A 46,507-nucleotide genomic window follows, 5' to 3' on the forward strand; every position below is an offset into this window, starting at 1 on the left:
GCTGAGTTCTCCCCAATCCATTCAAATTTAAGACACAACTTGGGTGCGAGGTCTACCTAATTCCGTAAATCTATTCAGAACTGCCACACGCGCATGAATTTCATTGACCTGACTTTGAAAATGTCTTGCCGTCAGCCTATCACCTAATAATTTGATGCAATGCATCTTGGTTTCCACCAAACTACGACGGTGATAACCCGACCATTTTTTCCATAGGGTTCTGCCTAAATGTTTAACCGTTTGAAGTAACTCATTTCGTTCTATTGAACTTATTTTAGAATCTTTCCAGGGCTTGGCATTCTTTCTGGGTGGAATTACTGCATGTGCTTGACGATCTGAAATCACTTTTCTGCAGCACTTCGTGTCGTACGCGCCATCGGTATAGACAGAATCTATTCGCTCATCTAGTGGAATTTGATCCAGTAAATCACCTAGTACTTGTGAATCACTGACATTATTTGTAGTAAGCTGAACGGCACGTATTTGCAGTGTTTCAGCATCTATACCAATATGCAGTTTACGCCATTGCCGACGGTATTCAGGCTGATGTTTTTTACGCTTCCATTCGCCTTCACCTAAAAACTTTAAACCCGTAGAGTCGACAAGTAGGTGTAACCCATCATGACTTTTCTGATAGCTTATCGCAATATCAATATGCTTTTGTCGTCTACAAAGGGTGGAGTAATCTGGTGCTGTCCAATTCAAGCCACAGAGTTTAATCAGGCTTTGAACAAAGCCAGTAACCATACGTAAAGAAAGACGGAATAGAGATTTGATCATTAAACAGCATTGAATCGCTGTATCGGAATAAGTTTGATTTCGTCCTTGCTTGCCTTGTGGTTGTGCATACCATTGCGTCTTAGGATCAAACCAGATTGAAATATTTCCTCGCTTGATTAAAGCTTGGTTATACGAGGACCAATTGGTTGTACGATAGATTTTAGGTGTAGGCTTCTTCATCTGGAAATTATATTACTGAAGAAGCCTTCAAGAATAGCTTTGTGCAACAAAGCCCATTTTCTTTATAATATATACCCCAAACAAAATATGATTTTATTCTAATAGATTTTTATAATTTAATTTTAATAATCAAAATAATATTAAGCCGCTAAAAGTAGCAGCTTAATATCTATATTATCAATTATTATTTAGTGACATTGCCTATTCGCCATTGATACGGTGGTAATGTACCGTTCACACTAAAATCACCAATAATTCGATTTTTAAATACTCTCGGGTTATGTGAAGATAAAGTTCGTACGTTACGCCAATACCGATCTAGACCTAAATCTTTGTCTGTTGCAGAAGCACCCAAAGCATCAAATAAAATTGTAGAGGCATTTAAAATTAGATCGGTAATGACCGTTTGGGACTGCGCACTTTCAAGCTCGGCAAGTGCATTTTGCTCTTCTTCAAATTGCTCATTATTTTGAAATGCAGCTAAGTAAGCACGCTGTAAGCTTTGTGCAACTTTTTCAACAATCGCTCCTGCACTATAAGCTGCGCCACGAATTTGTCCTACGACTTGTAAAATTTGGGGATCTTGTTTTACAAATTGAGCATTTGCATGCGTGTAGTTTCGGGTACGTTTTGCTACAGCTTGAGAAACATCATAGGTTGCAGCACGCCCTAGACCTGTAATGATTGCCAGTTGGACCAGTTGATAATAAGCCGCCGAATATTTAAAACGGTCATCGTCAGGTAAAATTTCAGCTTCATCGACCAATACATCATGGAAATATGCCGTACCACTTGCAGTGAGCTGCTGTCCAAAGCCATTCCAGTCATCGACAATTTCGACGCCTTCATCTTCACGGCGAACAACAACTGAGCCAGACTCTCCTTTTAAATCTGTTACCCCAACATCCACCCAGTCTGCATATAGGCTCCCTGTGGTGTAGTATTTTTTGCCTTTAACGCGAATTTTTCCGTCACTGTCTCGATATAAATGTGTTTCAAACTGATCGATTGACTCTTTGCCGCCTTCAGACCATGCACTACCGACAGTTTCCCCATTGGCAATTCGGCTCAGCCAACGCTGTTGAAACGCTTTATCTTTACTTACCAAGACATCCTCAGTAAAACCAAAATGCACACGTAAAGCTTGCGGTAAGTTTGAGTCGGCCTCTGCAAGTTCAATAAGCAATGCAAATAGTTCAGGAATAGTTGCATCAAAACCACCATGAGCTTTTGGAAGTCGTAACCGTGTAAAGCCAATATCTTTGAGCCACTGAAGTTGCTCATACGGCAAAATATGCTGCTGTTCACGGATTAAAGCCCCTTCTTTAATACGGGCAAACGTCGGTCTGAAGTTACTTGCCAATTCATCATAACGTGGTGACGGCCCCTCACCCCATACCCGCGAAATGATTGAAGCCTGGCTCAGTGCAGCGTGAGTTAATGAACCGAGATGATGCTCAAAATTTAAATTTGTCATGTAAGTAAAACCAATATTGCTTTGCTTTTACCATAAAATATTTATTTCACATGAAAACGATTATTTTTTTATAACAGTATTCAATCTTGATATAACACCAATTAAAAGCATGACAGCCCTAAGCGATCTCTTTCTTGGTAAGACTATGCTGACTTTGCAATAAGGTTTGCATATATTCTGAATAGACAGAAAGTTTTTCGAAAATATGCTCTGAATAAAACATATCATCGATTAAGTGCGTCATTTGACTAGTAGTAAAGGTATCGCATAGCCCGACCAGTGCTGCATTCATTTGCGCAAAATGAGCACATAACTGTACATATGCTTCATCTTTATTTTTAAATAATAATTTTCGCATATCCAACTGATCTACACCTTTTAGACCCTCATCTTTTACGACTTTTACCCAATGAATTTTTATTTTTAAGAACTGTTCAAGTTGCTTTAAAGCCTCTAAATCAAGCTCTAAATGGGTGATTAAAAAAACTGTAGAGATATCACTTCGGCACAATGCTTTGATTAATTTTAAATAAATAAAGTCAGCTTCTCCCATCTCTATTAATTCTAAATCAAGATATATTTTTAGGCTTTCTAAAACTTCATCTATCTTAAATACGACCTTCTTGTCTGCTTGATAGTATTTATTCAGAATAGTAAGCACAGGTGGTGTTGCAGGTGTTGTATAAATAGCAGCCTTGTTTAAGTTCGCAAAAATAAATGGCGAGAATAGATAAGCCAGACTACTTTGCTGTGGCTCAATATGCGACTGAATTAAATACACGATTTGAGTTTTAGAAAAATCCCTGAGTACTTTCGCTCTAAGTAGGGTTGCTTCAAGATTCACATAAGACTGTTCCAACTGATCTACTACCGAAGTGGAAATAGACTGATTTTTAATAATTTTATGAATGATATTCAGTTGAGACGTGATAAACATTTTTTAACATCCAAGCTATTTTAGAAGCGCTACACTTACACTTAGGTCTTTAAGAAACACGCAGCAACCGGACCCTACACAAAACAACAATGGAAATAGAAAAGAAGAACATAATCATGTGCTTAAATAAAATCTAAAGCAGCGTTCACATTGAGTCTTGAAAGTTGGTTTAGGTCGACGGTAAATCCTGTTCATTTTTATTCTGAACTTTAGAGGACTGAATATATAGCTACAGATGATTGAAAAAAAACTATAGCACACCTTCGAAACCATACTGAACTGTTATAGTTTTATAAAAAATTTCTGTATCTACATATACAAATAGAGCGAGTGCATGATTAAGAAAACTTCTTAAGGTAGGTAGTTTTCATGAGACGATCTATTGCATATCGCCAGATATTTCATCAATGTTTCAATGCAACATGCATTTTTACAAATGCAACATCAAGCATAAACTTTGCTAACAGATTGAAAACAATCAATCGCCCTATTCTATTGAAATATCAAGCAATTATATTGCTTTACCCTGTTGGCATTTTACTTGCTAAGAACATTTATCACAGAAGTAAGTTTAATCGCCAGAGTACTTTTTTGCCTGAAAATAAGTATTTAACTCATTCAATCATCATCAGCTAGTTCACAGGGGGAAAGTTTATGAGCCTCGGTCTAACCGCTCTAGAATTAGCGCGAATACAATTTGCTTTCACAGTATCCTTCCATATTATTTTTCCGGCCACATCCATCGGACTTGCCTGCTTTTTGGCAGTTTTAGAGTGGAAATGGTTAAGAACGCAAAACCCAATTTATAAAGATCTATTTAAATACTGGATTAAGATCTTTGCTGTTGCGTTTGGTATGGGAGTGGTTTCCGGTGTCGTAATGAGCTATCAGTTTGGTACCAACTGGAGTGAATTTTCACGAGTAGCCGGAAGTATTACTGGTCCTTTACTTACCTATGAAGTGTTAAGTGCCTTCTTCTTAGAAGCAGGTTTCTTAGGCATTATGCTGTTTGGCTGGGGCCGTGTTGGTCCTAGAGCCCATTTCTTTGCAACGCTTATGGTTGCCATCGGAACATGTATTTCAATGTTCTGGATTTTATCGTCCAATAGCTGGATGCAAACACCGCAAGGTTTTGCCATCGAAAATGGCATTATTGTGCCAAAAGACTGGCTAGCTATTGTCTTCAACCCGTCCTTCCCTTACCGCTTTGCACATATGGGTGCTGCTGCCTTCTTGGTTTCATCTTTATTGGTGGTGGGAACATCTGCTTGGCACTTGGTAAAAGGTCGTCGTGATGAATTGGTTAAAAAATCATTCTCGATGGGTCTTTGGATGGTGCTTGTGACTTCTTGTTTACAAGTGGTGATTGGCGATAACCACGGTTTAAATACTCGTGAGCATCAGCCTGCCAAACTTGCTGCAATGGAAGGTCACTGGGAAACCAATCATAACGAGCCTATGCCGTTACTGTTATTTGCCATTCCAGATATGAAAGAAGAACGAAATCACTTTGAAGTGGGTGTTCCATATTTGGGTAGTTTAATTTTGACTCACAGTTTAGATGGGCAAGTGACTGGCTTAAAAGAATTCGCACCTGAAGATCGTCCAAACTCGACCATTATTTTCTGGAGTTTCCGAGTCATGGTGGGACTTGGCGTTCTTATGGTCACCTTGTCACTTATTGCTCTTTGGCTGCGTAAAAGTGGAAAACTCTATGAAACATCATGGTTTCATAAATTTGCTGTAGTGATGGGGCCTGCAGGTTATGTCGCAATGCTGGCTGGGTGGATTACTACCGAAGTAGGCCGTCAACCTTGGGTGGTATACGGCATTATGCGCACCAAAGATGGTTTATCGCATACTGTTTCGGCAGATCAGGTGGGTCTAAGTCTTTTTATTTTTGTTGTGGTTTACACCATCGTTTTCGGTAGTGGTATCTACTACACCTTAAAACTCATTAATAAAGGCCCTGTATTTATCGACACACCAAATATGGAAACAGGTGGCGTAGGTCACTTCAAAACACCGATGCGTCCACTTAGTGCAGTCGATGAAAATATTGACAGCAAACAAAACTCTGGGGAGAACCGTCATGATTGATCTTTCTTTAATATGGGTCGGTATTATCGGTTTAGGTGTTTTAATTTACGTGGTCATGGATGGCTTTGACTTAGGAATCGGGATTATGTTTCCCTTCATTAAGAATAGCCAAGAACGTGACGTGATGATGAATACCGTTGCTCCTGTCTGGGATGGCAATGAAACCTGGATGGTACTTGGGGGTGCTGGCTTGTATGCAGCCTTCCCACTGGTCTATTCAACGGTTTTATCTGCGCTCTACCTGCCTATTATTTTCATGGTGATTGCCTTGATTTTCCGTGGAGTTGCTTTTGAATTCCGTTTTAAAGCTCATCGAACCAAACATCTTTGGGACCTAGCTTTTATTTGGGGTTCGGTTTTAACAAGCTTCCTCCAAGGGATTATTTTAGGTGCCTATATTCAAGGCATTAAAACCGAAAACGGTATTTTTGCCGGTGGTCCTTTTGACTGGCTTACTGCATTCTCCATTTTCACAGGTATTGGTGTAGTTGCGATGTATGCCACTTTAGGCTGCGGTTGGCTCATTTTGAAAACTGAAAAAGGCTTGCAGCAACGTATGTATGAGCTTATGCCAAAGTTAATTATTGCGCTGCTCATTATCTTTGGTGCCGTTAGCTTATATACACCTTTAACACACCCTGAAATTGCAGATCGCTGGTTCTCTTTACCAAATCTGTTCTATTTTAGTCCTGTGCCTATTTTGGTCTTATTGTTTGTTGGCCTGATTTTATCAGCATGTAAAAAGCAGCAGGACCATAAACCATTTATATATACCTTGGCATTGGTCTTCCTTGCCTTTACTGGTTTTGTAATTAGCTTATGGCCAAATATCATTCCACCATCAGTTACGATTTGGCAGGCGGCAGCGCCTCATTCCAGCCAGATGTTTGCTTTAGTGGGTGCACTTATTCTGATTCCAATCATTATTACTTATACGGTTGTGTCTTACTGGGTATTCCGTGACAAAGTTCGTGTAGGTGATGAAGGTTATCATTAAGGTCCGGGGGTGTTATGAAAAAGTCGTCAGTTAAACTCAGTCAAACCCAATGGTTTATTCTGTTATGGCTTGGTGGGTTTTTTGCCTTAGCTGTGATTGCAGGGTTGTTTAAAGTGATATTGATTTATGCTGCCCCTTACTTAAAGTAAACCCATCCTTATAAAAAAATGCCGTTTGTAGATTCTACAAGCGGCATTTATTATGGGTTCAGTGCATCTTTTATTTTATTCTTTCGTGCAGCTCATACATGTATAAATCAGAACAACTCGCGCATAGCATTCGCCAACTTATTGAAAGTGGTACTTTAAGTGCACATGAGAAATTACCTTCATTAAGAGATCAGGTCCAACGTTCTGGGTTTAGCTTAATGACTGTGATGAATGCTTACCAAGAACTTGAATCACAAGGGCTGATCTATTCAAAGGAAAAGTCTGGCTACTTCGTTGCCGAGCAAATTGCACTAAAGCCACTCGAGCAATATTCAGTTGTTTCACTAAACTCTAAAATCGAAATTAACTCATTAGTTTTTAAATACCTTAAGTCAATTCAACATGAATCTGTCGTAGCTTTTGGTTCAGCTTTTCCAGATAGTCAGCTTTTAGCTGCTCCCAAACTTATTCAAATTATGGGACAACTTGCTCGGCAAAGACAAAGCTATGACCAGACAGCAAGCCTACCTCCCGGTAATTTAGCGTTAAGAAAACTGATTGCTCAACGCTACTGTATGCAAGGCATACAGACCGATCCAGATGACATTGTCATTACATCTGGAGGATTAGATGCACTCAATCTTTCTTTACAAGCAGTTGCTAAACCGGGTGACTATATTTTATTGCAACAAACCGTGTTTTACGGTGCTTGGCAGGCTGCTGAACGTTTAGGACTTAAGGTCATTACCATTCCCGAACATCCTCAATATGGTTTTGACTTAGAAGCTTTTGAGCAAGTTATTCAAACATATCCTATCAAGGTGTGTTGGCTCATGCTGAATACCCATAACCCGATTGGATTTACGGTCAGTGATGAGATTAAATATAAAATTGCCAAACTACTTCATGAACACCAGATTTACTTAATTGAAGATGATGTGTATGAAGAGCTTTATTATGGCGGGCAAAAACCACTTTCGATGAAGTATTTTGACCAACAAAATCTGGTACTGCACTGCTCTTCATTTTCTAAAACTTTAGGGGCAGGTTTTCGGGTAGGTTGGGTCTATGCGGGTAAATTTTCGGACCATATCCAACACTTGCAGCTCATGAGTACTATTTCAGTGAATGCACTCATCCAAAATGCCTTGGTTGAGTTCTTGTCTCATCATCATTATGAAAAGCATTTGCGCACACTTAGACTTTCACTTGAACGTTATAAAAAGCAGTTTTACCACTATTTGAAGCAACATCTGCCACCGAGTTGCGAGATTTATTATTATCCAAGCGGTTATTTTCTATGGGTTAAATTGCCTTATAAGCTTGATAGCATGCAAATTTATGAAGAACTCATCCAACGAGACATTGGCGTTGCCCCAAGCCCACTCTTTAGTGTTTTACCCGCACAGCAACATTATTTAAGAATCAATTGTTCATTTGAGTGGAACGAAAAAATTCAAGTTGCTTTAGATCAAGTCATCAAAACTATTCAACAAAGAGTTGAAGCAGGTTTATAAGAAGGTACGACGCCTTAATGAAATCGAGAGAATACAAACAACATCCCCTATGTAAATGGACTTATTTAGGGAAATTGGGGCTTCGACTGTTTTGTATCAAACTATCAGATGATAGAATATTAAGTCTGATAATTCAGCTGCAATTACTTGATAAAAAATAGTTTAGGCCAAAGAAATATTGTTATCTCTACCGCCAAGAACGCCTCAACATTTTCAAGCTGAGCTGTTGATACTTTCTTCCTATGTAAAAACGCAGCATCCAGACTCATCGATTAACACATATAATTAAAGGCTCTCATGCTTCAAAATACGATGCACCGCCAAGTTCTTATTTTGGCGAGTTCTCAGTCACTTTATCAAACCGTATCGATCATGGTCATGACGATTGGTGGTTTGGCTGGGGCAAATATTTCTAATACACCGATACTTGCAACTTTACCCATCGCATCTATGTTTTTGGGTACAGCCTTAATGATGTTCCCTGCATCAATGTTGATGGCACATGTAGGACGGCGTAAGGGTTTTCTTTTCGGCGCTTTTTTAGGTGTAATTGGCGGTATTATTGCCGCCATTGGTATCTTTTATAGTTCACTTACTCTCTTAGCCTTAGGCACGTTATGTGTCGGAGCCTACCAATCCTTTGCCCAGTTTTATCGTTTCGCTGCCAGTGAAGTAGCAGATGATGCATTCCGTTCACGTGCTATTTCTTGGGTTATGGCAGGGGGAATTGTTGCCGCACTGATTGGTCCGACTTTGGCGCGCTTTGGTGGCCCATTATTTCAACATTTAGAATATATCGGTTCATTTTTAATTATTAGTATCATTTCACTTGTGGCAATGGGCATTTTATCTAGCCTACATATTGCCAATACAGTTGAGCAAAAATCTAATTTTACTGCTGGTCGCCCATGGCAAAAGATTGTTTTTCAGCCTACCTATTTAGTTGCTTTGTTTGGTGCCGTAACAGGCTACGGCATCATGATTTTAGGTATGACCGCAACACCCATTGCTATGCGACATTCACACCATGAACTAGGCACGATTACAACTGTCATTCAGCTTCATGTGCTTGGTATGTTCCTACCTTCATTCTTTACTGGACATTTAATCGCCCGATTTGGTGTGCTTAAAATCATGTTTGCAGGTCTTTTATTATTTGCCTGCTATATCGGATTTGCTCTCTCCGGTATTCAGTTCGCATCGTTTGCAATCTCACTCATTTTATTAGGTGTGGGATGGAACTTTTTATTTATTGGTAGTACTTCTTTGCTTACCGGAACGTATACAGCGGCTGAAAAAGCCAAGGCCCAAGCCATTAACGACATGACTGTTTTTGTTGTCGGTTTAATCTGCTCTTTTAGCGCTGGTGCTTTACTTGATTTATTTGGCTGGGAAGCAATGAATATGGCTTTAATACCGTGGCTGGCAATTGCAGCATGCTCATTACTATGGTTAAGCAAAAGACGACCAAAAGCTTTAATTTAACTTTGTGTATCTGCTCTTATGTCCAGAAAATGATATTTTAAAAATTTGGCGTACTTTGATTAAACATTGTCGCCATTCGATTTGGGTAAATATCGTTCAAATTTCTATGATGTCTCTATCGAAAAGCAAGTTCCTTAAAACTTTAGTTGAGAGACAGAATATGAACACAGTTAAAGAAAAAATCGTTCTCATCACAGGCGCATCATCTGGTATGGGAAAAGCATTTACCAAAGCATTACTCAAAGAAGGTGCAACTGTTTATGCCGTTGCTCGTCGCGTTGATGCTATGCAAGAACTAAAAGCACTTGGTGCTCATACATTAAAAATGGATATTACCAATCAGGATGATATCGACCAAGTTGTGAAGACTATTGAAAAAGAAACCCATGGTGTTGATATTTTAGTTAACTGCGCAGGCTTTGGTATGTATGGTGCTATGGAAGATACCACCCTTGCCGATGCACGCTATCAATTTGAAGTGAATCTGTTTGGTATGGCCTATTTAACTCAAAAGGTTCTACCTAGTATGCGTAAAAAAATGCAGGGTAGAATTATCAATATTTCATCAATGGGCGGGAAAATTTATACACCACTTGGTAGTTGGTATCATGCGAGTAAACATGCTGTTGAAGGTTGGTCTGACTGTCTACGTTTAGAGTTAAAATCATTTAATATTGATGTTGTCGTCATTGAACCCGGTGCTATCGCAACTGAATTTGCAGATGTAATGGTCCAACCTATGCTGGAACGTTCAGGACAAAGTGCGTATAGCCATATGGCAGCCGCGGTTGCTAATGCAACACATACCTCTGTTGAAAAAGGTGAGCTTTCAAACGTGCAAGTTGTCGTTGATATGCTGATGAAAGCCGTCCATGCATCCTCACCTAAAACACGTTATGTGGGTGGCAAATATGCCAAACTGATGATATTTGTACGTAAATGGTTTGGTGACCGTGTGTTTGATCGTATGGTGATGTCAGTTATTAAATAAATTAAGTGCCCCTTATAAGTTTAATGTTGAGATGCTCAAATGAAATATGCTTCAAATTTTGCCCTAAATACCAACTGGAAATTATTACTGAATGACCTAGGCATAAATGTTGAAGATGCATTACGTTTGGCATCTCTACCGTTTGATTTATTCAACCGTAAAGATGCAAGCCTTACGCCTGTTCAATATTTCAATTTTTGGCACGCAATTGAACAACTTGCTGGAATAAATGACTTACCTTTAAAAATTGGTCAAATGATTACAGTTGAACTGTTTGACCCAGCGATTTTTGCTTGTATTTGTAGCCCTAACTTTAATATTGCGATACAGCGTCTATCTGAATTTAAAAGACTCGTTGGGCCAATGCAGTTACAAGTAGCAATTGATAACGACACCACAACGCTAGAACTCAAATTTTATAATGTATCTACGCCAACGCCACAAAGTCTTGCCATGTCAGAACTGGTCTTTTTTGCTCAATTAGCAAGAATATGTACAAGGCATCAGGTTATACCTTTGAAAGTTACACTGCCCGATTTACCTAATAATCTGGCAGAATACAAAACATTTTTTGGCGTACTTCCACAAAAAAGTGAACACATTTCGATTGTCTTTTCACGCCAAGATGCTGAACGTCCTTTTTTAACAGTCAACCCAACCATGTGGTCTTTTTTCGAGCCAAACTTGCAACGTAGTCTTATACAACTTGATGAAGATGCAACAGTTAGTGAAAAAGTTAAAGCAATACTTTTAGAAAACCTACCTGCTGGACTATGTACGATAGAAGATGTTGCTCAACGACTCGCGATGAGCAAACGTACACTACAACGGCTACTTTTAGAAGAGCGAACTAATTTTAAAACGCTTTTGGATGCGACACGTCAATCTCTTGCCCAACATTATTTAGAAAAATCATCAATGAGCACGGGTGAAATTTCATTTCTATTGGGCTTTCAAGAGCACAACTCATTCAGCCGAGCATTTAAAAACTGGACGGGTAATACTCCGCAAGAATATAGACTTATGCATTAATTCCTAACGCGGCTTGTTCAACATCCATTCCAGATTTTGGCGAACCGCAGGCCACTCATGTTTTAAAATGCTATAAACGTGAGTGTCCCGTAAAATATCATCTTTCACAATTTGATGGCTTCTTAGCACACCATCGAGCTTTGCACCTAAGCGTACAATCGCGGCTTGACTTTGAACATTTAAAGAAGATGTGCGTAACTCAACCGCAATACAGTTTAAAGTCTCAAATGCATGAGCTAACAGTAGTTTTTTACATTCAGTATTGACAGGTGTACGCTGTGCAGATTTGCGGTACCACGTCGAACCAATTTCGACACGGCGATGCGCTTCTTCAATATGCATTAAAGTTGTCATGCCCAGCGCTCGTCCCGTTTTTCGGTCTTCAATATAAAAAGGCAACATAGAACCAGATTTTTGTAAACCAAGACGTCTTTCAATTTCAGCAGTCATCTGTTCAGGTCTTGACACACGGGTATACCAAAGATTATAGAGTTCCCCATCGCAAACGGCCTCTGCCAGTGATTCAGCTTGAGTGACATCTAGCGGCTTTAAAATAACGTGTTCGCCTACCAACTCAACAGGTGTAATCCAAGCCATCTTTATCTCCTCCATTAATATTAAGCTTTTATATTTCCAAAGTTATTTATTTAAATCAGCCACACTATACATAGCGTCTGCTATGGTTTGATGACCAGATTTTGATAGGCCATCTGCCGCACCTAAAATGTCTCGACGTTCTTTGTTTTGCCCCAATTTTAATTGGCCTTGCAGCTTAGTAATTTCAATTTCTATTCCCACAATCGCCTTTAACATCGGTTCAAGATAGTCCTTTGGTGCATCTGACATTTTCCAGGGTTCAGGTTGAGAAGCTTCATGGCTACGGGTTAAACGAGCCACCACACCGCGAACATAACGTTCATCATCGTGAACTGTTACTTTGCCATGAGCATGCACAACCCTATAATTCCACGTCGGCACTTGTCTGTGCTGTTCATGTTTGGATGGGTACCAGTTTGGTGAAATATAAGCATCACCGGCTTGGAACACGACCAACACCTCATCTCCATTTTTAATGTTATGCCAGACAGGATTCACTCGAGACACATGCGCATGTAGAGCGCCAAACTTCCCTTCATTTTTCTGAAGTTCAAAAGGAAGATGATTTGCATCTAATCCATTACTTCCATGCGTAAAAAGCACACCAAACGGATATTCTGTAATAAGAGAATGCAATACATCCAAACGGTTTTCTGCATAATCATCGGGGATATACATGGCTCAAAACCTCACTGTAAATCTCAGGGTTATTTATATTTTGTGTTGTAAATTTTCTGGTTTATGTGGTTTATTAAAAAGAACCACTTTGTATTTTTTTAAGTAGACCAGAATTATGGCAAGAATGGCAAAAGTTGTTGAACTTCCGTCGATTGCAAAGATTGATAAAAGCAAAGGAAAGATAAGTGCTCAACTGACCCAAGCCTTGCGTGAAGCTGTACAAAGTGGTGATTTACAACCCGGCGACCCTTTACCATCCTCGCGTGAGCTGGCTCAAACACTTGAAGTCGCTCGCGGAACCGTTATTGAAGCTTATGATCAACTTCTCGCTGAAGGTGTTTTTTCTTCACAAGCCCGAACTGGCACTTATGTATCTCATGCTTTAACTAAAAAAACTGTATTGGAATCTTCCCAGAAAGAAACAATTTCTAGCTCAATCCCTTTAACCAAATCAGCTCTTTGTTATGCCGAGGTACTCAAAGAGTTTAAACCCCTTCCTCATGCCCCTTTTGCAGTGTCTGTTCCGATTGCTCGTACTCAACCGAGTGATATTTGGCGTAAGTTTGGTAATAAATTTAGATCTCGGGGTGCTGGTGCTCCATCAGGTTATGGTGAACCTCAAGGGGTATTATCATTAAGAATCGCTATAGCAGATTATGTACGTCGATCCCGCTCTGTACACTGTGAACCTGAACAAATCGTGATTACACCTGGTATTCAACAGGCACTTTATATTTGCAGCCAGATTTTATTTGAAGCGAAAGATGAAGTCTGGATAGAAGATCCAGCTTATCGTGGTACTACAGCCATTTTTGAACATGCCGTAAAAAATATCCGTACGGTGCGTGTTCCTGTCGATGAAGAAGGTATTCAAGTTGAAATTGGGATTAAACTTTCAAAACATGCGCGTGCTGCTTTTGTGACACCATCTCACCAATATCCACTTGGCATGCCAATGAGTCTAGCAAGACGCACGGCTTTATTGGCTTGGGCAAAACAGCAAAATGCATGGATCATTGAAGATGACTATGACAGTGAACTTCGTTATAACGGTCAGCCCTTTCCATCTTTACAAGGTATGGCACCCAACCAAGTCATTTATCTTGGAACTTTCAGCAAAGTCTTATTTCCATCGCTTAGGCTTGGCTATGCCGTATTGCCTAAAGAACTGGTGGCACCTTTTTGTGGGCTAAGAGTATTAATTGATAGACACCCACCTGCTGCTGACCAACATGTTTTAGCTGCTTTTATTCAAGAGGGTTATTTGGAACGACATATTCGACGTACTCGACATGTTTATGCGGAAGTTCGGCAATACATTATTGGCTTGATTGAAAAACATATACCTCAAGAACTGGCTTGGTTACAGCCGGGGGATCAAGGCATGCATATGGTGTTATGGCTTTCTCATCATATTAATGATATTGACGTTGCAAGCTCGGCAGTCGATGCAGGTATTGCCGTTAAAGCAATTTCACCAACATTTTCAAAAGAGCAACAACGTCCGGGTTTAATTGTTGGCTTAGGTGATTTTGAACCCGAACAGATGCAACAAGCCATTAAAAAACTATCAAAAATTATTCAACAACATGGCAAACCGTCTTAATCCAAGCTTACAACATCAACCATAGATGAATCGCAAATGGCCCAATCAGCACCATTAAAATACCAGCGATGACCATAGTTAAACTGGCAATTACACCTTCTTCACTATTTCTTTGCTGTGCTCTGACTGTACCAAAACCATGCGCTGCATTACCAAAGGCAGCTCCATTTGCTACATTAGAACGGATTTTAGTAATCGCTAAAATCGCATCGCCGCAAATCATACCAACCAAACCGGTAATAACGGTAAATAGTGAAACCAATGCTGCCGAACCATGAATATCTTCCGCTAGAATCATGGCAAATGGTGTTGAAATAGAACGTGCCATCAAACTGTTGGTCACTTCAGGGCTAAAATGGAACCACTGTGCCATCTCATAGGCAGACATCACACCTACACTCATACCCACAATAATCGCAATCGAAAGAACCCCAAGGTTTTTACGAATTGTTTCCCGATAGCGATAAATTGGTACAGCAAAAGCAACCGTTGCTGGTCCTAACAAATTAACAATCCACTGCGTATCTTCTGCATAAGTTTGATATGAAATTCCAAAAATCGTCATCAAAATAATGGTGAGTACAGGCACACTAATTGCGGGTGATAACCAAAGTTTTGGATTTTTCTGATAGATTCGCTTTGCCACCACATAGGCAACCAAAGTCCAGATGAGACAAAGAATTGACCAAATATTCATGTCGTTTTGCTCTCTAGATATGCTTATGTTGAAGACGTTTTCGAGCTTGTAAATAAGCTTTTAAACGATTGTAATAGTGAATAGTCAGCGAAGTACTTAGCATGACTAAAATAGTCCCAATGGCAATACTCAAGACAATTTGCCATCCTTCGGTCATAAACAGGGTTTTATACTGGACAACGGCGACTACTACAGGGACAAAGAACAGTAATAGCTCACCTAAAACCACAGTTGCTCCCATTGCCACCTGATCCATTTTGATAATTTTAAAGAACAGACATAAAAGCAATAAAAACATACCTAAAATCCCCGCCGAGACAGGGACGCCGAGTTTTTGATGTAAGAGATATCCGACCCACCAAAATCCAGCCAAAATCAAAATTTGTTTAACTAAAACTAAAAGTGATGGTTGTGAGGGTGTTCCAGAAGCAGATTCAGTACTCATTTTTTGAAATTAAATGGTTAACTACATCATTATGCTATCTTGGTTAAACCAGCCAAATATGAATTATTCATGTTAATATTATTCTAAAATGGAATAATCTATTCTTTATTATGCTTTCTCTAAAATCATTACAGTGCTTCGTTACACTGGTAAAAACTAAAAGTTTTACCCGTACTGCTGAAGAGTTGTATCTGACTCAGCCCACTATTAGTAAAATATTACAACAACTCGAAGAACAGCTTCAGGTACAACTTTTTGTCAAACCCGATCATGGACGAAAAAGACAAATTGAATTAACTGAAATTGGAGAGCGTATTTATCAACATGCAATTGAGCTTCTTCAGGCAGAACAAAACATCTTTTTGGAGATAGAAAACTATCAACAATTAAAAACAGGTACTTTAAAACTTGGCGTTCCACCTTTAGGTTCCCAGCTCCTAACAACAGCCCTGTTTGACTTTCATCGCCAATGGCCAGCTATTGAATTAGCTTTTATGGAAGTAGGTTCACGCGGTATTGAACAAGCTTTACTCAATAACGAGTTAGACGTTGGCGTTTTATTGCAGCCTTTTGATGAGCAAATCTTTAATAGCATTGAGCTATGTAACTACCCTTTAATGGTACTTTTACGTCGTGATGCAACTTGGGCAACCCGCAAAAAAATAAATCTAGAAGAATTACAACACCAATCATTTTTAATGTTTCCTGAAAATTTTTCTTTGAACAGTATTATTCTCGATGCTTGTAAGCAGCATGGTTTTTATCCAACTATTGCTTGCCGTACCAGCCAATGGCATCTTTTGGCAGACATGGTGTTACAACGTATGGGGATTGCGCTTCTCCCTCAATATTATACCGACATGCTTGACCCTACTTTATTTGCAGCAGTACCACTTGAAAAACCAAATATTCAGTGGCACTTAGTCATGGCTTGGAAAAAAAATCTTCCTGTCTCACCAGCGGTACAAGCGTGGCTGAACATTGTTCGTGAGCATTTCCAGCACGTTAAGCCTTAACGTTGAATATTAAAATGGCTTAATTCAAAAACCAATAAAGCTTTTCCACAAAAAAGCTACCCAATCTTGGCTTAGCTCACTTAGACTAGATCCGATTGTTTTATGACATGGACAATAACAATGAATAATGAACATTTTAAGCTGTACACAGATTCACAATTTCTAAGCCCTTATGCGTTTACAGTTTTTGTAGGGCTACATGAAAAACAAATTCCATTTGAAATTGCGACCATCAACTTAGGCCAGCAAGGCCAATTTGAAAAATCTTATGTAGCAAAGTCATTAACTGCCAAAGTGCCTGTACTTGAGCACAATGATTTTGCCTTATCAGAATCTTCTGCCATTTTGGAATATCTTGAAGAACTTTATCCAAACACATCTATTTATCCAAAAGATATTCAAGCACGCGCAAGAGCAAGACAAATTCAGGCATGGCTCCGATCAGACTTAGTAGCACTAAGAACTGAACGACCAACCGATGTTATTTTTATTCAGCCCAAGTCCACTCCACTTTCAGAAGAAGGTCTAAAAGCTGCGGAGAAACTTTTCTTTGTTGCAGAAAAACTTCTCGCATCTGATGCCGAATTTCTTTTTGGTTCATGGAGCATTGTAGATGCTGAACTTGCCCTGATGTTGCAACGCCTTATCCAAAATGGTGATGCTGTACCAGAACGCTTAAAAACCTATGCACTACAGCAATGGCAAAGACCGACCGTACAAAAATGGCTTGCCTTGCGACATAACTAAACCCTTATATTTACACCAAACATGAGATAAAAAATGAGTGATTCAAACTATATTCCTCCACAAGTTTGGCAATGGACTGGAGAAAAAACCGATTTAAACCAACCTACCTCAGGTGCTCGTTACGAACATACACTTCCAGTAGGAAAACATCCGCTCCAGCTCTACTCTTTAGCAACGCCTAATGGTCAAAAAGTCACTATTTTGCTTGAAGAGCTTTTAGCGTTGGGACATAAAGATGCTGAATATGATGCTTGGCTGATTAAAATCGGAGAAGGACAGCAATTTGGCAGTGGCTTTGTAGACATTAATCCAAACTCTAAAATCCCGGCATTGGTTGCCCATAGCCAAACCCCGCCATTAAGAGTGTTTGAGTCTGGCTCAATTTTGCTTTACTTGGCTGAAAAGTTTAAAGCGTTTATTCCGACTGATATTGCTGCACGTACTGAATGCCTCAATTGGTTATTCTGGCAAATGGGCAGTGCACCTTACTTAGGTGGCGGTTTTGGGCATTTTTATGCTTATGCACCCGTTAAAATTGAATATGCGATTAACCGCTTTGCCATGGAAACAAAGCGTTTACTTGATGTTTTAGATCAGCATCTGGCAAAAAACGAATATTTGGCTGGTTCTGAATATTCGATTGCTGATATTGCGGCATTCCCTTGGTATGGTGGTCTTGTTAAAAACTGGGTGTATAACGGCGCGGAGTTTTTAGGTGTCGATCAATATAAAAATGTTCAGCGTTGGGCAGATGCGATTTTAGCGCGCCCTGCGGTTCAACGCGGGCGTATGGTTAACCGTACTTTTGGTGATTTAGCTACGCAGTTGCATGAACGCCATGATGCGAGTGATTTTGAGACCAAGACTCAAGATAAATTGCAGAACCAGTCTTAAAAATATCATTCAGTTTTTGACTTACCCGCAAGATATTTCATTTTTGCGGGTATTCAAAGGTGGCAAAATAGCCCGTATATAACTCACTCAGCCAAGCGACAAAAACTCGTACGCGTGGCGAGAGCTGCCTGTGCTGCGGATATAAAGCAGAAACAGACATCTTCGGGATTTCCCACGCAGATAAAACCTCAACCAACTGCCCGTCTTTTAACTCATTCGCCACATGGTAGCGCGGGACCTGAATTAAACCTGCCCCACGTAAAGCAGATAATACATAGTTTTCAGCATCATTTACCGCGATCCAGCTTTTTAAAAAATAATCTTGTTTTTTACCGTTCACCATCAATTCAAATGGATAATTTCGCCCGCCTGTTGTCGAGAAGAAATTAACACAATAATGTGATAACAAATCTTCTGGTTGCTGTGGCGTTCCATTTTTATTTAAATAGTCAGGACTTGCACAAATGACTTGTGGCATATCAACCAAATGTCTAGCAATTAAAGTGGAATCATCCAAACGCCCCGCTCTCACCACACAATCTATCCCTTCTCTAATCAGATCAACCAAGCGATCACCTGTACTAATTACCAGTTCAATGTCGGGGTACAACTCGTGAAATTGATCAATATTAGGTAAAACAATTTTGGTCGCATGCGCACCGGATAAATCGACACGTAGCAAACCACGGGGCTGTGCAATTACATTGCGTAAAGACGATTCGGCATCATCAAGTTCCGATAATATTTGTGTGCAGCGTTCATAAAATGCCTGTCCATCTAGTGATGGTCTTACATGCCGAGTCGTCCGTTCTAGCAAACGGCACTGTAAATTACTCTCTAACTCCTTAATGGCATTACTTGCAGTAGCACGTGGGATATTCAGCTGATCGGCTGCCTGACTAAAACTACCTAGCTCTACGATGCGGGTAAAAAGTTGCAAGGTATCAAATTTATCCATGGTGCTATCTTTTAACCCTATCCATTATTAATGTATACGGAATTATCTTATCCAATTCTGATGATTTATCCCATATTTCTATATTATTAAAATAAGCCATACTTACTCAAACAGGCAATCTAAAAATGAATATTTCAAGAAAAACAGCTCTGGTTACTGGCGCATCACGTGGTATTGGTCGTGCTATTGCTGAACGCTTAGCACAAGATGGCTTTTATGTCATTGTTAACTATGCTGGCAATAAGGTTCATGCCCAAGCAACTGTAGATCATATTATTGAGCAAGGTGGTCAAGCCTCAGCTATTAAAGCGGACGTTGCAAATGAACATGAGGTGAACCGTTTATTTCAAGAGGCAAAGGCCATTAATGGTCAATTAGACGTTGTGGTTCATAGTGCCGGTATTATGCCTATGGCAAAAATTACACCTGAAAGCCTGCCAGATTTCGATAAAGTGATTCATACTAATTTACGTGGCTCGTTTTTAATATTGGCGCATGCGGCCGAAACAGTGCCAGATGGTAGTCGGATTATTGCGCTTTCAACCAGTGTAATTGCCAAATCTTTTCGAGCATATGGTCCTTATATTGCTTCAAAAGCAGGTGTCGAAGGTTTGGTACATGTGTTAGCAAATGAGTTACGCGGACGGAATATTACTGTAAATGCCGTTGCGCCCGGCCCGACAGGTACTGACCTTTTTTATAATAGAAAAACTGACGAGCAAGTGGAAGCTATTGCAAAACTTGCTCCATTGGAAAGAATCGGGACACCTGACGAAATTGCTGGCGTAGTTGCCATGCTGGCTAGTCCAGATGGACGTTGGGTAAATTCACAAGTCATTCGAGTAAATGGTGGATTTGCTTAATGTTTAAAACCGTGTGGATTATTTTAATTCACACGGTTTTTTACTAACTATTAAAATTTCTTAAATCTATTTTATTTTAATAAGTTTATAAGATTAACTAATACTATTTTTATAAAAATATCCCTCATTCTTATTTATCAAAATAATATATATAAATAGATATTCCTTATTTTTGCTTATATTTAAAAACGCGTAAATTGAACCTTAACAATCTGAATCAAAGATAAGGATATATTCAATGAACGCTAAATTAAATACAGAAGCTCCGCAAAGCTTTATCTCAAATGATTCAAATACATCCTTTTCAGCCGAAGAAATTCTTTATAAAGCACAGCAATACACACAGGACCATGAACTTAATTTTAGTGGCAGTTTATCACCTACTGATGCATGGCAACTCGTACAACAGGGCGAAGCTGTTTTAGTTGATGTGCGTACCAATGAAGAACGCAAATTTGTGGGTTATGTCCCTGAAAGTGTTCATGTCGCTTGGGCAACAGGCACGTCATTTAACCGTAATCCACGCTTTTTAAAAGAACTTGAATCAAAAGTTGGCAAAGATAAAACCATTCTTTTGTTATGTCGTAGTGGCAACCGTTCAGCACAAGCTGCCGAGGCCGCATTTAATGCAGGTTTTGAGCACATTTATAACGTTCTTGAAGGCTTCGAAGGCGATCTAAATGATCAGCAACAGCGTAATCAGAAAAATGGCTGGCGCATCCATCAACTTCCTTGGCAACAAGACTAATATTTTAATCAATTTTCAGTGAATCAAGGAAAGCTTGTGACTCAATGGAACATTAATGCGGTTGTACAAGGTTTACAACAAGCAAGGCATGACTGGCGTCAACAACAGCACCGGACCAAAGAATTTTGGGGTCGTGAACTTCCATCTAAAGAGGCTTTAAAAGCCATTTTAGATGATCTGTGCGGAATTTTATTTCCAATGCGTTTAGGCCCTGCCGACTTACGTCAGGAAACTGAGGATTCTTATATTGCCTATACTTTAAATCGGGTACTCACAGCCTTACATGCTCAAGTACAACTGGCTTTAAACTATGAAGCAAAACGTCATTTGAGTCATTCGAACACAGTCCAACAGCCAGACGAACTTGCTCAAAATATTGTGCAGGATTTTGCCAACACCTTGCCCTCTATACGACGTCTTTTAGACGGCGATGTGCGTGCTGCTTATGAAGGCGATCCGGCGGCGCATAGTGTGGATGAGGTATTACTTTGCTATCCGGGTATATTTGCGATTATTCATCATCGAATAGCGCATCAACTCTATGCCCAAGTGCCTTTATTGTCTCGCATTATTTCCGAGTTGGCGCATTCTGCAACTGGTATTGATATTCATCCGGGTGCAAAAATCGGTAAAGGATTCTTCATCGATCATGGTACGGGTGTGGTGATTGGTGAAACTAGCGTTATTGGAGAGCGTGTTCGTATTTATCAGGCAGTGACCCTTGGAGCGAAACGATTTGAAACGAATGATGATGGTGGTTTGAAAAAAGACTATACACGCCATCCAATTGTTGAAGATGACGTGGTGATCTATGCAGGTGCCACTATTTTAGGTCGTATTACGATTGGTCGAGGGTCCATTATTGGGGGAAATGTCTGGCTTACACATAGTATTCCCGCAGGAAGCCAGATTTTACAGTCACCACTGGAGGCTTATCAAAAAAATCCAGAATTTAAATAAATCGTACTCACAATTTTATATATAAGAGTTTTAACCAATATATTAAAAATATGAATTTGGTATATATAAATCAGTTTATTACTTATTTATATTAAATTTTCATAAATATATGCTTATTAATAATAAGTGACCTGTATTCATTTATTTATACCTTATTCATATTTTGAAAATCGAATATTTAATTCTAATCTGTTAACACGATAATTTAAAAATTTAACATTTTATAACCAAGCCACTGTAATAAGGAAAAATGATTCATGGCGAAAAATACTGACAAAGCCCAACTTGCGCTGGGGGACCACGCAGCCCGTCAACTGGCCAATGCAACCAAAACTGCTCCCCAACTTTCTACAATTACTCCCAGATGGCTGACTCACTTACTTCAATGGCTTCCTGTTGAAGCAGGTATCTACCGCTTAAACCGTGTAAGTAATACCGATGATATTCAAGTCGCTTGCACACAACGCGATGAAGCAACTTTACCTCAAACTTTTGTTGATTATGACCCAGAGCCACGCGAATACTTTTTAAATGGTGTATCTACTGTTTTAGATGTACATACACGTGTTGCTGACCTTTACAGCAGCCCACACGACCAAATTAAAGAACAGCTCCGTTTAACCATTGAAACCATTAAAGAACGTCAAGAAAGTGAGCTTATCAATAACCCTGAATATGGTTTACTGGCAAGTGTGACAGATGACCAACGTATTTCGACTTTAAATGGCCCACCTACTCCAGATGATCTTGATGATTTGCTACGTAAAGTCTGGAAAGAACCGGGATTTTTCCTAGCACACCCTGATGCGATTGCAGCATTTGGACGTGAATGTACACGCCGTGGTGTGCCACCTCCAACGGTTAGCTTATTTGGTTCGCAATTCATTACATGGCGCGGTATTCCAATCATTCCATCAAATAAAATTCCTGTAGAAGATGGCAAAACTAAAATCTTGCTGCTTCGTGTTGGTGAAAAGCGTCAAGGGATTGTTGGTTTGTTCCAACCTGGTCTTGCTGGTGAACAGTCACCAGGGCTTTCAGTACGCTTTATGGGAATCAACCGTAACGCGATTGCGTCGTATCTAATCTCGTTATATTGCTCACTTGCAGTACTCACTGATGATGCGTTGGCAGTATTAGATGATGTGGAGGTGGACAAATATCATGACTACCCAGTTAACTACAAGTAATCTGCAAGGTAGTCCAACGGGGCCTGAAGTGACTGGTGTTAATCCACCAGCCAACTTCCCTGATGAGTCCACCATTGCTCGACTTGCTAATGAGTTTTTTTCAGCATTACCAAGCTCAAGCAGTTCAACTTCTCCATCGGGCCTAAACTTGGACTTACCTGTCGGAGCGCCACCACACCCACCACAACCGGGTGAACCATTTTCTGCACTCAGTGGTCGTGCGCCCAATATCGCCTTTCAGAAAAGTCTTAATCCGGAATATCCTGAACATATTCCAAATTTGCCAGACTACCCTGAACGTCGAATTGTAGCGTCTGCGCCTGTGGTTGGTGGAGCTAATTTGCCGCGCCCACCATTTGAGCCACATTTGCCACAAGCTGCTCATAGTGAACCCAATGTGCCACGCATTGAACCAAACTTACCCACTGGTGCAGGTGAATCACCTTATTATTTTTTAAATGATTTTTCTGCTCCCAATACAGCAGAACCGTCTGTTAAAGGTGTTGAAGATAATTATTCAGTTGCACAGTCTTTTCAGTTGCCACATGGTGACCAGCTGAAGTCATTACTGACGGAAGATCGTTTTGCAACGAACACGCCCACCCAAAGTTCGGCAAGCTCTGCATTTTATTTTTTAGACTTGCCTCAAAGTGGACAAAGTTATAGTCACTATCAACCATCGCAACCCACTTTTGTAGCAAGCAGTGCTCAACCACTCGATGTGCATGCCATACGTCGCGATTTCCCAATTTTACAGGAACGCGTCAATGGTCGACCTTTGGTCTGGTTTGATAATGCAGCCACTACACAAAAACCGCAGCGCGTGATTGATCGGATTGCTTATTTTTATCAGCATGAAAACTCAAATATTCACCGTGCTGCCCATGAGTTAGCAGCTCGTGCAACCGATGCCTATGAGCATGCAAGAAATGTAGTGGCCCGATTTATTGGTGCACCCTCTTCTAAAGAAATTATCTTTGTTCGAGGAACAACCGAAGGCATTAATCTGATTGCAAAAACATGGGGTGAGCAAAATATTGGTGAAGGTGATGAAATTATCGTTTCTCACTTAGAACACCATGCCAATATTGTGCCTTGGTATCAACTCACTAAAAAAACTGGAGCGAAATTACGAGTCATTCCTGTGGATGACACTGGGCAAATTATTTTAGAAGAATTGCCAAAACTGATTAATGAGCGCACCAAACTGCTGTCGATTACTCAAGTTTCAAATGCTTTGGGTACAGTCACACCTGTTGCTGAAGTCATTAAAATTGCGCATGCCAAAGGTGTTCGTGTTTTAGTTGATGGTGCTCAATCTGTTTCGCACATCCCTACCGATGTACAAGCTCTTGATGCAGACTTTTTTGTGTTTTCTGGACATAAAGTGTTTGGTCCAACAGGTATTGGTGCGGTCTATGCAAAACCAGAATTGCTAGAAAGTATGCCTGTTTGGGAAGGCGGCGGTAACATGATTCAGGATGTTACCTTCGAACAAGTAGTTTACCAACCTGCACCAAACAAGTTTGAAGCTGGAACTGGAAACATTGCCGATGCTGTTGGTTTAGGCGCTGCACTTGAATATGTCGAAAGTCTAGGCATTCATAACATTGCTCGCTATGAACATGATCTACTCGAATATGGTCAAAATGCGCTGAGTAGTGTGTCAGGTTTACGCCTGATCGGAACCGCACATCACAAAGCCAGTGTTATGTCCTTTACCTTACAAGGCTATTCAACCGAACAAGTGGGTAAAGCTTTAAATCAACATGGTATTGCTGTACGTTCTGGGCACCATTGTGCACAGCCAATTTTACGTCGTTTTGGTGTAGAACAGACCGTGCGTCCGTCTTTGGCTTTTTATAACACGACGGAAGAAATTGATTTATTGGTGTCAGTGTTACATCAACTGACACGTAATAGGCGTAGCAATTAAATCTATTTTTAGACTAGAAAAGACTGCTTTTGAGCGGTCTTTTTTATGGATTATTTATTAAAACTACTTGAACTCAACTTCATATATAGGAATAAGACAAAATAGCTATCACAGTTGAGTCTTATTATTTGAAATTCGATTTCTAAGTTAGCCTTCGGCTCGAGCTAAAAATTATTAGTACTATAGATAATTTAAAGTGCTTATCACGGCGGAGTCTTACCGTTTTCAAATCCAAAGAAAGTAGCTAATTCCGTTACTTTTTTAAAAAAGTAACCAAAAACTTTCTCATCCACAGAACCTGTTCTCTGTTTTCATTTTTCAAATAATATTGCAAATACATTATCTTTATAAATTATGGGCAGGCTGTGGATGAAATTTAGCACTAGCAAATGCAAGTATGGGCTCCGTTGTGCTAGTCTAAAAACTTGCAGATGACTTTAACCTGAGGAAATATCAATAGATATCCAACTTAATTAAACAATCCCCAAATCAATCTCAACGCAATCCCAATCAACAACACTCCCATCACCCGCTCAAAATAAACTCCAAATTCTAAAAACCGTTTACGTACAATAGGCTGTGCAAACAGTACACTCACCACCATAAACCAAATAGCATTGACCATACACATCCATATTCCATAAAAGACCTGAACTTTCATTGGTGTAGTTGTACTTACAATCGTCGTAAAAATTGCCAGAAAAAAGATAGTGGCTTTTGGGTTTAACGCATTGGTAAGAAAACCCATTGTAAAAGCTTTAAATAAACTCGGCTTATCACTGCCTGCTTGGCCATTAATTTCAATATTGGTATTCGGCTGGCTACGTAAACACTGCCACCCCAAATAAATTAAATAGACTGCTCCCGCTGTTCTAATAAGCGACATGAGCCATTCACTTTGTTGAATCAAAAAACCAATCCCAACCAAGGTATAAAAGACATGAACCGAAATCCCAACACCAATACCAATTGCGGTTAGACATCCAATCAAATAACCATAACGTACACTTTGTCTGACCGTAATCACAAAATCTGGTCCCGGTAAAATCACCGCCATAAAATGAATAAGAGCTAGCGTTAAAAACTCATGTCCATACAACTGCCGCATAACAATTTAGTTTCCTGAAAATCACCTAAAAGATTGTATTGCGATTTTTTAGACGCGATAATCTAATCAAAATCCAAATAATTTTTGCCTCATGAGCACAAATCAAAATCTGGTTCTGTTAAATGAAATGGCGACTTTCGTTAAGGTTGTCGAGTCGGAAAGCTTTTCTGAAACTGCCCGCCAGCTTGGTACAACACCTTCTGCTGTGAGCCGCGCGATTGCTCGTTTAGAACGTGCTTTAGGCACCCGCTTACTCTATCGGACTACACGGAAACTTCGTTTAAGTGAAAGTGGACAACAGGTCTATCAACGCTGTTTAGATATGGTGAATGCGGCACAAGCAGTCATGGAAAGTTCGGGTCAATTTCATGTTGAACCAGAAGGTATTATTCGTATGAGTGTTCCAAAAGCTGTGGGACATTTTATGATTCATCCGCATTTACCCGAATTTTTAGAACGCTACCCTAAAATTGATATACAGATGCTTTTAGAAGATCGCTATGTAGATCTCATTGATGATGGCGTCGATTTAGCACTTCGAATTACAGAGCAACCACCAGGTGGTCTTATGGGCCGAAAACTCATTGATATTGATCACTTGGTTTGTGCTACGCCTGAGTATTTGGCCAAGCATGGCATACCGAACCACCCTCATGATTTAAAGCAGCATGAATGTATTTACTTGGGTGAACAAGCCAGTGACTCAAAGTGGAAATTTCAGCAAGGAAATAAATCGATCAGTGTTGCCGTGCGTGGTCGTTATGCAGCAAACCATACAGGTGTGCGTTTGAGTGCCGCATTACAGCATTTAGGTATTGCGAGCTTGCCATACTTCGTTGCACGCCATGCACTACAACAAGGTACCTTAGTGCAGGTTTTACCAGATTGGTATTTTAAGACCTATTATAGTGGTGGGCTGTGGTTACTTTATCCACCGACACGGCATGTCCCGCCTAAATTGAGTGTGTTGATTCAATATTTGGCAGATAAATTAGCAGCAGAGCCGACTTTAAAAATCTAGTCGGCTCTTAACTCGAGCAAATCCTATCTAGAGTCCTCTTTATTAGAATTACTCAACCAATAAATCTTTTGGATTAATCGTATCGCCATAGACAGGTTTTAAAGTCTTTTCATAAGCCTGATGAATCACACCTTCTTTAGCCAGTTTCTCTAAATCTTGATTCAACCAGTCCAATAACTCTTTATCACCCTTTTTCACTGCTGGTGCAATTAAGTCCTGCTCACCTAAATTGGTAATGCCAACAGTGTAATTTGGATTTTCTTTAGCCCAAGCTAAAACCAGCAAGTTATCATGTGCAAGCGCAGCACCACGACCATCTTTTAAAGCATCAAAAGTTTCAGTGTTTTGCTCATACTTTTGTAGTTTAATTTCAGGATGAGTCTTGGTGAAGAATGAATCAGCTGTCGTCCCTTTGTTCACCAACAAAGTTTTATCTTTAAGTTGAGCCACATCAGTAATCGGATGACTTTTAGGAGAAACCACACCGAGCGCCACTTTTAAATAAGGTTTAGCAAAATCGACAACTTCTTTACGTTCTGGTGTAACAGTAAAGTTGGCAAAAATAATATCCACTTTATTGGCTTTTAAGTATTCGACACGGTTAGCCGCTTCAGTTAAAACAAACTCAACTTTGTTTTCATCACCCAGCAAATCTTTAGCGACATGCTTAGCAATTTCTACATCAAAACCTTGATTTTTACCTTGAGCATCTAAATATCCAAATGGCGGTTTATCACTAAATACACCAATTCGTACCACACCATTCTTTTTGATCTGTTCAATACTCGACACAGTTTGTGTAGTATCTGCCGTTTTTTCAGTAGACTGAGTTCCTTTGTCACATGCAACTAAACCTAAACTCAGTAAAGACGCAGCTAAAATATGCTTCACGTTTTGAAATGTTAATGTTGTCATTATTTCACCCTATCGTTCTTGTAAAAGTCTTATTTAAAAATAGCAGCGCCTACTTTCAGACACTGCTCTAGCGATATCGAAAATTATTGGCCTACATCTAAAAACACATTCGGATTGACCGAGTCACCGTAAATTGGTTTCAAGGTTTCATCATAAATTTTCTTAATTTCACCACTAGTTCTTAGCTGCTTAATTTCAGTATTGAGCCAATTCAATAGTTGGGTATTGCCCTTTTTCACTGCTGGTGCAATAAACTCTTGATCACCAATAGATTGAATACCCGCCACATAACTTGGGTTCTTCGCGGCCCATGCCAAAGCATACGTACTATCTTGTGAAATTGCGTCACCACGACCGTCGGTTAAAGCTTTGAAGGCATCCGAATTTCTTTCAAACTTGAGTAAATTCACTTTCGGATAATGCTTGGTAAAGTAAGTATCCGAACTTGTGCCTTTATTGACAATTAAGGTTTTACCTTCTAATTGGGCAATGTCGGTAATCGGCTTGGCTTTAGGCGAGACAATACCAAACGCACCTTTTAAATAAGGCTCAGCAAAATCGACAACCTCTTTACGTTCAGGCGTTACCGTAAATGTCGCGAATACAACATCAGCTCGATTTGATTTTAAAAACTCCACCCGATTTGAAGCTTCAGTCACAATAAACTCAACTTTCTTTTCATCACCGAGCAAATCTTTAGTAACCCGTTTTGCTAAAGCCACATCAAAGCCCTGATTATTTCCAGCACTGTCTACATAACCAAACGGCGGATCATCAGCAAAAACCGCAACTCGTAGAACTCCATTTTTTTTGACTTGCTCTAAAGAATGGTCTTCTTGAGAATTACTTGCCTGTTCAGTTGATGGCGTTTTACTACATGCAGTTAACAACACCCCAGCAACAGCAAGACTGCTTAATATTTTTATTGAATTACGTTTAAACATTCACTTCCTCATGATTCAAATAATAAAAATTTAGTACGACAAAATATTTAGAAAGGCTTTCGCTCGTTCTGTTTTCGGCTGTTCAAAAAATTCTTCTGGTGAAGCCTGTTCAATAATCTTGCCCTTATCCATAAAAATAATGCGGTCGGCAACCTTACGGGCAAAGGACATCTCATGTGTCACAATCAACATGGTCATTCCTTCGTTCGCTAACTTAAGTACTACATCGAGCACTTCCCTAACCATTTCCGGATCAAGCGCAGCGGTAATTTCATCAAGTAAAATCACTTGAGGTTGCATGACCAGTGAACGAACAATGGCAATACGCTGTTTTTGTCCGCCAGAAAGTTGTCGTGGATAATCAAGTTTTCGCTCATATAGCCCGACTCGCTTTAGCAATTCATCTGCGACTTGTTCAGCTTCATCGCGGTGGCGTTTTTGTACTTTGAGTGGTCCAAGCAAAATATTGTCAATAACATTCATATGCCCAAATAGCTCATAGTTTTGAAAAACCATGCCAATTTTTTGACGAGCATTAGTCCAGTCCACATCTTTACCGAGCACGCCTGAACCAGTTAAACGAATCTCACCACCCTGAATCGGTTCTAAGCCATTAATACAGCGCAATAAAGTACTTTTACCGCAGCCCGATGGACCTAAAATAACAACCACCTCTCCTTGTTCTACATCCAGATCAATGCCCTGTAAAATATGACTTTGTGCAAATGATTTCTGTAATTGTTGTATCGATAACAAAGGCATAATTACTCCCAGACCTTTTCTAAATGTGCCGCCAAACGAGATAAGGGATAGCAAATTAGAAAATACAAAATAAAAATAAAGCCATAAATCCAAAGAGAAGCACTCGGCACGGTTAACAGCGAATTTTCAATAATTTGCTGGCCAACTTTAATGACCTCAACTACACCAATCAGGACTGCCAAGGAACTAGTTTTCACCATTCGGGTAAATAAATTAATCGCGCCAGGAGTTACTCGTTTTAAACTTTGCGGAAAAATGACATAGACCAAAGCTTGAACATGGGTAAGTCCGAGCGCATAGGCCGAATCACGTTGATGCTGATCAATCGAAGTAATGGCAGCACGAACCAAATCGCCCATTTCAGCCGTACCCCATAAAACAAACACAACAACGCAAACCCACATTGCAGAAAACTGCCAGTTAAACCATGTCGCAAAGCCGAAATAAAACACAAACAGCAAAACTAAAATTGGAATGATTCGAATCGCTTCTAAATACAGACGGCACAATGCTTTAACGACTATGTTTTTAGAAGTCATAATGACGCCGAAAACTGTGCCGAAAATTGCAGAGAAAAAGACCGAAATAAAAGCAATTTTTGCAGTTGCCCAAAGTCCCCACATTAAACGTTCGAGGTGACTCGCTTGAAATAGATAATCAAGTTCCATGGCTCACCTTCCGACTTCTGTGCTCCAGATAACTGGTTAAAATAGACACGGGCAATAAAATAATCAGATAAGCCATGATGAGTAAAAACAGAGCTTCCGTAGTTTTATAGTCCATGCCAATTAAGTCTTTGGTCACAAAAAGCAGTTCAACGACAGCAATGGCACTCACCACAGAACTTTCTTTAATTAGAAATAGGCAATTTGCCCCTATTGCCGGAATTGAAATAGCCAGTGCTTGAGGAAAAATGACATATCTAAAAATTTGAATCGGTTGCAGACCAATACTTTTTGCTGAGTCAATTTGCCCTTTTGCCACAGACTGCAAACCTGCTCGAAAAGCTTCAGCCATATAGCTTCCGCCTAAAAAGGTCAGTCCGATTACACCGCAAGTAAAACCATCGATTTTGATGCCCAGTTTTGGCAAACCGTAATACAAAAAGAACAGTTGAATTAATAAAGGGGTATTTCGAGATAACTCAATATAGAACTGGGCAATTCTATTTAGTACCCGCACGCGATATGTGATTAAAATGCTGCAAATCAGTCCTACAATAATCGCCAAAATAATGCTGATAATTGAAATTTTCAGCGTGGTCAAAGTTGCAGAGAAAAATTGCGGCAACACACTATGGATATACTGCCAGTTCAAGGAAAATTCCAAAAATAATATTAAAACGTTATAAATATTTAGCTTTCATCAGCCATTAAATATTTGTGCAACGAGTTTATTTTTTTCCCAATTGGTCTAAAACTATTTTTATTAGATAAGCTTTTCTATAAGTTTGATAAATTCGATCTGGCAATCGAAAATCTTCGAATCAGTTGAATACAATCGCTCAAAACATATTCACTAAAATAAAGATGAATAATAAAACCAATAAAAAATCGGACACCAAGGCCCGATTTCTATTAAATGATTTTTAATCTATTGCTTACTTTCTAAGTACATCGCCAATGCTTGGGTCTTTATCAAAAACCGATTTAGCATATGGGCAAAGCGGAATTACTTTTACGTCTTTTTCACGAACAAAAGCCACTAAAGCATCAAGTAATTGGCGACCTACGCCTTGTCCACGATAATTTTCATTCACATCTGTGGCATCAATAATTAGCATGCTTTCGCCTGCCCATGTATAAGTCATTTCGCCTGCAACGGTTTCACCATCAAGTAAGCTAAAGCTGCCGTGTTTTGTATCATCTTTTTGTTGAATATTCACAATGAATTCCTCGTATTACGACTCATATTTATTTAGAAATGACTTTGTATAATCTTTATCTATAAGAACAAATCTAAGTGTAAAAAAATAGCCTGTTTTTAGCAGCGAGTCTGTATGCTTTTTAAATACAATTCATGCATAAAATTCATAATTCTATTCGTAATTCAGCGTCTAATCCTCTCAAATCATTGTTGTTAAGCTCTGCGACCAGATTTTATTCATTTCATTTATGAAAATTCAATGGTTTTGAGATTGGAACTTTTATGCCTTCTTTTCATCAAATTGAGCAAAGCACATATGAACATTCAACACCTGCTTGGGGTGCCGTCTTTGTAATGTCGCTCTGCTGCGCAGTATTAATTGCATCTGAGTTCATGCCCGTAAGTTTACTTACCCCCATCTCTTTAGATTTAAATATGAGTGAAGGCCAAGTGGGTCAAGCAATCGCAATTTCTGGTATTTTTGCTGTGATGACCAGCTTATCGATTAGCCGTGTATTTAAGGCATGGGACCGACGACATATCATTTTATTACTCACCCTACTGATGATTTTCTCTGGCATAGTCATTACATTTGCCCATTCTGCGGCTTTGTTTATGTTGGGTCGTGCAATCTTAGGCGTAGTTATTGGTGGTTTTTGGGCCATGTCGACATCAATTGTTATGCGACTCGTTCCTCCGCTTTCAGTACCTAAAGCACTCGGTTTATTAAATGGTGGAAATGCGCTAGCCACCACAATTGCAGCACCATTAGGAAGTTTTTTGGGTTCAATTATTGGCTGGCGTGGTGCTTTTTTCTGTATTGTCCCCATCGCGATTGTTGCACTTATTTGGCAATTTAAAAGTATGCCCTCTCTTCCTGCAATATTGTCAGTTGAGAAATCTAAAAATCCATTTGGTTTACTAAAACGCCCAATTGTACTTTATGGGATGACCGGAATTTTATTACTCTTTATGGGCCAATTTGCGCTATTTACCTATTTACGCCCATTTCTAGAAAACGTTACTCATGTCGATGCGACAATGCTATCCATTTTATTATTAATATTGGGTTTAGCAGGTTTAGTGGGTACATTTATAATTAGTTTAATCCTCCACCAACATGTTTATCGTTATCTGATTCTTATTCCATTCATTATGGCAGTGATTGCTGGAGCTTTTGTGTTTGGTGGTGAACATTTATAGTTTGTTGCCATATTGATGGGGTTATGGGGCTTTATTGGAACGTCGGCACCTGTTGCATGGAACACGTGGCTTGCCCAAACACTACATCAAGATGCCGAAATTGGTGGTGGTTTGATGGTTGCGATTATTCAATTTGCAATTACTCTAGGCGCAACTATAGGCGGATTGTTATATGACTCACATGGCTATAGCGTCACGTTCTATATGAGCGCAACTATTTTGCTATTAGGCGCGCTGACTGCCTATATTACATGGCGGAATGCTACTCACGTAACACATCAATAACCAACCGTAATGCAGGTGAAAGTTGTCTGCGATGTGGATAGTACAAATGGTATCCAGGAAACTGGATACTGTACTCTTCCAAAACTTGAATCAGCTTCCCTTCTTTTAGATCTTCTCGAATCAAATCTTCTGGAATATAAGCCAGTCCAAATCCAGCTCTAACCGCCTCGACGATATCGTAGCTTTCATTAAATATCCATTGCCCCTGAATTTTGATTTTTGTCTCTTGACCATCTTTCACAAATTCCCACGCATACACACTGCCTTGGGTCGTTAGACGAAATCCAATACATTGATGACTCACTAAATCTTTAGGTGTTTGTGGAATTCCATATTTTTCAAAATATGCTGGTGTTGCTATTACCGCCATTTTGACATCTGGACTAATACGTACCGCAATCATGCCATCAGCTACGCGGCTTCCGAAACGAACGCCTGCATCAAAGCGCTCTGCCACAATATCGACCATCCCACTATTGGCAGTTAGTTCAACTTGCACATCTGGGTAATCACCCGCAATCTTTTTAAGTTTTGGAATCAGCACTTCCCGTATCGCATGGCTACTAGCATTAATCCGAACCGTACCAGCGGGTTGGTCTCGAAATGAAGTCAAAAGTGATAATTCATTATCGATTTGGTCAAAACTAGCACTAATCGTTTGTTTCAACCTTTCGCCTGCTGCTGTAGGTGAAACACTACGTGTAGTTCTGGTCAGGAGTAACATTCCCAAACGTTCTTCTAAACCCCGAATGGTATGGCTTAGCGCAGATTGTGAAATTCCCATTTTCCCTGCGGCTTTAGTAAAACTACCCTCTCTTGCCACCATTAAAAAAGCATAAAGATCATTATAGTTTTCTTTATTTATCATCTGCTTTTATCTCTGTTCAAGGTTCAATATCATTATAGAGTATAAAACTATTCATGAATATTACTCATAAGTCCATGTTTGTTTTTTAGACTAATTATTAAAAAGAAGATTCGTTAAAATCCATATCAAGCAGTAAACATGAAGATTTAAATAAACTGAGGCGATTATTATGAGGCATTTTATTATTGTAAAAAATTAATGAATTCCACTCATATCTTTACGTTAAAGAATAAATAGCTTCATTGTATTTATATGCTTTTTTCTTAAAGAAGTGAGGTGATTTGATATGGCTAATCATAGGTTTTTTAAAGGCTTAGTCAGCCTATGTGCTTTGTTCTCAGTTACTTTCGCTTCTTATGCAATAAAGCCTCAAGATAAAAATCAACAAAGGGTATCGATGATGAAAATCCGTATTGATATTGATGGAACACAGCAACCGCTATTTGCCACATTAGCCATGTCACCTACTGTTGAAGATTTTGCCAAGCAGCTTCCACTGACATTAACACTTAAAGATTATGACTCCACTGAAAAAATAGCTGATCTACCCACCAAGCTAACTACACAAAACGCGCCTCATGGATATGCCGGAAAAGCGGGTGATCTTACCTATTATGCTCCTTGGGGTAATCTGGCTTTTTTCTATAAAGATTCTCATGTTGGTTATGCCAATGGCCTTATTTTTCTTGGAAAACTAGATGCTATTCCCCAAGCATTCAAGCAAAACCAACCGATCAAAATTTCAATTTCACAAATCAAATAAGCATGCACCTACTCACCCATTCACATTGTTTAAATTGAGGTATTTATGACTACATCTCCCTTTTTTAAAAAGCTTAAAACACATACAGCGGCGGCAGTTTGTGCAGCAACAATTGGATTATTTTCTTCAACTTCAGCTATGGCAGCAGACATGAGTAACGGCGCGAATAATTTTTATCAAAGTCAGCAAGTGACTATTCAAAAAGTGACTTTTAAAAATCAATACAATATGGATATTGTCGGCAATCTGATTATTCCCAAAAATTTGAATAAAAAGACTAAAGCCTCTGCAATTGTAATCGGTCACCCGATGGGGGCTGTAAAAGAGCAAAGCTCTATGCTTTATGCACAAAAACTGGCTGAACAAGGTTTTGTGACGTTAGCAATTGATCAATCATTTTGGGGCGAAAGCGCGGGCCAACCAAGAAATGTGGTTGCACCAGACATTTATGCAGAAGCGTTTAGTGCCGCTGTAGATTATTTGGGAACACAATCTTTCATTGACCCTAATAATATTGGTGTACTGGGTATTTGTGGAAGCGGGAGCTTTGTCATTAGTGCAGCAAAAATTGATCCGCGTATGAAAGCGATAGCAACTGTCAGCATGTATGATATGGGTGCAGCAAACCGCAATGGTTTACGTCACTCACAAACCTTAGAGCAAAGAAAGCAAATTATTGCAGAAGCCGCTGCACAGCGTTATGTTGAATTTAAAGGTGGTGAAACCAAATATACCAGCGGAACCACGCATGAGCTAACAGTAGATACACACCCTATTCAACGTGAATTTTACGACTTTTATCGTACTCCACGCGGAGAATATACGCCTAAAGGCTCATCGAGAGAGCTTACGACTCACCCAACGCTCACAAGTAATGTCAAATTTTTAAACTTCTATCCTTTTAATGACATTGAAACGATTTCACCACGTCCAATGCTATTTATTACTGGTGATCAGGCCCACTCAAAAGAGTTTAGTGAAGAGGCTTACAAACGCGCAGGCCAACCAAAAGAACTTTACTACGTTAAAGGCGCTGGACATGTTGATTTATATGATCGAGTCGATCTCATTCCATTTAATAAATTAACCAGTTTCTTTAAACAGAGCTTGAAGTAAGAAAAATGATAGAGGCTCTCTAAGGGCCTCTAGCTTTTTAATTAAGTTAATGAAACTCTTGTACCAAGCTATTAATATGCGCCACCGCAGCAGTTCGGTTTTCAACACAAAGTTTTTCAAAAACATGCTCTAAATGTTTGTTCACCGTCCGTGGACTAAGCTCTAAAATTTCTGCAATATCTTTATTGGTTTTCCCTAACAACAACCAGTGCATGACTTCTGCCTCACGTTGAGTCAACTGTGGGCAATATTTCAAAATATCAGCCATTTCCAAAGCTGGTGTAGAAGTTTTTATCTGGATAAGATAATTTTTAGCCACACTTGGCTCACTCTCCCACGGCGTGAGCAATAAAAGCTGTAATTGCTGAGATGGTGTTGAATAAGAACAGCTGGTTAATTTTTTGGGGTCTTTTTCTTGCTCTAAATCTGAAAACCAAGCTTTTAAACCTGCTTCAAAACCCTCTAATTCAGGTAAATATTGATTCAGTAAATCGCTGGCTTTTTGAGTTTTCCACACAATTTTACCGTGAACATCTAGCGCGAGAATGGCTGTTTCCGTTGCATCAATCACCTGTTTTTGCTGTTGCAATAGTTTGGCATGTGCCAAATGTGTTTTTACCCTTGCTAATACTTCTTCAATATTTAGAGGCTTGGTTACATAGTCCACTCCACCGACCTGAAAACCACGCACGATATGTTCTGTCTCAGACAAACCTGTCATAAAAATGACGGGAATAAACTGCGTAATTGGGCTCGCTTTAAGCTGTATACAACTTTCAAAACCATCCATATGTGGCATATTGCCATCAAGTAAAATCATATCCGGTAAGCATCGGTGTGCAATTTCAATAGCACTTAATCCATCCGTTGTAACAAGCACGCGATAGCCTGCATGATCCAGACTTTCATGTAACAAGCCCAGATTTTCCGGCACATCATCCACAATCAGAATAACAGCCTGCTCGTTTGGCGAAGCTTGCTGAAAAGAAACATGTTGCGTACTCATTGCTTATCCTGAATCAATCGTTGCGCGTGTTTTAAATCAAACTTTCGAATAGCCTGTTCAAGCTGTTCCCATAATTCGTTATGCTCCGGAAAATTTTGCCGGCATTGCATTAAAGTCTGTTGAATTCCTCGAATATAGCCCTGCCCAATTAAATCATTTAATTGTTGCAAGCTTTGCGGTAAATCAAGCAGGTCTTTATTTTCAGGTTGTGTAATTGATGTATGAACAGCAGCTTGCTCCTGCTTAAACACCTTTACATCAAGTGCTTGAACTTCATCATTTTCAAGGAATGTCTCTGATTTGGAATCAATCCAAACTAAGCCTAACTTGTCTCCAATTTTACTCAACAACAAATTCAGGTCGATTGGTTTTAGCATAAAGTCTTCACTTAAGACTGCATCTTGTGGATTGACTTCGCGCTCGCCTGCATTGGCGGAAATAATTAAGATCGGCACATTGGTAATATTATTCTGACGTAATAATCGTGCTGTTTCCCACCCGCCCATCAAAGGCATATTTAAATCCATCAAAATCAGATTAGGTTGGAAAATAGGTACTCGTCTTAAACAGTCAATGCCTGACTCGGCTTCTTCAATTATAAACCCTAATGGTTTTAGAAAATTAGCAACCAAACCTCGGTCCACCGCTTCATTATCGACAACTAAAATTCGTTTTCGCTCGCCTTGATAGCCTGTAATCTGGTTGGAGTAAACATTAGAAATTGGATGAACCACTTCTTTTGAAGGTAAATAAAACTTAATCTTAAACTGAGAACCCTGATTGAGCTGACTAGCCACCGATAACTGCCCGCCGAGTAAATCGACTAATAATTTTACAATTGGTAGTCCGAGTCCTGTTCCGGTAAATCCGCCTTGTACTACATTACTGCCCCGTTCAAACGGGTTAAAGATTCGCTCTAAATCTGCTTCTGCAATACCACAGCCCGTATCTCTAATTTCAAAATACGCCGTTTGAAAACGGTACTCGACTTTCAAAGTAATTGTACCGCTCGTTGTAAACTTTAAAGCATTGCCCAGCAAATTGATGAGCACTTGCTCTAAGCGTTTTTTGTCGGTACGGACGTAATGCGGTAGGTTATCTCCAATTTCATAAACAAACTGTAAATTCTTCTGTTCAAACTGCGGCTGAAACATTTGAATAATCTGTCCAATAAAATTGGGGAAATGGACATCCACTACATTTAAAGAAATTTTACCTGTTTCGATTCGTGCTAAATCTAGTAAACCGTCAATCAGTGAAGTCAGATGTTGACCACTGCGGCTAATCACACCGAGCGCCATTTTTCCTTGTTCAGAGAGTTGCTCTTGTTTTTGAAGTAATTGGCTATAACCCAAAATACTATTTAGAGGTGTCCGTAGTTCGTGGCTAATGCCAATGACATAACGGCTTTTTGCATCATTGGCCCGTTCTGCTGCTATTCTGGCATCTTGTAAGTCTTTTGAAGTGACTTCATGGGCAGCAATTTCATCAATCAATAATGCTGTTTGTTGATGTGTCTCAATTTCAGCATTACGACGACTTTCATCGTTTAACACTAACCACCATGCAGCAACGCTCATCAATAAAAATAAAATCGTGTAAATTTTGACAAACAGCGTAAATAACTGCGGAACGGCTGCGGCATTAATGGCTTCTAAGTAGGTTTTTTCTTGGATATAAACCAGACTTAAACTCACTGCCAGAACAATAGACAACCCCAGAGTCAGTAATAAATACAAACTGACCCTGCTATTTAAACGGCTGGCCCAACGTTCTGGTAAACAGTGCCAAATGGCTTTTTTGAGTTGTACTGACCAACGTGCATCGGGTTTACATAAATCGTGACAGCGTGCTTCAAGTGAACAGCATAGAGAGCAAATCGTACCGTTATAGGCTGGGCAACCCGCCATATCGGCAAGTTCATAGTCCCGTTCACACACAACACAATTTGCAACCGAAGTCGCTTGAATTTTTTCAGGCTGGCGTGCAATGTAATATTTACCTTTGGTTAAGTAAGCAATAACAGGCACGCATAACACCGCACTCCCCAAAGCAATAAAACTCGCCAAGCCTTTCGCCATCAATCCGAAAAAGCCCAAGTAACTCAGCATCGATAACACTGAAGCAATCAGTAAGGCGCCCACGCCTACGGGATTAATGTCATATAAGTAAGCACGGCGAAATTCAATTCCTTTCGGGCTTAGACCTAAAGGCTTACAGATAATTAAATCGGCAACAACGGCGCCAATCCATGCCAAAGCAATATTGCTATATAGTCCCAAAATACGTTCAACCGCATGGCTAATCCCCATTTCCATCAAAACAATGGCAATAAACACATTAAAAAGAAGCCAAACAATTCGCCCTGGATGGCTATGAGTCAAGCGGGCAAAAAAATTGGACCATGCTAATGAACCAGCGTAGGCGTTGGTCATATTAATTTTAATTTGCGCCAAGCAAACCAGTGCTAAAGTTAATATTAAAGCTAGCTGAGGATTTGGAATAAACTGTTGATAAGCAACCCAATATAAATAAGTCGGATTGTCTAGTTCAGAGACAGGAATAAACAGCTGAAAAGCCAACACCATCAGCAGCATGCCCATTAGAACTTTTAGAAAACCAAAAATAATCCAGGATGGGCCACCTAAAAAAACGGCAAAACGCCATGCGGTTCTGTTTTTTTCTTGTTGGGGTAAAAAGCGTAAATAGTCGGCTTGCTCACCAATTTGGATCACAAATGAAAAAATAAGAGTGCACGCCGCACCAAAGTAATACAGATTAAAATCAGTCGAGTTTGAAACCGCACCAACAAAATGTAGGCTACTACTTAAAATTTGTGGCTGTTTCCAAAGTACAAAAAACCACGGTAATAACAGCAATAAGAGCCAGATTGGCTGAGTGACTGCCTGAACTTTATTAATAAAACCAATGCCTTTAACCACTAAAGGCAAAATCACTAAGGCAGAAATTAAGTAACCAATAACTTGTGGGATACCTAAAGCAAGCTCAAGTGCCATCGCCATAATGGCGGCTTCAAACGCAAGTAAAATAAAGGTAAAGCTGGCATAAATGAGAGATGTAATGGTCGAGCCAATGTAGCCAAAACCTGCACCACGAGTAAGCAAATCGACGTCTACATTATATTTTGCAGCGTAGTAACTAATCGGCCAACTGGTTAAGAATATGATGGTACATACGACAATTGCTGCCCAGACTGCATTGCTAAAGCCATACTGCCAAAGCATGGTTGCCCCAATGGCTTCCATAGCCAAAAAGCTAACGGTCGAAATTGCGGTATTGGTAACAGTCCAAGGTGACCATTTTCGTACTGAGGTGGGTGCGTAGCGGAGCGCATAATCTTCGATACTTTCATCTGCCACCCAAATATTATATTCACGGCGTGTTTTGATCACACGTTGTGGCGCTTGTTGGGGGTGTGAAGTATCTGGCATAACACTCATGTTTGGCATGTGGCTGCATTAAACCCAGCAATCCTTATGCCAAAAGTCATTTATCATGGCGATTTTTTCTAATACGCACATATACGCAAAATAACGTATTTTCAATTTTTCCCAAAAATCACACACTCAAATCCATCAAAAAACAATGATCAATATTTGTGTTGATTGACCGAAAATGATTGGGAGATTGATGTTATGAGTGTATCTGAACATCCAAATCTGGACACTGTGCAAGGTACAGATTCACAAAAAGCAGTGAATGAAACCTTAGAAGATTATACTTTACGTTATGCTCCACACAGCTTTCGGCGCTGGAGTCCCAAAGTTGTCGCTATTACTGCACTTGGTGGTATTGCCTATCTTGCTGACTTTTCTATTGGTGCCAGTATTGGTATGTCTTACGGAACAACCAATGCTGTTTTCTCCATTTTATTTGCAGCGATTATTATCTTCTTAACCGGCATTCCTTTAGCCTATTACGCAGCGCGCTATAACATCGACCTTGACTTGATTACCCGCGGCGCAGGTTTCGGTTACATCGGTTCGGTTCTTACCAGTATCATTTTCGCCAGTTTCACATTTATTTTCTTTGCCCTTGAAGGTTCAATCATGGCGCAAGGGTTATTGCTCGGTTTAGGTATTCCGCTTTGGGCAGGTTATCTCATCTCAACCATTATGGTCATTCCACTCGTCATTTACGGCATGAAAGCTTTAAGTAAATTACAAGTCTGGACTACCCCACTTTGGCTCGTTCTAATGATTGGTCCTGTAGCCTATCTGATTTACCAAGAACCTACCTTAGTTAGCCAGTTTGCAACGTTTACAGGTCATGAAGGTTTTGCACCTGTAGATATGGCAGCGATTATGCTCGGTGCGGGTATATGCTTATCTTTAATCATGCAAATTGGTGAACAAATTGACTACCTACGCTTCATGCCTGCAAAAACAAAAGAAAATAGCAAAGCATGGTGGGCAGCAGTTATTTCAGCAGGTCCGGGTTGGGTGATTTTAGGGGCAATCAAACAAATTATTGGAGCATTTTTAGGATTCTATTTACTTACTAAAATACCGGGCGTAAACAGCACTGAACCTGTTCAACAGTTTAATGCAGCGTTTCATGACATGCTTCCGGGTTGGGCTGCTTTAACACTCGCGGTTATTTTAGTGGTTATTTCTCAAATTAAAATTAATGTGACCAATGCTTACTCTGGTTCCCTTGCATGGACAAGTGCCTACACTCGTATTAGCAAACATTATCCGGGGCGTATTGTCTTTGTGATCGTAAACTTGGCAATTGCGCTTGCTTTGATGGAAGGCAACATGTTTGCGGTATTGGGTAAAATCTTAGGATTCTATTCAAACTTTGCGATTGCTTGGGTGGTGGTGGTTGCAACAGATATTTCGATCAACAAATATGTTTTAAAACTTTCACCAAAAGAACCGGAATACCGCCGTGACATGCTCTACAACGTAAACCCTGTTGGTATGGTTGCGTTCCTTGTATCAGCAGGCTTATCAATTGCAGCATTCTTCGGCTTACTGGGTAGTTTCCTAGCGCCTTACTCTCCAATTATTGCGCTTGTACTTGCCTTTGTATTAACACCAATCATGGGCCTACTAACCAAAGGAAAATACTACATCAAGTCACACGATGATGGCGTTAAAGAACCACGTTACGATGCTGAAGGTACACCAGTAGCAACTGTTTATCACTGCCGCGTATGTGAGCAAGGCTATGAGCGTCCAGATATTATGTTCTCTCACAAACATAACGGTACAATTTGTTCTTTGTGTAAAACACTCGATGCTTAACTCCCTTACCAATTAAAAAAAGAAGCTTTAAAGCTTCTTTTTTTATATCTGATGATTCTTAGCCAATCGGAAATAAACGTTCAGGCACTACATCTTTCATCACAATGGTTGAGATGAGCCTTTGCACACTTGGAATAGCAGATAATTTTTCATCGTACAAACGCTGAAAAGCCGGCAAATCTTTAGCGACCACATGTAGCAAATAATCTGGTTCACCAAATAAGCGTTGGGCCTGAATAATTTGCGGGATATCAATTACGGCATTTTCAAACTTCTCTACTGCCTGTTTATCACCTTCTTTAAGCGTAATAAAAACAATCGCTGAAAACTCAAAACCGACTAAGTTTGGGTCGAGTTCTGCCCGATAGCCTTTGATAGCTCCCGACTCTTCTAAAGCCTTCACTCGTCTGTGACAAGGTGAAATGCTCAAACCAACTTTTTCTGCCAATTCAGTGATAGATAATCGGCCATTTAATTGCAATTCAGCAAGAATCTTTTTATCTGTGCGATCCATTTAGAAAAATTTACCCCAAATGTATGTGATATGAGCAAACATTTAAAAGCACATTCTAAATACATGAGCATATTATTTTCAACAAGCTCGAATAAATAGGGATTTTTTCTAAACCACGGGCGAAACCTTTGGAAAATAGTTTGCCGAGATAAGTATATGGCTTTTAATATTTTTATTGCATTTTGGAGTGTCTCTATTCTTTTTATTATTACACCAGGGGCAGACTGGGCCTATGCCATTTCGGCAGGTATTAAGGGTAAAGTCGTCGTACCCGCTGTTGCAGGTATGCTATTTGGGCACTTTATTACGATTTTATTGGTAGCGGCTGGGGTTGGTCTGCTTGTAGCAAATAACCCAACTGCTTTGATGATTCTTACTGTGGCGGGTTCTGCTTATTTGTTATGGATGGGAATAAACTTATTACTTACCCCTCCTACTCCAAATCAGTCTGGTTCTGAAAAGGCTCAGTCATGGTTGAGCTGGGCAACTAAAGGTGTTTATGTGAGTGGCTTAAACCCGAAAGTTTTTTTACTCTTTTTAGCCTTGCTTCCTCAATTCATTGACACCACTGCTTCATGGTCAGTGACAACTCAAATTCTTGCCTTTGGTGTTGTCCACATGATTAGCTGCGCCATTATTTACTTAATGGTGGGTTATGGTTCAGAGGCCATTTTGAAAACCAGACCGCAGGCAGCACAGTTAGTCGGCCGTTTTTCAGGTGGTTTGATGGTCGTTATCGCTACATGTTTATTGATTGGGCAAATTTAAAAAGATATTCAGCAAAAAGTTACTGGCCTCCATTTCAGGTCAGTAACATGAATAATAAAATATAAGAAAAATTTATCTCATACGTTTGAGGTTATACGTCACAACGCCCCAAATCACCAGTTCTTGCCCCTCTTCAATATAAATATTTTGATAATCAGGATTTTCTGCTTTTAGCCACACTTTAGGAGGTTGAAATTGGGTATCAATCATTAAGCGCTTAACAGTGAAATCATTGTCGATAAGTGCAATCACAATATCGCCCGATTTAGCAGGAATACTACGGTCCACAATAAGCGGATCATCAATATCAATTCCGGCATCTAACATGGACAACGAATTGGCTTTGACAATAAAGGTGGCATTTTCATTTCTAATTAAGTACTCATTTAAGTCGAGTGCTTGTTCAATATCATCTTGTGCTGGCGATGGAAAACCCGCAGCCACGCGTTCTGTCGCCAAAGGGATATGGTAAATTTTATCGTTGTTCGGATGCACCTGCTGTATTTTTAGTTTTGAGGTGAAATCTGTCTGGTTATCGGTTTTGACATTATTCAGTAACCAATTTTTGATAAAGTTGACTTGAGACTCAGGAACACGAATCACTTTGGTGGGTTCATTGAACTGTGCTTTACGGCCGGCGTTTTCCCGTGCACCGCCATGCTCGAATTCTTTCTTCTTTGGCATATCGCCTCCATTTCACCGTTCAAATCCTACACAAACAATGTAACTTGAAAAAGTTACATTTTCAAGTTGACGAAATATTTTTTTTGCATAACAATAAATTTCATGATCAGATTTTAATCCATTTTGCTTTTAACAGGGATGTTAAAACAAAAATGGTAATTTGAAGAGAATCAAAACCTATTGTGAAATAGTCCTTATTACTGACTGTTTTGATTTTTATCAATGAAATTCTGAACACTTAAATATGAGTTAGATTCAGTTTTTGGTATGGAGACATGCGAAATGAAAAATCAACGTGATGCAGTTTTAGGTTATGCGAATGAACAACATGCCTACTATATCCGTCTTATTGAAAATGATGCGGTATTAGGCGAAAGCTATGGAATTTTCTGTGAAAATCCGGAAAGTGAAGCAGCCGAAAGTATTATGACGACATTATTTTTAAAGAAATCTTTTTGGATAAACGGCTCAGAATTTACAGATATTGTAAAAGGCCTACACCCTCTTACTCATTCATAAGTTTAAAAATAATAAAAAATAAAGGAGGCATAATGCCTCCTTTATTCTCAAAAACTGGTTGCTTAAGACGTAAAGCGTCCATAAGCATCGCGTTTTTGATTACGAGAGTTTTGTCCACGGCCATCTGAACGACCACGTCGATCATCATCGTCATCGTCATCGTCATCATAACGGCTACGGCCACGACCTCGGCTACTTGAACGACCACGATCATCGTCGTCATCGTCGTCATCACGGCTGCGACCACGGCCTCGGCCACTTGAACGGCCACGATCATCATCTTCGTCGTCGTCATAACGGCTGCGACCACGACCTCGGCCACTTGAACGACCGCGATCATCATCTTCGTCATCATCGTCACGACGGCTGCGACCACGACCTCGACCACTTGAACGGCCACGATCATCATCTTCGTCATCGTCATAACGGCTGCGACCACGACCTCGGCCACTTGAACGGCCACGATCATCATCTTCATCATCGTCACGACGGCTGCGACCACGACCTCGGCCACCTGAACGGCCACGATCATCATCTTCATCGTCGTCATCATAACGGCTGCGACCACGACCTCGGCCACTTGAACGACCGCGATCATCATCTTCGTCATCATCGTCACGACGGCTGCGACCACGGCCTCGGCCACCTGAACGGCCACGATCATCGTCTTCATCGTCTTCATCATAACGGCTGCGACCACGACCTCGGCCACTTGAACGACCGCGATCGTCATCTTCATCGTCGTCATCATAACGGCTACGACCACGACCTCGGCCACTTGAACGACCGCGATCATCATCTTCGTCATCGTCATCACGATTGCGACCACGGCCTCGGCCACTCGAACGACCACCGCGATCATCATCTTCGTCGTCATCGTAACGACTGCGGCTACGGCCTCGGCCACCTGAACGACCGCGATCATCATCTTCGTCATCGTCATAACGGCTGCGACCGCGACCATTGCGATCATCATTCTTATGACTTAAAGCACCAGCTTCACGAGCCTCTTCCGAGGTAAATTCATGTGCATTACCACTAGCGTGTGCAGCTCGACCAGCTTCACGAGCTTCTTCTGAAGTAAATTCATGTGCATTACCACTTGCATGCGCAGCACGCCCACCTTTACTGGCTATTTCTCTTACTCTTTCAGGATCCATACTTGCAAATCCACGATTTGAAGTACCTGAACTATTGTTATCGTGATCTTCATATCTAGTATTAGCCATAGTTATATCTTCCTATATTTAAATTATAGTAGCTACCGCTTTTGTTGAACGGATAAATTTAAGATAAGAGATTTAAAATATTTTTATACCTATGCTATGTTTCAACCTTTTTAAATGTATATAAATTAAAATACGTAAAAAACTCTAAGATGATTATTTAAATAAAGATTTTATCAATTAAAATATTTATAAAATATTCTATAGTTTTACTTTTTAAATACTGGCCATACTTATTATTACTCAATCCTACATAATAATATATTTTTACAAATGCCTTTAAAAGATCAATGTGAATAACATAAACTTTCACAATGTACAAATCAATAATAAACAAAAACATCTTAACAATTGAAGAAACGGCAGAGTAAAACTTGAAGTGCGACATAAACCACCTAATTAATTTAAAGGGTTTATGGAGTATATAAAATTGTCATACCATCATCTTAACTTTGAAGATCGTACTGCATTAATGCTTGAGTCAAGAAAAGAAGGCTTTTCAGCCAGAAAATTTGCTGAACTCATTAAAAGACATCCTAGTACGATCTATCGTGAGCTTAAAAGAAATAGCATCAATGACGTTTATCAAGCTCGATATGCTTCTGATAACACCTTCGCTAGACGTAGACGTGGTCACAGAAAACTCAAAATCGATTCAATCCTCTGGAAATTTATTGTTGAAGCGA

The 46,507-nt window shown here is 39.8% G+C and carries 45 protein-coding genes and 1 pseudogene; 25 read left to right on the forward strand and 21 right to left on the reverse strand.

All coding sequences use genetic code 11. The features are described 5' to 3' along the window. Positions 1 to 27 precede the first annotated feature (27 nt). From J671_RS18620 to J671_RS18630, 3 genes are all read right to left on the reverse strand, one after another. On the reverse strand, positions 28 to 960 hold the full coding sequence (locus J671_RS18620; protein ID WP_004812228.1) for an IS5-like element ISAha3 family transposase: 933 nt from the start codon (positions 958 to 960) through the stop codon (positions 28 to 30). Between the two features lie 184 nt (positions 961 to 1,144). Then, positions 1,145 to 2,437 carry an acyl-CoA dehydrogenase family protein gene (locus J671_RS18625; protein ID WP_004887618.1) on the reverse strand — a complete coding sequence of 431 codons (1,293 nt, stop codon included), beginning with the start codon at positions 2,435 to 2,437 and terminating at the stop codon, positions 1,145 to 1,147. Positions 2,438 to 2,555: 118 nt separating this feature from the next. Next, complete coding sequence (locus J671_RS18630; protein WP_004887619.1) at positions 2,556 to 3,374, reverse strand: hypothetical protein; 819 nt, start codon at positions 3,372 to 3,374, stop codon at positions 2,556 to 2,558. A 654-nt stretch (positions 3,375 to 4,028) separates the two neighbouring features. On the opposite strand from J671_RS18630, the gene J671_RS18635 reads away from it, so the two are divergent. The 7 genes from J671_RS18635 to J671_RS18665 all read left to right on the forward strand — a co-directional run bounded on the left by J671_RS18635 (position 4,029) and on the right by J671_RS18665 (position 11,645). Continuing rightward, complete coding sequence (locus J671_RS18635; protein ID WP_004709299.1) at positions 4,029 to 5,474, forward strand: cytochrome ubiquinol oxidase subunit I; 1,446 nt, start codon at positions 4,029 to 4,031, stop codon at positions 5,472 to 5,474. After that, entirely contained in the window at positions 5,467 to 6,471 is a 1,005-nt protein-coding gene (cydB, locus tag J671_RS18640; protein ID WP_002049414.1) for a cytochrome d ubiquinol oxidase subunit II, read from the forward strand. The genes J671_RS18635 and cydB overlap by 8 nt, the downstream gene beginning before the upstream one ends. Positions 6,472 to 6,485: 14 nt before the next feature. Beyond that, complete coding sequence (locus J671_RS25305) at positions 6,486 to 6,620, forward strand: hypothetical protein (RefSeq protein ID WP_031951531.1); 135 nt, start codon at positions 6,486 to 6,488, stop codon at positions 6,618 to 6,620. A gap of 98 nt (positions 6,621 to 6,718) precedes the next feature. Further along, positions 6,719 to 8,137 carry a PLP-dependent aminotransferase family protein gene (locus J671_RS18650; RefSeq protein WP_004887624.1) on the forward strand — a complete coding sequence of 473 codons (1,419 nt, stop codon included), beginning with the start codon at positions 6,719 to 6,721 and terminating at the stop codon, positions 8,135 to 8,137. A 297-nt stretch (positions 8,138 to 8,434) separates the two neighbouring features. Beyond that, positions 8,435 to 9,622 (forward strand): MFS transporter, encoded by a 1,188-nt coding sequence (locus J671_RS18655; protein ID WP_004887625.1) that lies wholly within the window; start codon positions 8,435 to 8,437, stop codon positions 9,620 to 9,622. A gap of 160 nt (positions 9,623 to 9,782) precedes the next feature. Next, the gene (locus J671_RS18660; RefSeq protein ID WP_004887626.1) at positions 9,783 to 10,613 is read left to right on the forward strand and encodes an oxidoreductase; all 831 of its coding nucleotides are present in this window, start codon (positions 9,783 to 9,785) and stop codon (positions 10,611 to 10,613) included. A 39-nt stretch (positions 10,614 to 10,652) separates the two neighbouring features. Further along, positions 10,653 to 11,645 carry an AraC family transcriptional regulator gene (locus tag J671_RS18665; protein ID WP_004887627.1) on the forward strand — a complete coding sequence of 331 codons (993 nt, stop codon included), beginning with the start codon at positions 10,653 to 10,655 and terminating at the stop codon, positions 11,643 to 11,645. Positions 11,646 to 11,648: 3 nt separating this feature from the next. Here J671_RS18665 and J671_RS18670 read toward each other — a convergent pair whose 3' ends face one another. Together J671_RS18670 and J671_RS18675 are read right to left on the reverse strand one after the other, a co-directional pair. Next, positions 11,649 to 12,242 carry a GNAT family N-acetyltransferase gene (locus tag J671_RS18670; RefSeq protein WP_004887628.1) on the reverse strand — a complete coding sequence of 198 codons (594 nt, stop codon included), beginning with the start codon at positions 12,240 to 12,242 and terminating at the stop codon, positions 11,649 to 11,651. Between the two features lie 42 nt (positions 12,243 to 12,284). After that, positions 12,285 to 12,920, reverse strand: a complete 636-nt coding sequence (locus J671_RS18675) for an FMN-binding negative transcriptional regulator (protein ID WP_004887629.1) — start codon at positions 12,918 to 12,920, stop codon at positions 12,285 to 12,287. Between the two features lie 115 nt (positions 12,921 to 13,035). Here J671_RS18675 and J671_RS18680 point away from each other — a divergent pair, with 115 nt between their 5' ends. Continuing rightward, positions 13,036 to 14,526: a PLP-dependent aminotransferase family protein gene (locus J671_RS18680; RefSeq protein ID WP_031983095.1), complete on the forward strand. Its 1,491-nt coding sequence runs from the start codon at positions 13,036 to 13,038 to the stop codon at positions 14,524 to 14,526. 7 nt (positions 14,527 to 14,533) lie between these two features. Here J671_RS18680 and J671_RS18685 read toward each other — a convergent pair whose 3' ends face one another. Continuing rightward, positions 14,534 to 15,223 (reverse strand): LrgB family protein, encoded by a 690-nt coding sequence (locus tag J671_RS18685; protein WP_004887631.1) that lies wholly within the window; start codon positions 15,221 to 15,223, stop codon positions 14,534 to 14,536. A 13-nt stretch (positions 15,224 to 15,236) separates the two neighbouring features. After that, complete coding sequence (locus tag J671_RS18690) at positions 15,237 to 15,668, reverse strand: CidA/LrgA family protein (protein WP_004709330.1); 432 nt, start codon at positions 15,666 to 15,668, stop codon at positions 15,237 to 15,239. A 110-nt stretch (positions 15,669 to 15,778) separates the two neighbouring features. On the opposite strand from J671_RS18690, the gene J671_RS18695 reads away from it, so the two are divergent. From J671_RS18695 to yghU, 3 genes are all read left to right on the forward strand, one after another. Next, complete coding sequence (locus J671_RS18695; RefSeq protein WP_004887632.1) at positions 15,779 to 16,684, forward strand: LysR family transcriptional regulator; 906 nt, start codon at positions 15,779 to 15,781, stop codon at positions 16,682 to 16,684. Between the two features lie 120 nt (positions 16,685 to 16,804). Further along, the gene (gene yfcF, locus J671_RS18700; protein WP_004887634.1) at positions 16,805 to 17,431 is read left to right on the forward strand and encodes a glutathione transferase; all 627 of its coding nucleotides are present in this window, start codon (positions 16,805 to 16,807) and stop codon (positions 17,429 to 17,431) included. A gap of 33 nt (positions 17,432 to 17,464) precedes the next feature. Next, a complete protein-coding gene (gene yghU / locus J671_RS18705; RefSeq protein WP_031983096.1) occupies positions 17,465 to 18,325 on the forward strand; it encodes a glutathione-dependent disulfide-bond oxidoreductase in 861 nt (286 codons plus the stop codon). Between the two features lie 37 nt (positions 18,326 to 18,362). Here yghU and J671_RS18710 read toward each other — a convergent pair whose 3' ends face one another. Continuing rightward, positions 18,363 to 19,283 carry a LysR family transcriptional regulator gene (locus J671_RS18710; RefSeq protein ID WP_004887641.1) on the reverse strand — a complete coding sequence of 307 codons (921 nt, stop codon included), beginning with the start codon at positions 19,281 to 19,283 and terminating at the stop codon, positions 18,363 to 18,365. 125 nt (positions 19,284 to 19,408) lie between these two features. Here J671_RS18710 and J671_RS18715 point away from each other — a divergent pair, with 125 nt between their 5' ends. From J671_RS18715 to J671_RS18735, 5 genes are all read left to right on the forward strand, one after another. Then, a complete protein-coding gene (locus tag J671_RS18715; RefSeq protein WP_031983098.1) occupies positions 19,409 to 20,146 on the forward strand; it encodes an SDR family oxidoreductase in 738 nt (245 codons plus the stop codon). A 238-nt stretch (positions 20,147 to 20,384) separates the two neighbouring features. Continuing rightward, entirely contained in the window at positions 20,385 to 20,894 is a 510-nt protein-coding gene (locus J671_RS18720) for a rhodanese-like domain-containing protein (protein WP_004887645.1), read from the forward strand. Between the two features lie 18 nt (positions 20,895 to 20,912). Beyond that, complete coding sequence (gene epsC / locus J671_RS18725) at positions 20,913 to 21,854, forward strand: serine O-acetyltransferase EpsC (RefSeq protein WP_081404933.1); 942 nt, start codon at positions 20,913 to 20,915, stop codon at positions 21,852 to 21,854. A gap of 257 nt (positions 21,855 to 22,111) precedes the next feature. After that, positions 22,112 to 23,044, forward strand: a complete 933-nt coding sequence (locus J671_RS18730) for a family 2A encapsulin nanocompartment shell protein (RefSeq protein WP_004887649.1) — start codon at positions 22,112 to 22,114, stop codon at positions 23,042 to 23,044. Continuing rightward, the gene (locus tag J671_RS18735) at positions 23,019 to 24,980 is read left to right on the forward strand and encodes a family 2A encapsulin nanocompartment cargo protein cysteine desulfurase (protein ID WP_004887650.1); all 1,962 of its coding nucleotides are present in this window, start codon (positions 23,019 to 23,021) and stop codon (positions 24,978 to 24,980) included. The genes J671_RS18730 and J671_RS18735 overlap by 26 nt, the downstream gene beginning before the upstream one ends. A 469-nt stretch (positions 24,981 to 25,449) precedes the next feature. On the opposite strand, the gene J671_RS18740 is transcribed toward J671_RS18735, so the two are convergent. Then, positions 25,450 to 26,088 (reverse strand): LysE family translocator, encoded by a 639-nt coding sequence (locus J671_RS18740; RefSeq protein WP_031983102.1) that lies wholly within the window; start codon positions 26,086 to 26,088, stop codon positions 25,450 to 25,452. 91 nt (positions 26,089 to 26,179) lie between these two features. Between J671_RS18740 and J671_RS18745 the strand changes: the two genes are divergently transcribed. Then, complete coding sequence (locus J671_RS18745) at positions 26,180 to 27,109, forward strand: LysR family transcriptional regulator (RefSeq protein ID WP_004887652.1); 930 nt, start codon at positions 26,180 to 26,182, stop codon at positions 27,107 to 27,109. 48 nt (positions 27,110 to 27,157) lie between these two features. On the opposite strand, the gene J671_RS18750 is transcribed toward J671_RS18745, so the two are convergent. From J671_RS18750 to J671_RS18770, 5 genes are all read right to left on the reverse strand, one after another. Continuing rightward, the gene (locus J671_RS18750; RefSeq protein ID WP_000209985.1) at positions 27,158 to 28,024 is read right to left on the reverse strand and encodes a cysteine ABC transporter substrate-binding protein; all 867 of its coding nucleotides are present in this window, start codon (positions 28,022 to 28,024) and stop codon (positions 27,158 to 27,160) included. Between the two features lie 83 nt (positions 28,025 to 28,107). Beyond that, complete coding sequence (locus J671_RS18755; protein ID WP_000476797.1) at positions 28,108 to 28,968, reverse strand: transporter substrate-binding domain-containing protein; 861 nt, start codon at positions 28,966 to 28,968, stop codon at positions 28,108 to 28,110. A 30-nt stretch (positions 28,969 to 28,998) separates the two neighbouring features. After that, entirely contained in the window at positions 28,999 to 29,730 is a 732-nt protein-coding gene (locus J671_RS18760) for an amino acid ABC transporter ATP-binding protein (RefSeq protein ID WP_001130362.1), read from the reverse strand. Between the two features lie 2 nt (positions 29,731 to 29,732). After that, on the reverse strand, positions 29,733 to 30,398 hold the full coding sequence (locus J671_RS18765; RefSeq protein ID WP_000418067.1) for an amino acid ABC transporter permease: 666 nt from the start codon (positions 30,396 to 30,398) through the stop codon (positions 29,733 to 29,735). Further along, positions 30,388 to 31,047, reverse strand: a complete 660-nt coding sequence (locus J671_RS18770) for an amino acid ABC transporter permease (RefSeq protein ID WP_001104469.1) — start codon at positions 31,045 to 31,047, stop codon at positions 30,388 to 30,390. Before J671_RS18770 ends, J671_RS18765 begins: the two co-directional genes overlap by 11 nt. Positions 31,048 to 31,110: 63 nt before the next feature. Between J671_RS18770 and J671_RS25310 the strand changes: the two genes are divergently transcribed. Beyond that, entirely contained in the window at positions 31,111 to 31,224 is a 114-nt protein-coding gene (locus tag J671_RS25310; RefSeq protein ID WP_078225548.1) for a hypothetical protein, read from the forward strand. Positions 31,225 to 31,330: 106 nt separating this feature from the next. Here J671_RS25310 and J671_RS18775 read toward each other — a convergent pair whose 3' ends face one another. Next, positions 31,331 to 31,615 (reverse strand): GNAT family N-acetyltransferase, encoded by a 285-nt coding sequence (locus tag J671_RS18775; RefSeq protein WP_001025680.1) that lies wholly within the window; start codon positions 31,613 to 31,615, stop codon positions 31,331 to 31,333. 263 nt (positions 31,616 to 31,878) lie between these two features. Between J671_RS18775 and J671_RS0104840 the strand changes: the two are divergent. Continuing rightward, positions 31,879 to 33,084: pseudogene (locus tag J671_RS0104840) on the forward strand (MFS transporter). Here the strand turns inward: J671_RS0104840 and J671_RS18780 are convergent. After that, entirely contained in the window at positions 33,062 to 33,952 is an 891-nt protein-coding gene (locus tag J671_RS18780) for a LysR family transcriptional regulator (RefSeq protein WP_004887659.1), read from the reverse strand. The pseudogene J671_RS0104840 and the gene J671_RS18780 sit on opposite strands and share 23 nt — an antisense overlap. A gap of 286 nt (positions 33,953 to 34,238) precedes the next feature. Here J671_RS18780 and J671_RS18785 point away from each other — a divergent pair, with 286 nt between their 5' ends. Both J671_RS18785 and J671_RS18790 read left to right on the forward strand, forming a co-directional pair. Continuing rightward, positions 34,239 to 34,715, forward strand: coding sequence for a cyclophilin-like fold protein (locus J671_RS18785; RefSeq protein WP_004887661.1), 477 nt, complete (start codon positions 34,239 to 34,241; stop codon positions 34,713 to 34,715). 45 nt (positions 34,716 to 34,760) lie between these two features. Then, the gene (locus tag J671_RS18790) at positions 34,761 to 35,831 is read left to right on the forward strand and encodes an alpha/beta hydrolase (RefSeq protein ID WP_004887663.1); all 1,071 of its coding nucleotides are present in this window, start codon (positions 34,761 to 34,763) and stop codon (positions 35,829 to 35,831) included. Positions 35,832 to 35,877: 46 nt separating this feature from the next. Here the strand turns inward: J671_RS18790 and J671_RS18795 are convergent, their stop codons facing one another. Both J671_RS18795 and J671_RS18800 read right to left on the reverse strand, forming a co-directional pair. Beyond that, positions 35,878 to 36,837 carry a response regulator transcription factor gene (locus J671_RS18795; protein ID WP_004887665.1) on the reverse strand — a complete coding sequence of 320 codons (960 nt, stop codon included), beginning with the start codon at positions 36,835 to 36,837 and terminating at the stop codon, positions 35,878 to 35,880. Further along, a complete protein-coding gene (locus J671_RS18800) occupies positions 36,834 to 40,298 on the reverse strand; it encodes an ATP-binding protein (RefSeq protein WP_006580975.1) in 3,465 nt (1,154 codons plus the stop codon). Before J671_RS18800 ends, J671_RS18795 begins: the two co-directional genes overlap by 4 nt. Positions 40,299 to 40,493: 195 nt before the next feature. Here J671_RS18800 and J671_RS18805 point away from each other — a divergent pair, with 195 nt between their 5' ends. Continuing rightward, positions 40,494 to 42,110, forward strand: a complete 1,617-nt coding sequence (locus J671_RS18805; RefSeq protein WP_004709366.1) for a purine-cytosine permease family protein — start codon at positions 40,494 to 40,496, stop codon at positions 42,108 to 42,110. A gap of 58 nt (positions 42,111 to 42,168) precedes the next feature. Here the strand turns inward: J671_RS18805 and J671_RS18810 are convergent, their stop codons facing one another. Further along, on the reverse strand, positions 42,169 to 42,624 hold the full coding sequence (locus J671_RS18810) for an Lrp/AsnC family transcriptional regulator (RefSeq protein ID WP_000376211.1): 456 nt from the start codon (positions 42,622 to 42,624) through the stop codon (positions 42,169 to 42,171). A 156-nt stretch (positions 42,625 to 42,780) separates the two neighbouring features. Between J671_RS18810 and J671_RS18815 the strand changes: the two genes are divergently transcribed. Beyond that, on the forward strand, positions 42,781 to 43,392 hold the full coding sequence (locus J671_RS18815; RefSeq protein ID WP_002048382.1) for a LysE family translocator: 612 nt from the start codon (positions 42,781 to 42,783) through the stop codon (positions 43,390 to 43,392). Between the two features lie 72 nt (positions 43,393 to 43,464). On the opposite strand, the gene J671_RS18820 is transcribed toward J671_RS18815, so the two are convergent. Continuing rightward, positions 43,465 to 44,076 (reverse strand): LexA family protein, encoded by a 612-nt coding sequence (locus J671_RS18820; RefSeq protein ID WP_001124839.1) that lies wholly within the window; start codon positions 44,074 to 44,076, stop codon positions 43,465 to 43,467. A gap of 282 nt (positions 44,077 to 44,358) precedes the next feature. Between J671_RS18820 and J671_RS18825 the strand changes: the two genes are divergently transcribed. Beyond that, positions 44,359 to 44,595 (forward strand): hypothetical protein, encoded by a 237-nt coding sequence (locus J671_RS18825; protein ID WP_004709372.1) that lies wholly within the window; start codon positions 44,359 to 44,361, stop codon positions 44,593 to 44,595. A gap of 62 nt (positions 44,596 to 44,657) precedes the next feature. Here J671_RS18825 and J671_RS18830 read toward each other — a convergent pair whose 3' ends face one another. Continuing rightward, positions 44,658 to 45,824 carry a KGG domain-containing protein gene (locus tag J671_RS18830; RefSeq protein ID WP_004887673.1) on the reverse strand — a complete coding sequence of 389 codons (1,167 nt, stop codon included), beginning with the start codon at positions 45,822 to 45,824 and terminating at the stop codon, positions 44,658 to 44,660. A 469-nt stretch (positions 45,825 to 46,293) separates the two neighbouring features. On the opposite strand from J671_RS18830, the gene J671_RS18835 reads away from it, so the two are divergent. Next, on the forward strand, positions 46,294 to 46,507 hold a 214-nt coding region (locus J671_RS18835), incomplete at its 3' end, for a helix-turn-helix domain-containing protein (RefSeq protein WP_230400573.1).

This window comes from Acinetobacter sp. 1130196 (assembly GCF_000588095.1).
In the GTDB taxonomy this organism is placed as follows: domain Bacteria; phylum Pseudomonadota; class Gammaproteobacteria; order Pseudomonadales; family Moraxellaceae; genus Acinetobacter; species Acinetobacter nosocomialis.

Excerpts from the sequence above, each read along its gene's own strand:
- J671_RS18620 (WP_004812228.1), bottom strand. The coding sequence starts at position 960 with ATGAAGAAGCCTACACCTAAAATCTATCGTACAACCAATTGGTCCTCG.
- J671_RS18625 (WP_004887618.1), bottom strand. The coding sequence starts at position 2,437 with ATGACAAATTTAAATTTTGAGCATCATCTCGGTTCATTAACTCACGCT.
- J671_RS18630 (WP_004887619.1), bottom strand. The coding sequence starts at position 3,374 with ATGTTTATCACGTCTCAACTGAATATCATTCATAAAATTATTAAAAAT.
- J671_RS18635 (WP_004709299.1), top strand. The coding sequence starts at position 4,029 with ATGAGCCTCGGTCTAACCGCTCTAGAATTAGCGCGAATACAATTTGCT.
- cydB (WP_002049414.1), top strand. The coding sequence starts at position 5,467 with ATGATTGATCTTTCTTTAATATGGGTCGGTATTATCGGTTTAGGTGTT.
- J671_RS25305 (WP_031951531.1), top strand. The coding sequence starts at position 6,486 with ATGAAAAAGTCGTCAGTTAAACTCAGTCAAACCCAATGGTTTATTCTG.
- J671_RS18650 (WP_004887624.1), top strand. The coding sequence starts at position 6,719 with ATGTATAAATCAGAACAACTCGCGCATAGCATTCGCCAACTTATTGAA.
- J671_RS18655 (WP_004887625.1), top strand. The coding sequence starts at position 8,435 with ATGCTTCAAAATACGATGCACCGCCAAGTTCTTATTTTGGCGAGTTCT.
- J671_RS18660 (WP_004887626.1), top strand. The coding sequence starts at position 9,783 with ATGAACACAGTTAAAGAAAAAATCGTTCTCATCACAGGCGCATCATCT.
- J671_RS18665 (WP_004887627.1), top strand. The coding sequence starts at position 10,653 with ATGAAATATGCTTCAAATTTTGCCCTAAATACCAACTGGAAATTATTA.
- J671_RS18670 (WP_004887628.1), bottom strand. The coding sequence starts at position 12,242 with ATGGCTTGGATTACACCTGTTGAGTTGGTAGGCGAACACGTTATTTTA.
- J671_RS18675 (WP_004887629.1), bottom strand. The coding sequence starts at position 12,920 with ATGTATATCCCCGATGATTATGCAGAAAACCGTTTGGATGTATTGCAT.
- J671_RS18680 (WP_031983095.1), top strand. The coding sequence starts at position 13,036 with ATGGCAAGAATGGCAAAAGTTGTTGAACTTCCGTCGATTGCAAAGATT.
- J671_RS18685 (WP_004887631.1), bottom strand. The coding sequence starts at position 15,223 with ATGAATATTTGGTCAATTCTTTGTCTCATCTGGACTTTGGTTGCCTAT.
- J671_RS18690 (WP_004709330.1), bottom strand. The coding sequence starts at position 15,668 with ATGAGTACTGAATCTGCTTCTGGAACACCCTCACAACCATCACTTTTA.
- J671_RS18695 (WP_004887632.1), top strand. The coding sequence starts at position 15,779 with ATGCTTTCTCTAAAATCATTACAGTGCTTCGTTACACTGGTAAAAACT.
- yfcF (WP_004887634.1), top strand. The coding sequence starts at position 16,805 with ATGAATAATGAACATTTTAAGCTGTACACAGATTCACAATTTCTAAGC.
- yghU (WP_031983096.1), top strand. The coding sequence starts at position 17,465 with ATGAGTGATTCAAACTATATTCCTCCACAAGTTTGGCAATGGACTGGA.
- J671_RS18710 (WP_004887641.1), bottom strand. The coding sequence starts at position 19,283 with ATGGATAAATTTGATACCTTGCAACTTTTTACCCGCATCGTAGAGCTA.
- J671_RS18715 (WP_031983098.1), top strand. The coding sequence starts at position 19,409 with ATGAATATTTCAAGAAAAACAGCTCTGGTTACTGGCGCATCACGTGGT.
- J671_RS18720 (WP_004887645.1), top strand. The coding sequence starts at position 20,385 with ATGAACGCTAAATTAAATACAGAAGCTCCGCAAAGCTTTATCTCAAAT.
- J671_RS18730 (WP_004887649.1), top strand. The coding sequence starts at position 22,112 with ATGGCGAAAAATACTGACAAAGCCCAACTTGCGCTGGGGGACCACGCA.
- J671_RS18735 (WP_004887650.1), top strand. The coding sequence starts at position 23,019 with ATGACTACCCAGTTAACTACAAGTAATCTGCAAGGTAGTCCAACGGGG.
- J671_RS18740 (WP_031983102.1), bottom strand. The coding sequence starts at position 26,088 with ATGCGGCAGTTGTATGGACATGAGTTTTTAACGCTAGCTCTTATTCAT.
- J671_RS18745 (WP_004887652.1), top strand. The coding sequence starts at position 26,180 with ATGAGCACAAATCAAAATCTGGTTCTGTTAAATGAAATGGCGACTTTC.
- J671_RS18750 (WP_000209985.1), bottom strand. The coding sequence starts at position 28,024 with ATGACAACATTAACATTTCAAAACGTGAAGCATATTTTAGCTGCGTCT.
- J671_RS18755 (WP_000476797.1), bottom strand. The coding sequence starts at position 28,968 with ATGTTTAAACGTAATTCAATAAAAATATTAAGCAGTCTTGCTGTTGCT.
- J671_RS18760 (WP_001130362.1), bottom strand. The coding sequence starts at position 29,730 with ATGCCTTTGTTATCGATACAACAATTACAGAAATCATTTGCACAAAGT.
- J671_RS18765 (WP_000418067.1), bottom strand. The coding sequence starts at position 30,398 with ATGGAACTTGATTATCTATTTCAAGCGAGTCACCTCGAACGTTTAATG.
- J671_RS18780 (WP_004887659.1), bottom strand. The coding sequence starts at position 33,952 with ATGATAAATAAAGAAAACTATAATGATCTTTATGCTTTTTTAATGGTG.
- J671_RS18785 (WP_004887661.1), top strand. The coding sequence starts at position 34,239 with ATGGCTAATCATAGGTTTTTTAAAGGCTTAGTCAGCCTATGTGCTTTG.
- J671_RS18790 (WP_004887663.1), top strand. The coding sequence starts at position 34,761 with ATGACTACATCTCCCTTTTTTAAAAAGCTTAAAACACATACAGCGGCG.
- J671_RS18795 (WP_004887665.1), bottom strand. The coding sequence starts at position 36,837 with ATGAGTACGCAACATGTTTCTTTTCAGCAAGCTTCGCCAAACGAGCAG.
- J671_RS18800 (WP_006580975.1), bottom strand. The coding sequence starts at position 40,298 with ATGAGTGTTATGCCAGATACTTCACACCCCCAACAAGCGCCACAACGT.
- J671_RS18805 (WP_004709366.1), top strand. The coding sequence starts at position 40,494 with ATGAGTGTATCTGAACATCCAAATCTGGACACTGTGCAAGGTACAGAT.
- J671_RS18810 (WP_000376211.1), bottom strand. The coding sequence starts at position 42,624 with ATGGATCGCACAGATAAAAAGATTCTTGCTGAATTGCAATTAAATGGC.
- J671_RS18815 (WP_002048382.1), top strand. The coding sequence starts at position 42,781 with ATGGCTTTTAATATTTTTATTGCATTTTGGAGTGTCTCTATTCTTTTT.
- J671_RS18820 (WP_001124839.1), bottom strand. The coding sequence starts at position 44,076 with ATGCCAAAGAAGAAAGAATTCGAGCATGGCGGTGCACGGGAAAACGCC.
- J671_RS18825 (WP_004709372.1), top strand. The coding sequence starts at position 44,359 with ATGAAAAATCAACGTGATGCAGTTTTAGGTTATGCGAATGAACAACAT.
- J671_RS18830 (WP_004887673.1), bottom strand. The coding sequence starts at position 45,824 with ATGGCTAATACTAGATATGAAGATCACGATAACAATAGTTCAGGTACT.